A 57,035-nucleotide genomic window follows, 5' to 3' on the forward strand; every position below is an offset into this window, starting at 1 on the left:
CCTGTTTGCTCCCCACGCTTTCGCACCTCAGTGTCAGTATCAGTCCAGGTGGTCGCCTTCGCCACTGGTGTTCCTTCCTATATCTACGCATTTCACCGCTACACAGGAAATTCCACCACCCTCTACCATACTCTAGCTCGACAGTTTTGAATGCAGTTCCCAGGTTGAGCCCGGGGCTTTCACATCCAACTTAACGAACCACCTACGCGCGCTTTACGCCCAGTAATTCCGATTAACGCTTGCACCCTCTGTATTACCGCGGCTGCTGGCACAGAGTTAGCCGGTGCTTATTCTGTCGGTAACGTCAAAACACTAACGTATTAGGTTAATGCCCTTCCTCCCAACTTAAAGTGCTTTACAATCCGAAGACCTTCTTCACACACGCGGCATGGCTGGATCAGGCTTTCGCCCATTGTCCAATATTCCCCACTGCTGCCTCCCGTAGGAGTCTGGACCGTGTCTCAGTTCCAGTGTGACTGATCATCCTCTCAGACCAGTTACGGATCGTCGCCTTGGTGAGCCATTACCTCACCAACTAGCTAATCCGACCTAGGCTCATCTGATAGCGCAAGGCCCGAAGGTCCCCTGCTTTCTCCCGTAGGACGTATGCGGTATTAGCGTCCGTTTCCGAGCGTTATCCCCCACTACCAGGCAGATTCCTAGGCATTACTCACCCGTCCGCCGCTCTCAAGAGGTGCAAGCACCTCTCTACCGCTCGACTTGCATGTGTTAGGCCTGCCGCCAGCGTTCAATCTGAGCCATGATCAAACTCTTCAGTTCAAACATCTTTGGGTTTTGAGAAACCCTAAACTTGGCTCAGCAATCGTTGGTTACATCTTTGATTTCTCGCGGAGTAACTTGTGATGCTGATAATCTGTTGACTAGCAGTCTGACTTCACAAGCACCCACACGAATTGCTTGATTCAGTTGTTAAAGAGCGGTTGGTTAAGAGCTTGTCTCAACCGAGGCGCGCATTCTACAGCGCCCGGTGTATCTGTCAAGCGGTTATTTTCAGAAGTTTTCAAAGTTTCCTTTTCAACTTCAACCACTTGCGCTTCCGATCTCTCGTTAGCGGGAGGCGAATTCTACAGCGTTACTCGCTGCTGTCAACACCTCTTTTTCACCGCTTTCGACCGAGAAGATCGAACCGCTGAAAAGGCCAAACCCACACTGCCTTATCAGCTACTTCCTGGCTTCGATGACCTGAAGCCCACCCCTTCGAAACCTACTTAACTCATTGAATCTCAAGGAGTTTTCCGTTTCGACTGCGCCGGAAGTGGGGCGAATTATAGACGTCCAGAATTTGCCGTCAACACCTATTTTCACAATTCTGTCACATCAGTCAAAAAGCCCCGCAAAAGCAGAGGCCGGCGCCCCAGGGCGCCGGCCTCTTCTATTACCCGTTACAAGCTGGGGAACGCAAACTGCGAAGCCTCATGGCTTGCACGCTGCGGCCAGCGCTGGGTAATGGCCTTGCGACGGGTGTAGAAACGCACCCCATCCGGGCCATAGGCATGCAGGTCGCCGAACAGCGAACGCTTCCAGCCGCCAAAGCTGTGATAGGCAACCGGCACCGGCAATGGAACGTTGACGCCCACCATGCCGACCTCGATCTCGTCGCAGAACAACCGCGCCGCCTCGCCATCACGGGTAAAGATGCAAGTACCGTTGCCATACTCGTGATCGTTGATCAGTTGCATGGCCTCTTCCAGGCTGTTGACCCGGACGATGCACAGCACCGGCCCGAAGATCTCTTCCTTATAGATACGCATCTCAGGTGTCACGCGATCGAACAGGCAACCACCCAGGAAGAAGCCTTCCTCATGCCCGGCCACACTCAAGCCACGACCATCGACAATCAGCGAAGCACCTGCCGCCACACCGTCTTCTATATAGCCACTGACCTTATCCCGATGCTGCCCCGTCACCAACGGCCCCATGTCCAGTCCGCAAGATGTACCAGCGCCGATCTTCAGCGCCTTGATCTGCGGCACCAGCTTGGCCACCAGCGCATCCGCGACCTGGTCACCGACACACACCGCCACCGAAATCGCCATGCAACGCTCACCGCACGAACCGTACGCCGCGCCCATCAGTGCGCTGACGGCGTTGTCCAGGTCGGCATCGGGCATCAGCACCGCATGGTTCTTCGCACCACCCAGTGCCTGGACGCGCTTGCCACGCCGGGTGCCCTCGGCATAGATGTACTCGGCAATCGGCGTCGAACCAACAAAACTCAGCGCCTTCACTTCCGGCGCCTCGATCAATGCGTCCACAGCAGTCTTGTCGCCATGCACCACGCTCAATACGCCCTTGGGCAAGCCGGCTTCCAACAGTAACTGGGCGATCAGCAATGTCGAACTCGGGTCCCGCTCGGATGGTTTGAGGATGAAGCAGTTGCCGCAAACGATCGCCAGTGGATACATCCACAGCGGCACCATCGCCGGGAAGTTGAACGGTGTGATACCTGCGACCACGCCCAAAGGCTGAAAGTCTGACCAAGCATCGATGTTCGGTCCGACGTTACGGCTGTATTCGCCCTTCAGAATCTCCGGTGCCGCGCAGGCGAACTCGACGTTCTCGATCCCGCGCTTGAGTTCACCGGCCGCGTCCTCCAAGGTCTTGCCGTGTTCTTCGCTGATCAACTGGGCGATTCGCGATTCGTTCTGCTCCAGCAATTGCTTGAAACGAAACATCACCTGCGCACGCTTGGCCGCAGGTGTGCTGCGCCAGGCAGGGAAAGCCGCCTTGGCGGCGTCGATAGCCTGCTGGATGGTCGCGCGATCAGCCAATGGCACCTTATGAATCGCCTGGCCAGTGGACGGGTTGAACACATCGGCGGTGCGAGCGCTGTCGCTCAGCAGTTCGCCATTGATCAAATGCGGGATGAGGCTCATGGGGACTCCAGAATTATCCACAGGCGCCCATGACCGAACGCCTGTAATTGAAAGCTATATAGAAGAACGGATCAGTCGAGCTTGTTCAGCACTTCACCGACCGCGTCGAACAGACGATCCAGATCCTGCGGCTTGCTGTTGAACGTTGGCCCGAACTGCAAGGTGTCGCCGCCGAACCGCACATAGAACCCGGCTTTCCACAACGCCATGCCGGCCTCGAACGGACGCACGATGGCATCGCCATCCCGCCCGGCGATCTGGATCGCGCCGGCCAGGCCATAGTTGCGAATGTCGATGACGTTCTTCGATCCCTTCAAACCGTGCAGCGCATTCTCGAAATGCGGGGCGATCTCGGCCACGCTCTGCACCAGGTTTTCCTTCTGCAGCAGGTCCAGCGCTGCCAGGCCAGCCGCGCACGCCACCGGGTGCGCCGAGTAGGTGTAGCCGTGGGGAAATTCCACTGCATACTCGGGGGTCGGCTGGTTCATGAAGGTCTGGTAGATCTCGGAACTGGCAATCACCGCGCCCATGGGAATCGCGCCATTGGTGACTTGCTTGGCGATGCACATCAGGTCCGGCGTCACGCCAAAGCTGTCGGCACCGAACATCGAACCGGTGCGACCGAAACCGGTGATCACTTCGTCGAACACCAACAGGATGCTGTTCTGGTCGCAGATTTCCCGCAGACGCTTGAGGTAACCCTCTGGCGGCACCAGCACACCGGCCGACCCAGCCATTGGTTCGACGAACACCGCCGCGATGTTGGACGCGTCGTGCAATTCGATCAGCTTCAACAACTCATCGGCCAGTGCCACCCCGCCCTCCTTCGGCATGCCACGGGAATAGGCATTGCTGGCCAGCAAGGTGTGGGGCAAGTGGTCGACATCCATCATGGCCTGGCCGAACAGCTTGCGGTTGCCGCTGACGCCGCCGAGGCTGGTGCCGGCGATGTTCACACCGTGATAGCCACGGGCACGACCGATCATCTTGGTCTTGGTCGCCTGGCCCTTGAGACGCCAGTAGGCGCGGACCATCTTCACCGCGGTATCGGCGCACTCGGAGCCCGAGTCGGTGAAGAACACATGATTGAGATTGCCCGGGGTCAGGCTGGTGATTTTTTCCGCCAGTTGGAACGACAACGGATGGCCGTACTGGAAACCTGGCGAGTAATCGAGGGTGCCTAACTGCTTGGCGACCGCTTCCTGGATTTCCTTGCGCGTGTGCCCGGCGCCGCAGGTCCACAAGCCCGACAGCGAGTCATAGACCTTGCGCCCCTTGTCATCCGTCAACCAGCTGCCTTCGGCGGCGACGATCAGGCGCGGATCGCGCTGGAAATTGCGGTTGGCGGTGTAAGGCATCCAGTGGGCATCCAGCTTGAGCTGGCTGGCCAGGGAACCGGCAGCGTGTTCGGGCATGTTCATCGACAAAACCTCGCAGGTCATAGGCGGCAGGGATCGAAAGCGTTCTTGCAGCTAAGTTGCCACGGCGATAAAGTCGGTGAAATCCAACTTTTGTAACCTTCAGTCGGTGGATCACTAAACTTATGAGCGCTCGTCGTCCCGATCCACTGGCCCAGGTCAGCGACTTTGATATTCGCCTGCTGCGCATTTTCCGCAGTGTCGTGGAGTGTGGTGGATTCTCCGCCGCTGAAACCGTGCTTGGCATCGGTCGCTCGGCCATCAGCCAGCAGATGAGCGACCTTGAGCAACGCCTCGGCCTGCGTCTGTGCCAGCGTGGGCGCGCGGGCTTTTCCCTGACCGAGGAAGGTCGCGAGGTGTATCAATCGGCATTGCAACTATTGAGCGCACTGGAAAGCTTCCGCACCGAGGTCAACGGCCTGCACCAGCATTTGCGTGGTGAATTGACCATCGGCCTGACCGACAACCTGGTCACCCTGCCCCACATGCGCATCACCCATGCCTTGGCGCAATTGAAAGAACGCGGGCCCGACGTGCAGATCCAGATTCGCATGATCGCCCCCAACGAAGTCGAGCAAGGTGTGCTCGACGGACGCCTGCATGTCGGCGTAGTCCCCCAGGCCAGTGCCCTGTCCGGGCTGGAGTATCAACCGCTGTACAGTGAGCGATCGCTACTGTACTGCGCGGTCGGACATCCGCTGTTCTATGTGGATGACCAGCAACTCGAAGACGCTCGTCTCAATAGCCAGGACGCCATCGCGCCGACCTTCCGGCTGCCAGCCGAGATCCAGGCCCACTACCAGGCACTCAATTGCACCGCGAGCGCATCGGACCGCGAAGGCATGGCGTTCCTGATTCTCACCGGGCGCTACATCGGTTACCTGCCCGATCATTACGCCAGCCTGTGGGTGCAGCAAGGTCGGTTGCGGGCCCTGAAACCTGCGGCACGGTTCTATGATTTGAGCCTGGCATCGGTCACGCGCAAGGGCCGCCGGCCTCACCTGGTGCTGGAGAGTTTTCTCGAGAGCCTTGCGGCGACTCGCTGACCCCTTGTGGGAGCGAGCCTGGCTCCTCCCACATTGGTTGGGGTTGGCCAGACCACTCGCGAAAAGCTTTTAGTGTGATGGCACTTGTCGGATCGTTGCCGGTGCGCTATCAACGCAGTTGCTCGCCCCACAGACCAGCCCGGAAACGTCCATGACCTTTGAAGTCCCTGCCCACGGTGGCAAGCCCACCAGTCGCATTCGTCAGAAGAACGAAGAGACCATCCTCAAGGCCGCCGAAGATGAATTCGCCCGTCACGGATTCAAAGGCACCAGCATGAACACCATCGCCCTGAAGGCCGGTCTGCCCAAGGCGAACCTGCATTACTACTTCACCAATAAACTCGGGTTGTACGTGGCGGTGCTGAGCAACATCATCGAATTGTGGGACAGCACCTTCAATACCCTCACCGCCGAGGATGATCCGGCCGAAGCCTTGACCCGCTATATCCGCGCCAAAATGGAGTTCTCTCGTCGCCAGCCCCAGGCCTCGCGACTGTTTGCCATGGAAGTGATCAGCGGGGGCGAATGCCTGACCGAGTATTTCAACCAGGACTACCGCACCTGGTTCAACGGTCGGGCGGCCGTATTCCAGGCCTGGATCGATGCCGGCAAGATGGACCCGATCGACCCGGTGCACCTTATTTTCCTGTTGTGGGGCAGTACCCAGCATTACGCCGACTTCGCCACCCAGATCTGTCGCGTGACCGGTCGCACCAAGTTGACCAAGCAGGACATGGTCGAGGCTGGCGACAACCTGATCCGCATCATTCTCAAGGGCTGCGGCCTGACACCAACCCTCTAAGATCGCCATGCCCTTTACCCTTGCCGGCTTTTGCGAATACCGCGAAGAAATTCGCAAAAGCCGCTTCATCACTTTCGCCGCGCCCATCACCAGCCCCGCTGACGCCCAGGCCTTTATCGAACAGCACAGCGACCTGAATGCCTCGCACAATTGCTGGGCCTGGAAACTCGGTGATCAATACCGCAGCAACGACGATGGCGAGCCGGGGGGCACCGCCGGGCGACCGATCCTGGCAGCGATCGAAGCGCAGGCTTGCGATCAGGTCGCAGTGCTGGTGATCCGCTGGTACGGCGGAATCCAACTGGGCACGGGCGGGTTGGCCCGGGCTTATGGTGGCGGCGCAAACAAATGCCTGCAAAACGCCGAGAAAATCGAACTGATCAGCCGCGTGGCGCTGCACTGCAGCTGTGGGTTCGCCGAACTGGCCCTGGTAAAACTGCGGGTCGCCGAATGTGGCGGACTGGTCAATGAAGAACGCTTTACGGCCAATGGTGTCGACCTGCAGTTGGCCGTGGGTGAAGCGCAGATCGAAACGTTGCAAACGCAACTGGCCGACCTGAGCCGTGGACGGATTCTGTTAGGGCGTTGAGCTCCAACGCTTGCAACCTTTCAGGGCGCCTCGCAATCGTTCAACTTGCCCACATCCACTGTGCACCCGACTGTGGATAACCTGAGCACATCCCCCTGTAACCCTTCTGTCATGCGGGTTTGAGAGGGTTGCTCATTTTTCATCCAAAGTCCTGCCAAAGCGACAAATCCATCCACAAAACAAACGCTTGCGACGGTTTATCACCTTTAGAAGAAAGCCCCGCAGTGCTTATGCCCGAGTTTTCGGCTTGCGCACAATAACTGTGGAGCAACCTGTGGATAACCCGTTCATGGCTCCTTCCACCCCAAGAAAGGCATGGCTCGCAGCCGCTTGTTCAATTTTTAACCACCCATTTCAGGGCAAACCGGTGCCTGCGTCCAACTCTCGCGCTCCAAGCCGGTGCGAAATGTTTCTATGGCCGGTGCCCAGACTTCACGTAGAGCGCTCTAGCGAAAGGGCCAAGGTAATTTCCTGACCTTATGGCCAGGAAATTGCTTTATCCACAGGCATTCCTGTCCTTCGGCCCGAGCTTGTCATGTCCAACCCCGACTCCATCGCGCGCCTGCAATTGCGCAGTATCAGCAAACGCTATCCCGGTTGCCTGGCGAACGACGCCATCGACCTGAGTATCCAGCCCGGCGAGATCCACGCCCTGCTTGGGGAAAACGGCGCGGGTAAAAGTACCCTGATGAAGATTATCTACGGCGTCACCGCTGCCGATTCGGGCGAAGTGATCTGGCAAGGCCAGCGCGTCAACCTGCGCAATCCGGCCCAAGCCCGCAGCCTGGGAATCGGCATGGTGTTCCAGCATTTCTCGCTGTTCGAAACTCTCACCGTTGCACAGAACATTGCCCTGGCAATGGGCGCGGCGGCCGGTTCGCCGGCGCAGTTGGGACCGCGGATCCGCGACGTTTCCCAACGCTACGGCATGGCGCTGGAACCGCAGCGGCTGGTTCACAGCCTGTCGATTGGCGAGCGCCAGCGGGTGGAGATCATTCGCTGCCTGATGCAGGACATTCGCTTGCTGATTCTCGATGAACCGACCTCGGTGCTCACCCCTCAGGAAGCCGAAGAACTGTTCGTGACCCTGCGTCGCCTGGCGAGCGAGGGCTGCAGTATTTTGTTCATCAGCCACAAGCTCGGGGAGGTGCGAGCGTTGTGCCACAGCGCCACGGTGCTGCGCGGCGGGCGGGTGTCCGGGCATTGCACTCCGGCGCACTGCTCGGATCGGGAGCTGGCGCAGTTGATGGTTGGCCAAGCGGCCGGATTGATCACGGACTACCCGAAAGTCAGCGCAAACAAGGCCTTCCTGCAAATCGACAAGTTGTCCTGGCATAACCCGGACCCGTTCGGCTGCTCGTTGCGGGACATTGACCTTGAGGTACGCAGCGGCGAAATCGTTGGTATCGCCGGGGTCGCGGGCAATGGGCAGGACGAGTGGCTGGCATTGCTCAGCGGAGAAACGCCACTTCCCCGCCAGCAAGGTGAAACGATCCGATTCGACGGGCAACCCGTGGCGCACCTGCGCCCCGACGCCCGGCGCCGGCTCGGGCTGGCATTTGTCCCCGCCGAACGCCTGGGCCATGGCGCCGTGCCGCAATTGAGCCTGGCGGATAACGCCTTGCTCACTGCTTTCCAACAGGGCCTGGTCAGTCACGGGCTGATTCGACGTGGCAAGGTCGAGCACTTGGCCGAGGAGATCATCCGTCGTTTCGGCGTGAAGACACCTGACACTCGAACCCCGGCACGCAGCCTTTCGGGGGGCAACTTGCAGAAATTCATTCTCGGCCGAGAAATCCTGCAACAGCCGAAGCTGCTGGTGGCCGCTCACCCGACCTGGGGCGTGGACGTCGGCGCGGCCGCGACTATCCATCGCGCACTGATTGCCCTGCGCGATGCCGGCGCGGCCATTCTGGTGATTTCCGAAGACCTCGACGAACTGTTCCAAATCAGCGATCGCCTCGGTGCCTTGTGCGGTGGACGCCTGTCCGCCTTGAGGCCCACGCTCGAGACCCGCCTCAGCGACGTCGGCGGCTGGATGGCCGGCCAGTTCGACGCCCCTCAATCCCCCGGCCCCGCGTCGGCGTAACGGAGTTCTACATGCTGCTTTCTCTCGAACCTCGCGGCCAGCAATCGCGCCTGATGCTCTGGTGCTCGCCGCTGCTGGCCGCCGTGTTGACTCTGGCCTGTGGCTCGCTGCTGTTTATCGCCCTGGGGCACGACCCGTTGCAAACCTTGTACACCTTGTTGATCGCGCCGATCAGCGACCTGTACGGCGTGTCCGAGTGGTTGGTCAAGACCCTGCCGATCCTGCTCTGTGCCCTCGGCCTGGCAGTGGCCTATCAGGCGCGAATCTGGAACATCGGCGCTGAAGGCCAACTGCTGTTGGGCGCCCTGGCCGGCAGCGCCTTGGCGGTGAACATCATCGGCATGCAAAGTCGCTGGGCATTGGTGCTGATCCTGCTGACCGGCACCCTGGCCGGTGCGGCTTGGGCCGGACTGACGGCGTGGCTGCGCACGCGCTTCAATGCCAATGAAATTCTCACAAGCATCATGCTCAATTACATTGCGTTGAACCTGCTGCTGTTTTGCGTTCACGGGCCGTTGAAAGACCCGGCAGGGTTCAACTTTCCGGAGTCGGCGATGTTCGGCGAGGCCAGTCGCCTGCCGTTGTTGCTGGAGGATGGCCGGGTACATGCCGGGTTGTATTTCGCCCTGCTGGCGTTGGTGGCGGTGTGGGTATTGCTGCAGAAAAGCTTTGTCGGCTTTCAGATCAAGGTGCTGGGCCTCGACGCCCGCGCCGCCGGTTTCGCTGGTTTTCGCCAGAAGCCGCTGGTATGGCTGGCGCTGTTGATCAGCGGGGCCCTGGCCGGGCTGGCCGGTGTCTGCGAAGTGACCGGGCCGATCGGCCAACTGGTGCCGCAGGTGTCGCCGGGCTACGGCTATGCGGCAATTACCGTGGCGTTCCTGGGACGCCTCAACCCCATCGGTATTCTGTTTTCCAGCCTATTGATGGCGCTGTTGTACATCGGCGGCGAGAGCGCGCAGATGTCGCTGAACCTTCCCCAAGCGATCACCCAACTGTTCCAGGGGATGATGCTGTTTTTCCTGTTGGCCTGCGACGTACTGATCCTGTACCGGCCACGCCTGAACCTGCGCTGGGCCCGGCGCACCCAGACCACCGCCGTACAGGCAGGAGCGCTGTGATGGATATTGACCTGTTGAGCAATATTTTCTACGCCATGGTCCGCTGCGGCACGCCGTTGCTGCTGGTGGCCCTGGGGGAATTGGTCTGCGAGAAAAGTGGCGTCCTCAATCTGGGCCAGGAAGGCATGATGCTGTTCGGCGCGGTGATCGGTTTCATCGTCGCGTTCAACAGCGGCAACCTGTGGCTCGGCGTACTGCTGGCGATGGCCGCCGGGATGCTGTTGTCGGCGCTGTTCGCCATGGTGGCGCTGGTGTTCAACGCCAATCAGGTGGCCACCGGGTTGGCGCTGACGATTTTCGGCGTGGGCCTGTCGAGTTTTGTCGGGGCGGCCTGGGTCGGCAAACCGCTGGCGGGCTTCGAGCCGCTGGCCATTCCCTACCTGAGTGACATCCCATTGATCGGGCGGATGCTGTTTGCCCAGGACCTGCTGGTTTACCTGTCCTTCGCGCTGTTTGCCCTGGTGGCCTGGGTGATCGTGAAAAGTCGCGCTGGGTTGATCATCCAGGCCGTCGGCGAGAATCCCGATGCCGCCAGCGCCATGGGCCTGCCAGTGTTGCGGGTGCGAACCCTGGCGGTGCTGTTCGGCGGCGCCATGGCCGGGTTGGCCGGCGCCTACCTGTCGCTGGCCTACACGCCGATGTGGGCCGAGAACATGAGCGCCGGACGCGGCTGGATCGCCCTGGCGCTGGTGGTGTTCGCCAGTTGGCGAGTGTGGCGCCTGCTGCTGGGCGCCTACCTGTTCGGCCTCGCCAGCATCCTGCACCTGGTGGCCCAGGGGTTGGGGCTGGCGATTCCATCGAGTCTGCTGGCGATGCTGCCGTACGCCGCGACCATCGTGGTGCTGGTGCTGCTGTCGCGGGATGCCGTGCGCACCCGGCTGTATGCGCCGGTGTCGCTGGGGCAGCCTTGGCAGGCAGGGCATTGAGGTAGACCGCGGCGAGCCTATCGCGAGCAGGCTCGCTCCCACACTTGACCAGAGGCTCAGGTTCGACTCAGGTCCCCCTGTGGAAGCGAGCTTGCTCGTGATGAGTCCCGAACAGGCAATACCTGAACCAAACCCCACGCCAACTCGAGAAACAGGAAAACCCACAACACCGCATTGGCCCCATGAAGCAATGCATACAGCATCCAGGTCGAAAACAAAAACCGCCCCGCCGCGTCATAGCGCCCATACAGCGGCTGCGGATCCCGAATCCGCAGCACCGACCACACGCAGACTATCGAGCCCAGCAAATTCACCATCAGCAGATGCGCCGGCGCAAACGGCGGCAATTCTCCAGGCAGGTCAAGCAGCTGAGTCAGGCTCATCAACACACCATGCAACGCCGCAAAGCTCCACGGCGTCGCCAGCACGGCCGACACGATAAGGTCGTACCAGGCGCTGCCGCGCACCACCCGGCGATATTGCATCGAAGTCCACATACACTTTGCTCCAGATAATTGGGGGGAGCGAAGAGGCTAAAGCCTGGGGTATGCTCCAAGGTCAAGTCCTCTGGAGCTCCACAATGCGCATCGGTGAATTAGCCCAGGCCTGCGCCGTCAGTCGAGACACCCTGCGCTTCTACGAACAGCGCGGCCTGATCGCGGCGCAGCGTAGCGCCAACGGCTATCGCCACTACCCCGCCGATATGGTGCAACTGGTGCTCTACATCAAGACGGCCCAGCGCCTGGGCTTTACCCTGAGCGAAATCGGCGCCAGCGTCGCCGCCCTGTGGCAGGCGCAGGACCCTGACTGCGCCGTGACGCAACTGCTGCAAGACAAGCTGAACCTGATCGAAACCCGCATCACCGAACTCGACGCGTTGCGTCACGAGCTGAAACAACGGCTCGGGCAACGTTGTCCATTAAATCCGTGACCTTTTCACTCAAGGATGCCTTCATGAATTCGGCAAGAAACGCATTGATCATCGGCGCCTCCCGGGGCCTGGGCCTCGGCCTGGTGAAGACACTGCTCAGCGACGGCTGGAACGTGACCGCCACCGTGCGCAACCCGCAGAACGCAGAAACGTTGAAGGCACTGGGCCCGGTGCGGATCGAAAAACTCGACATGGACGACCAGCAAGCCGTCATCGCCCTGAGCCAGCAGCTCAAGGGTGAAACCTTCGACCTGCTGTTCGTCAACGCTGGTGTCAAAGGCCCGGACAACCAAAGCCCGGGCGGCGCGACGCTGGCCGAAGTCGGTCAGTTGTTCTTCACCAACGCCGTGGCTCCGATCAACCTGGCCCAGCGTTTCATCGGCCAGATCCGCGACGGCAGCGGCGTGCTGGCGTTCATGAGTTCGGTGCTGGGCAGCGTGACCATGCCCGACGCGCCGGAACTGGCGCTGTACAAGGCCAGCAAGGCGGCGCTCAATTCCATGACCAACAGCTTTGTCAGCCAACTGGGCGATCAGGCATTGACCGTGCTGTCGCTGCATCCGGGCTGGGTGAAAACCGACATGGGCGGTGAAGGCGCGGATATCGATGTCGAGACCAGCACCCGCGGGTTGATCGATCAAGTCAACGCCTTCGCCGGCAAGGGCGGGCATCACTTCGTCAACTACAGGGGCGAAACGATTCCCTGGTAACCCAGCCTTCCCCTTGTGGGAGCGAGCCTGCTCGCGATTGCGGTCTAACATTCACCATGACGTTGACTGACACACCGCTATCGCGAGCAGGCTCGCTCCCACATTGAGCCTCAGCGAACCCTGGAAATGTGCCAGGCAACCTGAGTAAACTCCGCACCTCGCCCCCCAACGGGCGACCCTGGATCAGCAGACAGGGCATCACTGAGCTGGCTAACCTGAACCCACTTTCAGAGGAGCCGGCCACCATGCCTGCGACCCGTACCTGGTTAAAAAACCCCCTCGCCATTTTCACCGCCAACGACCTCGACGCCCGTGGCGGTCTCGTCCTGCAGGACGGTGTGATCGTCGAGCTGCTGAGCGCCGGCCAGCAACCCGCCCAGCCTTGCGACAACATCTTCGACGCGCGCGAACATGTGATCCTGCCGGGGTTGATCAACACCCATCATCACTTCTACCAGACCCTGACGCGTGCCTGGGCACCGGTGGTGAACCAACCGTTGTTTCCTTGGCTGAAGACCCTCTACCCGGTGTGGGCGCGGCTGACCCCGGAAAAGTTGGCCCTGGCGACCAAAGTCGCCTTGGCCGAATTGCTGCTGTCGGGCTGCACCACCGCAGCCGATCATCACTATCTGTTTCCCGAAGGCCTGGAAAATGCCATCGACGTACAGGTGCAAAGTGTTCGTGAGCTGGGGATGCGCGCGATGCTGACCCGCGGTTCCATGAGCCTCGGCAAGGACGACGGTGGCTTGCCGCCACAGCAGACCGTGCAGCAGGGCCAGGTGATTCTCGACGATAGCCAGCGGTTGATCGGCCAATACCACGAGCGCGGCGACGGCGCCCGGATCCAGATTGCCCTGGCGCCCTGCTCACCGTTTTCGGTCACCCCCGAGATCATGCGCGCCAGCGCCGAGCTGGCGGAAAAACTCGACGTACGCCTGCACACGCACCTGGCCGAAACCCTTGATGAAGAAGACTTCTGCCTGCAACGTTTTGGCCTGCGCACGGTGGAATATCTGGACAGCGTCGGCTGGCTCGGCCCGCGCACTTGGCTGGCTCATGGCATCCATTTCAACCCGGATGAAATCACCCGTCTCGGTGCCGCAGGCACCGGCATCTGTCATTGCCCGAGCTCCAACATGCGCCTGGCCTCGGGCATTTGCCCGACCCTGGAACTGAGCACTGCCGGGGCTCCCGTGGGCCTGGGCGTTGACGGTTCTGCGTCCAACGATGCCTCGAACATGATCCTCGAAACCCGCCAGGCGCTGTACATCCAGCGCCTGCGCTATGGCGCGCAAGCGATCACCCCGGAGCGCGTATTAGGCTGGGCGACCCGGGGCTCGGCGCAACTGCTCGGGCGCAGCGATATTGGTGAACTGGCGGTGGGCAAGCAGGCAGACCTGGCGCTGTTCAAGCTCGATGAGCTGCGTTTCTCCGGCAGTCACGACCCGATTTCAGCCCTGCTGCTGTGCGGGGCGGACCGGGCGGATCGGGTGATGGTCGGCGGACAATGGCGGGTGATCGACGGGCAGGTCGAGGGCTTGGACTTGAAGGGCTTGATTGCCGATCACAGCCAGGCGGCGCGGGAGTTGATTGCCGGCGCCTGACCGGACGCCATCGCGGGCAAGCCTTGCTCCCACAGGCTCGCGGCGAGGCTGCCTGCATAAACACCCACCCTTCACTGTGGGAGCAAGGGTTGCCCGCGATGCTCTTCTAGAGGCCTAACAGCGACAACATGATAAACGTCGCGAACAACACAAAGTGGGTCATGCCTTCGATGGCATTGGTTTCACCATCATTGAGGTTGATGGCGCTGACGATCAGGGTGATGAAGATCATCACCGTCTGTACCGGGGTCATTGCCATCTGGAACGGTTGGCCGGTATAGAGCGCCATGGCCTCCATCACCGGCACCGTGAGGATAACGGTCGATAGCGAAGCACCCAGCGCGATGTTCACCACCGATTGCATGCGATTCGCCAGGGCGGCGCGCAGGGCGGTGAGGATTTCCGGTGCCGCGGAGATGGCCGCCACCAGAATCGCAGTGACCACCGGCGGCGCACCCGAACCCTCCAAGCCCAGGTCGATGGCCTTGGACATGACTTCGGCCAGCGCGCCGATCACCACCACGCCAAACACCAGCGCACTGATGGAGAATGTCAGGCTGATGGGTTTCGGCTCGTTTTCCACCGGTTCTTTCTTGCGGCGTTTTTCCGGGTAGCTGTAGCTGAAAAAGTAACTGTGGGGCCCGACCTGCATGCGCAGGAACAGGGTGTACAACACGATCATCGCGCCGATGGTAAATGCCGAATACATTTTCCAGCTCTCGCGGGGAATGAACTCCGGCACCACCATCGATACGCCCATGGCGGTGAGGATCATCACGCTGTAGGTGCGCGCCGAATCGTCGTTGTAAGCCTGCTCGCCATGCTTGATCCCGCCCATCAGCGCCGCGAGCCCGAGAATCCCGTTGATGTCGAGCATCACCGCCGAGTAGATCGTGTCCCGCACCAGGGTCGGCGACGCTTCGTTGCTCATCATGATCGCCAGGATCACTACTTCGACCAGCACCGCCGACAAGGTCAGGATCATGGTGCCGTAGGGATCACCGACTTTTTCCGCGAGCAGTTCGGCGTGATGGGCCACGCGCATGGAAGCCGCGACGATAAAACCGATCAGGACCAAACCGCCAAGCAACGCCACGATCTGCCCGCTGCCCAACAGCCAGTGCTCCAGCGGATAGGCAACAAGCGCGGCGATCAGCGCCAGCAACAGCAGTTTTTCTTGCTTGATCAAAGTGAGCATCGCGGGCCTATCACCGTGGGCGGGGTCATGAGCTACTGACTATGGGGGGGGACGCGAACGTTTCGTTCGGTGTGATGCACCAGGGGGTGGCAAGCGGAAAGCAGGCGCACCTTAATCGTTCTCAGCGGCCTCGTCGCGGGCAAGCCTTGCTCCCACAAGTGCAAGGCCAAACCCACTCAGTATCTGTGGGAGCAAGGCTTGCCCGCGATGGCGGCATCAGGACATCGAGCATTTGTTGTCCTATTGGTCAGCATTTTGCATTGAAGCCGTACAGCCAACCTCACAACAACACGGAGTTCGAGTTCATGCACAAACGCCCCCTTGAATAAGTTGCTTTGCGCCGTCGTCGCAGCCGTCGGCCTGGGTGCCGGCCTGAATGCCAGTGCCGCCGATCCGCTGAAGGTCGGCTTCGTCTACATCGGCCCGATCGGCGACCACGGCTGGACCTATCAGCATGAACAAGGGCGCAAGGAGCTGGCGGCGAAGTTCGGCGAGCAGATCACCACCAACTACGTGGAAAACGTACCGGAAGGCGCCGACGCCGAACGGGTGATCCGCAACATGGCCAAGGACAACTACGACCTGATCTTCACCACCTCCTTCGGCTACATGAACCCGACGCTGAAAGTCGCCAAGCAATTTCCCAAGGTGATCTTCGAACACGCCACCGGCTACAAGCAGGACAAGAACCTGGGCACCTACCTGGCTCGCACCTACGAGGGCCGCTACGTCGGCGGCTTCCTCGCGGCCAAGATGACCAAGACCAAGAAGATCGGCTACGTTGCCTCCTTTCCGATCCCGGAAGTCATCCGCGACATCAACGCCATCCAACTGGCCCTGAACAAATACAACCCCGGCAGCGAGATCAAAGTGGTGTGGGTCAATTCCTGGTTCGACCCGGGCAAGGAAGCCGATGCCGCCAACGCGCTGATCGACCAGGGCGTGGACGTGGTGTTCCAGCACACCGACAGCCCGGCACCAATCCAGGCCGCCGAGCGTCGCGGCGTCTATGCGGTGGGCTACGCTTCGGACATGGCTCACTTCGGTCCCAAGGCGGTGCTGACCTCCATCGTCAATGACTGGGGCCCGCATTACATCCAGGCGACCCAGAGCGTGATCGACCACAGTTGGAAATCCCAGGACTACTGGGGCGGCCTGAAGGAAGGCACCGTAAAACTGCCGATCAGCGACCTGGTGCCGGCGGCGGTCAAGGGCGAGGCCGAGCAGATCATCGCCGACATCGAGAGCGGCGTGTTCCACCCGTTCACCGGCCCGATCAAGGATCAGGCCGGCGTCGAGAAAATCCCGGCGGGCGTGAGCGCCACCAATGCGGAACTGGCGTCGATGAATTACTACGTCGAAGGTATGAAGGCTGAGATTCCGAAGTAATCCCGGCCTCAACACATGATCCCAATGTGGGAGCGAGCCTGCTCGCGATAGCGGACCGACATTCAACAGGCATGTCGACTGACAGATCGCTATCGCGAGCAGGCTCGCTCCCACAGGGGATCTTCATTCTTAAGTCAGGAAAGCCGCATGAACAGCCTGCCCATCATCGACATCAGCCCTCTCTACGGCGATGAGCCCAGCGCCTGGCAAACCGTCGCCGAGCAGATCGACAGCGCCTGCCGCCAATGGGGCTTTTTCTACATCAAGGGCCACCCCATCAGCCCGGCGCGCATCGCCGAGGTACTGGACAACGCCCAACGCTTCTTCGCCCTGCCCGTGGAAGAAAAACTCAAGATCGACATCACCCAGACCCGCCATCATCGTGGCTACGGCGCCATCGCCACCGAACAACTGGACCCGACCAAGCCCAGCGACCTGAAGGAAACCTTCGACATGGGCCTGCACCTGCCGGCCGACCACCCTGATGTGCTGGCGGAAAAACCTCTGCGTGGTCCCAACCGCCACCCGGACCTGATGGGCTGGGAAAACTTGATGGAGGAGCACTACCGCGACATGCAGGCACTCGCTCAAACCCTGCTAAGGGCCATGACTTTGGCCCTTGGCATCGAGCGGGACTTCTTCGACACACGCTTCAACGCACCAGTGAGCGTACTGCGCCTGATCCACTACCCACCACGCCAGACCGCCAGTAGCGCCGAGCAGCAAGGTGCCGGCGCCCATACCGACTACGGTTGCATCACCCTGCTCTACCAGGACGCCGCCGGCGGCCTGCAAGTGCGCAACGTCAACGGCCAGTGGATCGACGCGCCCCCCATCGACGGCACCTTCGTGGTCAACCTCGGCGACATGATGGCGCGCTGGAGCAACGACCGCTACCTGTCCACGCCGCATCGGGTGATCAGCCCGCTGGGGGTAGACCGGTATTCGATGCCGTTCTTTGCCGAACCACACCCCGACACACTGATCCAGTGCCTGCCCGGTTGCCAGGATGACGCCCATCCGCCGAAGTACCCGACCACCACCTGCGCACAATTCCTGTTGTCACGCTTCGCCGACACCTATGCTTATCGGCGGGAGCAACAGGCGGTGTAGTGGATCAGTCGGTCAGGTTTTACCAGACATTGCGGCCAGCCCCTGTAGAATGCCCGCCATCGATTCGCTGATGAGAAAAGACCATGTACGACTGGCTGAACGCCCTGCCCAAGGCTGAACTGCACCTGCACCTGGAGGGTTCGCTGGAGCCCGAGCTGCTGTTCGCCCTGGCCGAACGCAACAAGATCGCCCTGCCGTGGAGCGACGTCGACACCCTGCGCAAGGCCTATGCCTTCAACAATCTGCAGGAATTTCTCGACCTCTATTATCAAGGCGCCGATGTGCTGCGCACGTCCCAGGACTTCTACGACCTGACCTGGGCCTACCTGCTGCGTTGCAAGGCGCAGAACGTGATCCACACCGAACCGTTCTTCGACCCGCAGACCCACACCGACCGTGGCGTGCCGTTCGAAGTGGTGCTCAACGGCATCGCCGCCGCCCTCAAGGACGGTGAGCAGCAACTGGGTATCACCAGCGGTTTGATCCTGAGCTTCTTGCGTCACTTGAGCGAAGAACAAGCCGAGAAAACCCTCGACCAGGCGCTGCCGTTCCGCGATGCCTTCGTGGCCGTGGGCCTGGACAGTTCGGAAATGGGTCACCCACCGAGCAAGTTCCAGCGCGTATTCGACCGGGCGCGCAACGAAGGCTTCCTGACCGTCGCCCACGCCGGTGAAGAAGGTCCGCCCGAATACATCTGGGAAGCCCTCGACCTGCTGAAAATCCAGCGCATCGACCACGGCGTGCGGGCCATCGAAGATGAGCGACTGATGCAGCGGATCATCGACGAGCAGATTCCGCTGACCGTCTGCCCGTTGTCCAACACCAAGCTGTGCGTGTTCGACGACATGTCGCAGCACAACATCCTCGACATGCTTGAGCGCGGTGTGAAGGTGACAGTGAACTCTGATGACCCTGCGTACTTCGGCGGCTACGTTACCGAGAACTTCCACGCGCTATACACCCACCTGGGCATGACCCAGGACCAGGCCAAGCGCTTGGCGCAGAACAGCCTGGATGCGCGGCTAGTAAAACCCTAAGACTCGTGATGAACCCTTGTGGGAGCGAGCCTGCTCGCGATAGCGGTATGACACTCAACATTGATGTCGACTGACTCATCGCCATCGCGAGCAGGCTCGCTCCCACAAGGGGTTGGTGTTTAACCGGCCACCGTGCCCTCACTCAACTCCTCCAACGTCCTGCCCCGCGTCTCCATCCCGAACAACCAGACCACCCCCGCCGCCACGGCGAAGCACAGCGCGCCGAGGGCGAACACACCGCCCTGCCCAGTGATGGGGAATACCAACCCGGTCACCAGCGGACCGAGCAAAGAGCCGATGCGACCGACCGCCGAAGCAAACCCCGATCCCGTGGCTCGGGCCGAAGTCGGGTACAGCTCCGGCGTGTAGGTGTAGAGCACCGCCCACATGCCGAACAGGAAAAACTGCATCAGCAGCCCGGTGCCGATCAGCAGGCCGACGTTGCCGCCAAACACCGCGCTCTGCCCATACAGAAACGCCATCGCCCCGCCGCCCAGCAACGTGATGATGCACACCGGCTTGCGCCCCCAGCGCTCCACCAGCCAGGCCGCCATCAGGAAACCAGGAATCCCGCCCAGGGAAATCAACACGGTGTAGTACACCGACTGGGTCACGGCGAACCCCGACTGCTGCAGCAGCGCACTGAGCCAGGACGTCAGGCCATAGAAACCGAGCAAGGCAAAGAACCAGACGCTCCAGATCATCATCGTGCGCTGGCGATACAGCGGCGACCAGATCTGCGCCAGGGCCGAAAAGAAATTGCCCGGCGTGCTCTCGGCCCTCGGCAAACGGATTGGCTCCGGCAGGTTCTGCTGCCCCAGCGAGGCTCGGACCTGGTCTTCGATTCGCTTGAGCACCGTGTCCGCTTCGTCACCTCGACCGGCCTGTTCGAGCCAGCGCGGCGACTCGGGAATGAAGAAGCGAATCGCCAGGACAAACACCGCCGGCACCGCCAGCACCAGGAAGATGTCGCGCCAGCCGATCACCGGCAGCAGGAAATACGACAGCACCCCCGCCGCCACGAAACCCAGCGGCCAGAAACCATCCATCAAGGCGATGTAGCGGCCACGACGCTTGGCCGGGATCAGCTCCGAGAGCATCGACTGGGCAATCGGAAACTCCATGCCCATGCCGATCCCCAGCAGGATGCGAAACAGCGTCAAGGTCTCGATGTCCTGGGCCGTGGAGCACAGGTAGCTGGCAATGCCCCACAACACGATGCTCCACTGGAACACCGGTTTACGCCCGAAACGATCGGCGAGCATGCCCGACAGTGACGCCCCCACCACCATGCCGAAGAAGCTGGAACTGGCGAGCAAACCGGCCTGGGCGCTGCTCAGGCCGAACTCGGCTTTGATCGATCCCAACAGGAACGTCATCATCGCCAGGTCCATGGAGTCGAAGAAAAACGCCAAGGCGATGATAATGAAGATGACCCGGTGATAACCGCTGATGGGTAACCGTTCCAGGCGTTCCGCCGCGCTGTAGCCGTGAGTGTCCATGCCGCCTCCCCAATCCGATAATTCCCCGGACTGAGTGTGCGCGAACCTTGCAGGTGGCTATTGCTGAATACGACCTGTCGACAGCCCTGAGCGACGCATCGGGAACGTTCCCTAGATCGCCATCTCCACGGTGTCCTGCCGGGCGAACCGGTGGATTTCCTGCTGGCCGAGCGTCGTCACCTGCAGCGCTCGCGAATCGTTGGGCAAGCTCAGCCATCCCGACTGCATGAACAGTTGCAGCAAGGCCGCGCCCAGCGCGCCCCCCAGGTGCGGACGACGCTCGCTCCAGTCCGGGCAGGCGCAGGCGACACGGGCGTTGCGATGGGCCAGGGCCTGGATGAACAGGCCACGCTCGGCCAGTTGATTGGCGCCCTTGTGGGTGACGATCACCCGTTGTTCGAACTGCTCGATCCACCCGGCGTCCAGCAGACGTTGGTAGAGCTCGGCCGCCAGGGTTCCCCCCAGGTGGTCGTCGCAAAGCCTGGCCCGCATCAACGAAGCGGGGGCCGATGGGGCCTTGGTCGGCATGACCCTGCGCCTGAACACGTCCGGAATCTGCCGTGGCGTACTGACCAGCGTCGCGCTGGCCAGCGCTTCGACGGCAGCGCCGATTTCAGGCGCTGCCAGACGGAAAAACCGCTTGCGGCCCCGGGCTTCGATTTTCAACAGGCCACCGGCGGAAAGGCGTCCCAGATGTGCGTTGGCCGAGGACGGCGACAACCCGGCGAGCAACGCCAACTCGTCGGCCTGTCGGGCCGTGCCGTCCATCAAGGCCCACATCATTGCGCTGCGCTTGGGGTCAGCCAGCAACGTGGCGATCTGGCTGATGCAAGGTGCATGTTCCATGTATTCACTCCCTGTTGAATCATTCGTCTACTGCTCTGGCGCAGCCGGTCGCTAGTATAAGCGCGGCGATCGAGCTTTCCTGTCCTCCGGAAACCTTTGGAGGCGATTGTTCATGAGGGAAAAGTCTCTATTTGCCCGCGACTAATGGCCGGCCCCTGTCGAGAATGGAAATCGGGCCGTCAACTGGCCGCAGCGGGCCTGGAGCATGTCCCGCAAAAGGTTGATGGGCTTGCTCAATTGCGCCCGATGGGCGCACAGCAGATTGAGGGGCGCGCGTTCGCATTGCAGGTGCGGCAAGAGGATTTTCAAGCGCCCGGCCAGCACGTCGGTGGACACATCCAGCCACGATTTGTAGGCAATCCCGGCACCCGCCACCGCCCAGCGTCGCACCACATCGGCGTCGTCACTGAAGCGGTCGCCACTGACGGTGAGGCTCACCTCCCGTTTGCCATCATGAAAGCCCCATCGGTCATGGACCCGGCTGCCCAGCATGTACAACAGGCAGTTGTGCTGGGCCAGTTGCTCCAGTTGATGGGGTTCACCCCGACGAGCCAGATAGTCTGGCGATGCGCACAACACCCGGCGGTTATCAGCGGCAATGGGCAGGGCGACCAGGCTCGAATCTTCCGGTTCGCCATAACGCAAGGCAATGTCCACCGGCTGCTTGAACAGATCGGCAATGCGATCGCCCAGCAACAGCCGCACCGTCAGCCCGGGATGCTCGCGCTGGAACGCATCCAGCCAGGGCAGCAGCAGGTTGCGTCCCAGGTCCGACGGTGCGGACAACTGCAACACCCCGCTGACCTGGTCCTGGCCGCTGGTCAATAACCGCCGGCCTTCGTCGAGACTGCTCAACGCGGCACGGGCATATTCGAGAAAGCCCTCCCCTTCGGCCGTCAGGCGCAGGCTACGGGTGGAACGGGCCAACAGCCGCGCGCCGAGGTGCTGCTCGATGCGTTTCAACGCGGCACTGGCCACCGCCGCCGACAGGTCCATGACCCTGGCCGCAGCCGAGAGGCTGCCCAGGTCTGCCGCCCGGACAAACAATTGCAAGTCATCGAAGCGAAGCATGACGGCCCCATTATCAAAAAATTATTGAAAGAGCCTGTTCTTTTAGCCGGTTTTATCTCGGTGATAAATAGCTAAACATGGCCTCCATCGAACTCACCTAACGGAGCCGCTTCATGAAAGCCATTGCCTACTACCACTCGTTGCCTATTACCGATCCACAATCGCTCCAGGACGTCGAGCTGCCGGAACCGGTCGCCGGCCCCAGGGACCTGCTGGTAGAGGTCAAGGCCATCTCGGTCAACCCGGTGGACACCAAGGTCCGTCAGAACGTCCAGCCCGAAGGCGGCGTAGCCAAGGTGCTGGGCTGGGACGTGGCCGGCGTGGTCAAGGCGGTGGGCAGCGAGGTCACGCTGTTCAAGGCCGGGGACAAGGTGTTCTACGCCGGCTCCATCGCTCGCGCCGGCGGTAACAGCGAGTTGCACGTGGTGGATGAGCGCATCGTCGGCCACATGCCCAAGACCCTTGGTTTCGCCGAAGCAGCGGCGCTGCCGCTGACGGCGATTACTGCCTGGGAGTTGTTGTTCGAGCGCTTGCAAATCCAGGAAGGCCAGGGCGACCAGGGCCAGAGCCTGTTGATCGTCGGCGCGGCGGGAGGCGTGGGTTCGATCCTGACGCAACTGGCCAGCCAACTCACCGGGTTGAAGGTGATTGGTACCGCGTCCCGCGCGCTGACCCAGGATTGGGTGCGCAGCCTGGGTGCGGACTTGGTGATCGACCATAGCCAGCCACTGAGCAAGGTATTGAAAGAATCGGGTCAGCCCCAGGTGACTCACGTCGCCAGCCTGACCCAGACCGACCAGCATCTGGATGAACTCGTCGAAGCCCTTGCGCCCCAAGGCAAACTGGCGCTGATCGACGATCCCAAGGCACTGGACGTGACCAAGCTCAAGCGCAAGAGCCTGTCGTTGCATTGGGAATTCATGTACACCCGCTCACTGTTCGAGACAGCCGACATGCTTGAACAGCACAAGCTGCTCAACCGCGTGGCCGCCCTGATCGATGCCGGCACGCTGAAGACCACCGTCGGCGAGCATTTCGGCACCATCAACGCCGAGAACCTGCGCCGGGCCCATGCCTTGCTCGAAAGCGGGAAGTCCAAGGGCAAGATTGTGCTCGAAGGCTTCTGACCAGGGCTGAGAGCCAGGCTCTTGTGGGGGCAAAGCTTGCTGCGATAGAGGTAGCGCGGTTCTCTATAGGACCGCGTCATCGTTTATCGCGAGCAAGCTTTGCTCCTACAAGAAAAATCCCGTGCCGTCAGTCTGAGAGTTGACTCTTGTCACAATTGCGATCGCATTCGGGTCTACACTCGAGGCCTTTGCAACGTAATCTTTTCGTGAGGAGGTCAGCAATGAAGATCCTGATAAAAGAAGTGGCAAAATCCCAATGGCAAGTGCGTCTTGACCAGCACGTCGTCACCTTCCGTACCGAGGCCGAAGCCCAGGCTTTCGCCACGACCTTGCAAGCGCGGATCCACGCGCCCCATCACTTCCCCGAACAACAACAGCAACGCGCGGCCGGCTGAATCAGCCCTCGCGACTGGCCTGGGCCAGTGCCCGGGCATTTTGCAGGCGACGGGTCAGCATCGCTGCACCCACCACCAACAGCCCGCAAAGGCTGATGACCAGCGCCATCGGCACGGCGGTGCCGTCATGCAACGCCGCCACCAACGCGGCGGCCCCGGCGGCCACGGAAAACTGCAGGCATCCCAGCATCGCCGAAGCGCTACCGGCGCGGGCGCCCTGCCCGCTCATGGCGCAAGCCGACGCGTTGGGAAGGATGCAACCCAGGCTGGCGATGCAGATGAACAGCGGGACCAGCAGCGGCCACAACTGCACAGGCTGCAATGAACTGACCGCCAACAGGCTCAGGCCGGCGCCCAGGTAGACCCATACCGCGCGGGTCAGCAGGAACGCCGGGCCGCGCTTGGACAGCAGCCGGGCGTTGACCTGGGCAACCAGGATGAAGCCCGCCGCGTTGGTGCCGAACAGCCAACCGAAATGCTCGGCCGGGACACCGTAGAGCTTGATGAAGACGAAAGGCGAACCGGCGATGTAGGCAAACATCCCAGCGATGGCGATGCCCCCCGTCAGCGCATGACCAAGGTAGACGGCGTCGGTCAATAACCGGCCATATTGGCGCAACGCCCCCGACAAGGGTTGCCGAGGCACATAGTCCGGCAAGCTTTCCGGCAGCCACAAGGCCACTGCCGTCGACGCCAATGCGCTGAACACGGTCAGCGCAATGAAGATCGACTGCCAGCCATGCAGGTTCACCAGCAGCCCGCCCAGCATCGGCGCGAGAATCGGCGCCAGGCCCATCACCAGCATCAACTGCGAAAACACCTTGGCCGAACCCACCGCGTCGCATTTATCGCTGACCACCGCCCGGGAAATCACCATCCCGGCGCATCCGCCCAGGGCCTGGATGAAGCGGGCGCCGATCAGCCATTCCAGGCTCGGCGCATAAGCGCAGGCCAGCGAGGCCAGGGTGAACAAGCCGACGCCCGTCAGCAGCGGAATGCGCCGCCCGAATCGATCCGCCACCGGCCCGTAGGCCAGTTGCCCGATGGATAAGCCTAGGAAATAAGCCGCCAGGGTCAGTTGGATGTGCTTTTCGTCAGTACCGAAGGCCGAGGCCATCGCCGGAAAGGCCGGCAGGTAGAAGTCGATCGCCAAGGGACCGAAAGCGCTCAAGGCGCCAAGAATCAGAATGGTACGGAGGTTCATCGGGCGTCCAGCTCAGGCGTCGTTCGACAGCCCGACAGTCTAGCCGGGCCGGGCGCTCTTGAACATTCCGATAGGTCGCTAACGATTAAAATATTTCAGGCGACACTGACCTCATAGCCCTCCTCCTTGATGGCCGCGATCACGGCATCGGCCGGCAACGAACTCTGGACCTGGACGGTCCTGGTGCCCAGGTCCACGTGCACGTCGGCCGCCGGATCCTTGGCCTGGACCGCCTGGGTGATGGCCTTGACGCAATGACCGCAAGACATGCCCTGGACATTGAAAGTTTGCATGAGATGACTCCTTTGGTTGAGGTTGCCGATAGCTTCAAGCTTGCCATCATGACAAGGTCAAGTTCTGACAAAAACTGCCGGGCTGGCAATCGGCATCGCGCTCAGCCAAGCTGCACACATCAAGGATTTCACACCGGAGGTTCAGCCATGCGCTGGTCAGCGTTCAGCCTGTTTTGCATGCTCGGTTTTTCAGCGGTGGCGCCCCAGGCATCGGCCGCCGGCGAAGACTATGGCGTGCTGATCATTTCTCGCGAGCGCCTGGAAGTGGCGACCTCATGCGAAATCGGCATCTACATCCAGGATCAGCTCTCGGCCAGGCTGTTCCAGGAGCAAAGCACCTCCTTCAACCTGCCCCCAGGCCAGTTTTCCTTGCGCCTGAAATTGCTGCCGGGACAGGCGCCGGGTTGCAACCCGGGCATGCTCGCGCCTGGGTCGCAGAACATCACCCTCAAGGCCGGTGACATCTTGAAGTTCCGCATCGCCATGACCCAGGAAGGTATGTACCTCAAGCAGGCTGGGCTCGGTTACTGACACGCCACTTCCCCACCGTGTGAGCGAGCTTTGTGGGAGCAAGGCTTGCCCACGATGAAAGCACCACGGATTTGCGGATGACCGCAGCGCCTGGATCGCGAGCAAGCTTTGCTCCCACAAAACCAGCTCCCATATCAGAGATGCGTTCAAGCTTTTCGATTGGCGCTTGACCTTGCCAGCATGGCAAGGTTGATCCTGTAGGCATTCACTACAGGGAGCCTGACCGATGTCCGAATCCACCACGTTCGATCTACCGATTGCCGGCATGACCTGCGCCAGTTGCGCCGGGCGGGTCGAGCGGGCCTTGAGCAAAGTCACCGGGGCCAGCGCCGTCAGCGTCAACCTGGCTACTGAAGTGGCGCGCGTGCAGGCTCCTGGAGACAGCCTGCCAGCCTTGATGCAGGCCGTCGAACAGGCGGGCTATAGCGTTCCCGTGCAAACCCTGGAGTTGAACATCGAAGGGATGACCTGCGCCTCCTGCGTCGGCCGGGTCGAACGGGCCCTGGGCAAGGTCGACGGCGTGAACAGTGTCAGTGTCAACCTTGCCAACGAGCGCGCCCACCTCGAACTGCTTGGCCAGGTGAATCCACAAACCCTGATCGATGCGGTCAAGCGCGCCGGCTATGACGCCACTGTCTGGCAGGCAGAGCAGCCCGTTGATACGCAGGTCAATCGCCTGAACCGTGAACGCCTGGTACTGGTGCTGGCGATCCTGCTGTCCGTGCCGCTGGTGTTGCCCATGCTGCTGCAGCCGTTCGGCGTGCATTGGATGCTCCCGGCCTGGGTGCAATTCGCCCTGGCGACGCCGGTGCAATTCATCTTCGGCGCGCGCTTTTATGTCGCCGCCTTCAAGGCCGTGCGTGCCGGGGCCGGGAACATGGACCTGCTGGTCGCCCTGGGCACCAGCGCCGGCTACGGCTTGAGCCTTTATGAATGGGTGATCGCCCGTCCCGGCAGCATGCCGCACCTGTATTTCGAGGCCTCGGCCGTAGTGATTGCCCTGGTCTTGCTGGGCAAATACTTGGAAAGCCGCGCCAAACGCCAGACCGCCAGCGCCATCCGCGCCCTCGAAGCCTTGCGACCGGAGCGGGCGATCCAGGTGATCGATGGCCAGGAGCGGGACGTTGCCATCAGTGCACTGCGCTTGAATGACCTGGTCCTGGTCAAGCCCGGCGAACGCTTCCCGGTGGACGGCGAAGTGTTGGAAGGCCAGAGCCACGCCGACGAAGCGCTGATCAGCGGCGAGAGCCTGCCGGTCCCCAAACAGCCCGGCGACAAAGTCACCGGCGGCGCCATCAACGGCGAAGGCCGGCTGCTGGTACGCACGCAAGCCCTGGGCACCGAAACCGTCCTGGCGCGCATCATCCGCCTGGTGGAGGACGCCCAGGCGGCCAAGGCCCCGATCCAGAAACTGGTGGATAAAGTCAGCCAGGTTTTCGTTCCGGTCGTGCTGGTGCTGGCCCTGGCGACATTGATCGGCTGGTGGCTGTACGGCGCGCCACTGGAAACCGCACTTATCAACGCCGTCGCCGTGCTGGTGATCGCCTGCCCCTGCGCCCTGGGCCTGGCGACGCCCACGGCGATCATGGCCGGCACCGGCGTGGCCGCGCGCCACGGGATCCTGATCAAGGACGCCGAGGCCCTGGAACGCGCCCATGAGGTCAAGACCGTAGTGTTCGACAAGACCGGCACCCTGACCTCCGGTACGCCACGCATCGCCCACTTGACGGCCCTGAAGGGAGATGAGGACGCGCTGCTGAAAATGGCCGGCGCGCTGCAACGCGGCAGTGAGCACCCCCTCGCCAAAGCAGTATTGGACACCTGCGCCGAGCGCGGCCTGGACGTGCCGGATATCAGCGACAGCCAGGCCCTGGCCGGACGCGGTATCGCCGGCAGCCTCGGCGGGCGGCGCCTGGCCCTGGGCAATCGGCGCCTGCTGGACGAACTGGGCCTGCACCCCGGCTCGCTGGCCGAATCGGCCCAGGCTTGGGAAACCGAAGGCCGCACGTTGTCTTGGCTGATCGAGCAAGGCGCGGCGCCTCGGGTGCTGGGCCTGTTCGCCTTCGGTGACACCCTCAAGCCCGGCGCCCTCGCCGCCGTACAAGCCTTGAATGAACAGCACATCGCCAGCCACCTGCTCACCGGCGACAACCAGGGCAGCGCCCGGGTGGTAGCCCAGGCACTGGGGATATCCAATGTCCATGCCGAGGTATTGCCCGCGGATAAATCCGCCATCGTCCAGCAATTGAAGCGCGATTCGGTGGTAGCGATGGTGGGCGACGGCATCAATGACGCCCCAGCCCTGGCCGCCGCCGACATCGGCATTGCCATGGGCGGCGGCACCGACGTGGCGATGCACGCCGCGGGCATCACCCTCATGCGCGGCGATCCGCGACTGGTGCCGGCGGCACTGGACATCAGCCGCAAGACCTACGCCAAGATCCGCCAAAACCTGTTCTGGGCGTTCGTCTATAACCTGATCGGTATTCCCCTGGCGGCGTTCGGCTTGCTCAACCCGGTGCTGGCCGGCGCGGCCATGGCCCTGTCGAGCGTCAGCGTGGTGAGCAATGCGTTACTGTTGAAGTTCTGGACACCCCAGCACCTGGAGGACAAGCGATGAACATCGGCCAAGCGGCCCGTCAGAGCGGCCTGAGCGCGAAGATGATCCGTTATTACGAATCCATCGGCCTGCTCAAGGCCGCCCATCGCACCGACAGCGGCTACCGCATCTATGGCACCGACGATCTGCACACCCTGGCGTTCATCAAGCGCTCCCGGGACTTGGGGTTTTCCCTGGAAGAGGTCGGCAAACTGCTGACCCTCTGGCAAGACCGCCAACGCGCCAGCGCCGACGTCAAAGCCCTGGCCCGGCAACACATCGACGAACTGAACCAGAAAATCCGCGAACTGGCCGAACTGCGCGACACCTTGCAAGACCTGGTAGAGCACTGCCACGGCGACCACCGCCCGGATTGTCCGATCCTCAAGGAACTGGCGTCGGGGTGTTGCAAGAATTGATGCCCACCGCCCCCCTGTGGGGTTGAGGGTTTGGGTAGCCACAAAAAACCCGGCCATGGCCGGGTTTCTGGTCAACCGATCACTGCATCCAGGGCGGAGGCGGTTCTTCGGTCTTGCTGGGTGGAGCGTCGTCAGCGGCGCGAACGGCCTGGCGGCGTTCCTCGTCCAGGCGGGCGGCTTCGATCTCGCGCATGATCCCGCCAACGTCCGCCAGTTCCTCCGGTTCGTCGAACTCGCCGGTCAGCAGGCTGGCCGGGTGCAAGGTACCGGCTTCATACAGCGCCCACATTTCCTTCGCGTACTTGGTGCGCTTGAGCTCCGGGGCAAACCGGCCGAAGTAGGAGGCCATGTTGCCCACGTCCCGCTCCAGCATGCTGAAAGCATGGTTGTTACCGGCAGCGTCCACCGCTTGCGGCAGGTCGATGATCACAGGTCCCGTCGGCGTGAGCAGGACGTTGAACTCGGACAGGTCGCCGTGCACCAGACCGGTACACAACATCAGCACGATCTGGGAAATCAGATAAGCGTGATATTCACGGGCCTGGTCCGGCTCCAGTACCACATCGTTCAGACGCGGCGCGGCATCGCCATACTCGTCGGCAACCAGTTCCATCAGCAGCACGCCTTCAAGGAAGTCGTACGGCTTGGGCACGCGTACACCGGCGCTAGCCAAGCGGAACAGCGCCGCCACTTCGGCGTTCTGCCAGGCGTCTTCGGTTTCCTTGCGCCCGAACTTCGAGCCCTTGGCCATGGCCCGGGCCTGGCGGCTATTGCGGACCTTGCGGCCTTCCTGGTATTCGGCCGCCTGACGAAAACTTCGCTTGTTCGCCTCCTTGTAGACCTTCGCGCAACGTAGCTCGTTGCCGCAGCGCACCACATAAACAGCTGCTTCTTTACCACTCATGAGTGGGCGCAGCACCTCGTCGACCAGACCGTCCTCGATCAGGGGTTCAATGCGTTTTGGAGTCTTCATCAGCTTTTATTGTGGGTCCTTTATTACCAAACACGCGAATGACAGTCGTTATACGGCAATCCTTCCTCCACGGGGAGGGGTTGCCGACCTATGAACCTGCAATGCACACAATGTGCCGGATTAATCGACCGAGCCGAATCATAGCCGAGACCGGACTTGGCGTTGCCCATTGAATGCACGGGTATTTGCGACAAGAGCTGACAGCCGTGCCTACCGTTGGTTGTAGGCAGTGCGACGACTCAATGCTTGAACAGTTCCCCCGGCGTAAAGCCGAACATTCCCTTGAACGCGGCAATGAACGCCGATGTTGAGTCATACCCACAGGACAACGCGGCGCTGGTGACGCTGTCGCCCTTCTCCAGCGATCCCAGGGACGACAACAAGCGCATGCGTTGGCGCCAGGCGCGAAAGCTCAGGCCGGTCTCGCGCTGGAACAGGCGCATCAGGGTTTTTTCCGACGTACCCAAGCGTTCGGCCCAGGCTTGCAGGGTGACGTTCTGCTCCGGCTGTTCGATCAACTCGTTACACAATCCCAGCAAACGGGCATGCCTAGGCAGCGGCAGGGAGAAGCCCACTTCCGGCAGGGTTGCCAGTTGATCCAGCAACACCTGCACCAGCCGTTCTTCCTGCGTATCGCCCTGTGGGTAATCGACCGGAAGCTGGCAGAACACCTTGATCAACTCACGGGCCAGTGGCGTGACTTCCAGGACCCGACAGCGTTCGTCGGCCCATGGGCAGGCGTGGCGATGCACGTACAGGCTGCGCATTTCCGCCCGGGTGGAGGTGACGACATGGTGCTCCAGGTCGGCCGGGATCCAGATGCCCCGTTGTGGCGGGGCAAAGAAGCTGCCCGCGGCGGTGTGTACACCGAGGACGCCGCTGATGGCGTATGAAAACTGCACCCAGTCATGCCGATGGGCTTGCGTCCAGGAACCGGCGCTCAAGCTTTCGACACGGGCATAAAGCGGCCTGGGCAATTGCACCAGGTCGGGAATGCGGCGTTCTAGCTGTTGGTGTCCGTTAGGCGGCATTGATTGGCCTTATGTCGCAAGACGACTAGTAGGGACGACGTTAGGCTAAGTCGACTTTTCTTACAACTTGCGGTGCCCTATGCACATCTTCAGACACCTCAAACGCATGGCGACCGACTGGTTCCTGTGCGGCATGTTGCTCGCCACGCTGCTGGCGTACTTCTTTCCAACCTTTGGCGCCACGGGCGGGGCCATGCATGCCGAATGGGTGGTCAACATCGGCATCTTCGTGGTGTTCTTCCTGCACGGAGTCAACCTGTCCGGCGAACAGATCCGCCACGGCTTGAAGAACATCCGGCTGCACGTGATGGTGCAGGGCTTCACGTTTGGCGTATTTCCGTTGCTCTGGCTGCTCAGCAACTGGCTCCTGGGCAGCCATGTGCCGGCGCTGCTGATGCTGGGGTTCTTCTACCTGTGCGCCCTGCCCTCGACCATTTCTTCCTCGGTGGCCCTGACCGGCAGTGCCGGCGGTAACGTGCCAGTGGCGATTCTCAATGCGAGCCTGTCCAGTGTAATGGGGGTTGTCCTGACGCCATTGCTGGTCAGTTTCGTGGTCGGCAGCGGTGCCGGTGGCATCGACCTGGGTTCGACCTTGCTCGACCTGTGCATGATGTTGCTGCTGCCGCTGGTGCTGGGGCAGTTCCTGCGGCGTTGGCTGGCCGGTTTTTTCGGTCGGTACAAACGCTACACCAGCGTCATCGACAAGCTGGTGATCCTGTTGCTGGTCTACGCGGCGTTCTGCAATTCGATGGTGTCGGGGATCTGGCAGCAGCAGGGCCACGGCGTGTTGCTCAGCGCCGTGATTGGCAGTGCCGTGCTGCTGGCGATCATCTTGTGGGCGACCACCCGCACCGCCCGAGCCCTGGGATTCAACAGTGCCGATGAAGTTGCCGCCGTGTTCTGTGCCAGCAAGAAATCCCTCGCCGCCGGGGTGCCGATGGCGGCGTTGATTTTCGGCAACCATCCCGGCCTGGGGCTGATCCTGCTGCCAATCATGATCTATCACCCGCTGCAGTTGATCGTCTGCTCGATCCTGGCCGAGCGCTACGCCAGCCGTCACCGGGAACTGGCATCTGGCCAGAACGGCGTCCTCCTCAACGCTCGATAATCGCCGTCACGCCCTGGCCGGCGGCGGCGCAGATGGAAATCAACCCACGACCTCGCCCGGCCGCATCCAGCAATTTGGCGAGGTTGGCGACAATTCGCCCGCCCGTGGCGGCAAACGGGTGCCCGGCGGCCAGGGAACTGCCCTTGACGTTCAACCGGCTGCGGTCGATGGCCCCCAGCGGCGCGTCGAGGCCCAGGCGGGTCTTGCAGTAGTCCGGGTCTTCCCAGGCTTTCAGCGTACATAACACTTGGGCGGCGAACGCTTCGTGGATTTCGTAGTAATCGAAGTCCTGCAAGGTCAAGCCGTTGCGCGCCAGCAAGCGCGGCACGGCATAGACCGGAGCCATCAGCAGCCCTTCGGCGCCATTGACGAAATCCACCGCCGCCGTTTCACCGTCGCGCAGGTACGCCAGGATCGGCAAGCCCCGGGCCTTGGCCCACTCTTCACTGCCCAGCAGCACCAACGAGGCACCATCGGTCAGTGGCGTGGAATTGCCCGCGGTCATCGTGCCCTTGGCGCTTTTTTCGAAGGCGGGCTTGAGGGAGGCGAGTTTTTCCAGGGTCAGGTCCGGGCGCAGGTTGTTGTCCCGGGTCAGGCCGAGAAACGGTGTCATCAGATCGTTCTGCCAGCCTTCGGCGTAGGACGCGGCCAATTTCTGATGGCTTTCCAAGGCCAACTGGTCTTGCGCTTCCCGGGGGATCTGCCAGGTCTGGGCCATCAATTCGCAGTGCTCGCCCATGCTCAGGCCGGTGCGCGGCTCGTTGATGCGCGGTAAGTCCGGCAGCAAGTGCTGGGGGCGCAATTGCAGGAAGACTTTGATTTTCTCGGCGGTGGTCTTGGCGCGATTGGCTTGCAGCAAGATCCTGCGCAACCCTTCATTGACCGCGATCGGCGCATCCGACGTGGTGTCGACGCCGCCGGCAATGCCGCTGTCGATCTGGCCCAGGGCGATTTTGTTGGCCACCAGCAGCACCGTCTCCAGCCCGGTGCCACAGGCCTGTTGCACGTCATAGGCCGGCGTCATCGGTGACAGCCGCGAACCGAGCACGCATTCGCGGGTCATGTTCATATCCCGGGAGTGCTTGAGCACCGCTCCGGCGGCCACTTCGCCGATGTGCAAGCCATGCAGGTCGTAGCGCTCGATCAGCCCCTCGAGGGCAGCCGTCAACATCGCCTTGTTGCTGGCGGTGGCATAGGCGCCGTTGGAACGGGCAAAGGGAATGCGGTTACCACCGATGATCGCGACGCGACGTAGCTGTGCCATGAAGAACTCCCCGTGTAAGTCTGAAGGCGCCAAAGGGCCTGAAAAAGACACTGTTCCTGCCCAAGCTTAGGCTTTATCTGGCCGATCGAACGACTGATTGCCAATCATGGTCCACACTTGGAACCTCATCAGCCGGAGTGTGTTCCATGTCTGACCGTTATATCGACTTCGCCAATTCGCCCATTGGCCGGCGCATGGTCGGGTCCCTCGGCCTGCCATCGCCGGTACGCCTGGAACGCTGGCAGGCCGGGCGACTGCGGCCGATCGAAGGCGCATTGCTGCTGGGCGGCGGGCCGTTGATCGAACAGATCGGCACGTTTGCCAAGCGCCTGACCGACAGCATTTTCATCTACGGCGGCGAGCCGACCCTGGCCACCGAGTGGATCCCCGGCCATGGCCCGAAAATCAAGGCGGTGGTGTACGACGCCAGCCATTTGCTGCAGGCCGACCAGCTCAAGCAGCTGCGGGAATTTTTCCAGCCACTGATGAAAAACCTCGATCACAGCGCCCATGTCGTCATCCTCGGTCGCGCGCCAGAGCGTCTTGCCGACCCGTTCGCCGCCAGTGCCCAGCGGGCGTTGGAGGGTTTCAGCCGTTCCCTGGCCAAAGAGCTGCGCCACGGTGGGACGCTGCAACTGCTGTACGTCGGCGACGGCGCCGAAGCCCAGTTGGAAGGTGCACTGCGGTTTTTCCTGTCGCCCAAGAGCGCCTTCATCTCCGGGCAGGTCATTCGCCTCAACGCCTGTGACACCCAGGTCCAGGACTGGACCCGACCGCTGACCGGGCTCAAGGCACTGGTCACCGGTGCCGCCCGCGGGATCGGCGCTTCCATCGCCGAAACCCTGGCCCGTGATGGCGCCGACGTGATCCTGCTGGACGTGCCGCAGGCCAAGACCGACCTCGACGCCCTGGCCGCACGCTTGAGCGGGCGCAGCGTCACGCTGGATATCTGCGCCCAGGACGCCGCCGCGCAACTGATCGAGCACCTCCCCGACGGCGTCGATATCGTGGTGCATAACGCTGGCATCACCCGGGACAAGACCCTCGCCAACATGACCCCGGAATTCTGGGACGCGGTGCTGGCCGTCAACCTCAATGCCCCGCAAGTGCTGACCAAGGCCCTGCTCGACAGCGGCACCCTGCGCGACAACGGCCGGGTCGTTCTGCTGGCCTCCATCAGCGGCATTGCCGGCAACCGTGGGCAAACCAACTATGCAGCGAGCAAGGCCGGGCTGATCGGCCTGGCCCAGGCCTGGGCGCCGCTGCTGCAACCACGGGGCATCAACATCAATGCCGTGGCACCGGGTTTCATTGAAACACGCATGACCGCCGAGATTCCCTTCGCCTTGCGCGAAGCCGGGCGGCGCATGAGTTCGTTGGGCCAGGGCGGCCTGCCCCAGGATGTCGCCGAAGCCGTGGCCTGGCTCGCGCAACCGGGCACAGGCGCGGTGACAGGACAGGCCCTGCGGGTATGCGGGCAAAGCCTTTTGGGAGCATGAGCATGACGATCCAATGGCATGAGGTCAGCAGCCCGCCATCCATGTCCGGGCTCTATTCAAAAGCGGCGACACGGCGCAAGGTCACTGGAACGACCTTGCCCGAGAAAGGCTTGCGCCAGGTGCTTCAGGTCGACCCGCAACGCCTGGCGGCCTATCGCAAAGTGTGCGGTTTCGTCGATAACGGACTGCTGCCGCCGACCTATCCCCACGTTTTGGCATTTGCCCTGCAGATGCAATTGCTTACGGATCGGGACTTTCCATTTCCGCTGTTGGGGCTGATCCACCTGAGCAACCGCATCCGTGTATTGCGGCCCATGGGCGGGGTCGGCCAGGTGCGGGTCAGCGTCAATGTCGAGAACCTGCAGGCCCACCCCAAGGGCGCGGTATTCGACCTGGTGACCGGCCTCGATGATCAACTGGGGCCGCTGTGGGAGGCCCGCAGCCAGATGCTTTGCAAAGGTGTCCAGCTCGACGGAGCACTCGTGGAGGATTCATCGCAGGCCAGTCGGCCCTTGATCGAAGTCACCCGCTGGACGGCACCGGCCGACATCGGCCGGCAATATGCCAAGGTGTCCGGCGACTACAACCCGATCCACCTGAGCGGCCTCAGTGCCCGCTTGTTCGGCTTCCCCACTGCCATCGCCCATGGCCTGTGGAACAAGGCCAGGACCCTGGCGGCATTGGACGACCATCTGCCCGAGGCCAACATCGAGATCGACGTGACCTTCAAGAAACCGGTGCGCCTGCCCAGCGAGGTGACGCTGCTGGCGAGTGCGGCGGGCTCCAGTGGGCAACTGCAACTGATGGGGGCTGGGGGGTTGGAGCATATGGTAGGAGAGTGGCGGCCGGTGGCCTGAGCAAGTCGATGGTGTTCACCGTAAATCCCTGTGGGAGCGGGCTTGCTCGCGAAAGCGGTGGGTCAGTCTGCATCAATGTTGACTGTTCGGCCGTCTTCGCGAGCAAGCCCGCTCCCACAGTTTGTTCCGGTCCGGGGTGTTCACAGAGCTGGTGTCCGCCACAAAATCCTTGTGGGAGCGAGCCTGCTCGCGATAGCGGCGGGGCTACTGGCGTCCATCTTGAATGCACCCTGGTCAGCGCGGTGGATAGTTGGCCAGGATCCGCCCCACTGTCTCGCGCACGGCCGTGTTGCGGTCCGTCGGGTTGGGGGAGTTGCTGAGCAGTTGTTCGTCACTGCCACGCCACACCAGCTTGCCGTCCTTGCCATCGAGCAGGTCGATCTGCACGGTGGCGACCTTGTAGCTGATGTTGCGGGTTTCGTTGTACATCGGCCCACCCCAATAGCCGTTCCAAGGGCCGCCCCAACCGCCGCCATAGTTGGTCGTGACCTGCTGCTGGCGATCCTCGACGATCAAATAGGTCTGGACCAGCACATCGCCGCGTCCGCCAGCCGCAGCCGGGCGCAGGCCGCGTTGATCGAGTTGATCGGCAACCGCCTGGCGGATTCGCTGCTCGGTCAGGTCGCTCTTGATGCGTGGGTCATCAGGGCGATATTGCAGCGCCGGCTCTTTCCAGCTCCAGCTGCGGTACGCCGCGAAATCGCGGCTGGTGTCGAAGTCATGGTTGACCTGGTTAGAGGCACAAGCGCCCAACAGCAGGGTGAAGGCCAGTAGAGCAAGACGGCGAAACATGGTTTTTCTCCGTTGAGCAATCAACTTGGGGGATACGCCGACAGGGCTTTTTCCACCGCTTCGCGAATGGCGTCGGTGCGCTCGCTCTGGCTGCCACGCTGGCCGGTCTCGGCGCTGGCGCTCCACACCGGCTGCCCGGTGCGGGCATCGAACAAGTCCACCCGAACCACCACGACCTGCTCCTGATACGTGCGCACCATCGGCACCGGATGGTACACGCCATACCCCGGGCCATAGCGGTCATAACGGTTATAGCCGCCGTAGTAACCGGCATCGTAGTCGTCCCGGACCTGGCGTACGCGGGTCTCCAGGCGCAGGTCGGCGCTGACGAACAAGTCGGCGGGCCGGTTGTCGTGCAGCGGGCGCAGGCCACGCTGGTCCAGGGCATTGCTCACCGCTTCGGCCACCTGGGCCGAATCCGCCCAGGCGGTACCCGAGGGCAGGCGCCCGTCGCGCCAGGCCCAACTGCGATAGCGCCCATAATCGCGGGGCGGCGCCGGGTAGGCGCTGCGGTCGAACACCGTGGCGGCCTCGGGCGGCGCCGGTGGCAGCGGGTTGGAAGTGGCGACATAGGGGTTGCTGCCCTGGCAGGCCACCAGCCCCAGGCACAGCACCAACAACCCTGAACGACCTTTCATTTCGCTCTCCGATTGCCCCCTCCGATCAGAGGGGACGGCAGATCCAGTGCAGGTAACGTCCCAACCCGGCAAACGCCGGGTGGCGACGGTGGGCCAGCTCCATTTCCAGCAACTGCGCAAGCTCCACGCGGCCCTGGAATTCCACCGGCATGTAGTCATGAAAAACCCGCACGCCACTCTGGCTTTCGACCTGCCACAGGCCTTCAAGTTGCGCCGCCAATGCTCGCGGATCAAGGGGTTGTTGCGGCGTCAGGCTCTGTTTTTCGCCGGCCATGTCGTTCTTGCGCAACTTGCGGAAATGTCCCTTGAGCAAATTGCGATAGACCAGCGCATCACGGTTGTAGAACGCCAGGGACAGCCAACCGCCAGGCGCCGTGAGTTGATGCAGCACCGGCAGGATCGCGTGGGGCTCGGCCAGCCACTCCAACACCGCGTGACACAGCACCAGGTCGTACGGTTCAGTGAGCTGGCCGAGCAGGTCCTGCCACGGCGCCTGGATGAACGTGGCGCTCTGGCCCGCATCGGCAAAGCGCTGGCGGGCGCCTTCGAGCATGGGCTCGGCCGGCTCGGCCAGGGTCACCTGGTGGCCACGCTCGGCCAGCCACAACGACATGTGGCCCAGGCCAGCGCCGATATCCAGCACCCGCAGCGGACGCTGGGGCAAGGTTTCCAGCAGATCGGCCTGAAGCACCGCCAGACGGATCGCGCCCTTGGCCCCACCATAGATTTTTTCCGCAAAGCGCGTGGCGAGTTGATCGAAATGCCGGTCGCTCATTGGCCGAACCGCCGCTCGCTGTCGGCCAGTTTGCTGCGCACCACGGCGTCCATGTCCAGGCCCAGCTCGCTGCACAGCAGCAACAGGTACAACACGATGTCACCGACCTCCTGCCCGGCGTGGGCCAGTTTGTCCGCCGGCAACTGGCGCGACTGGTCCTCGGTCAGCCACTGGAAAATTTCCACCAGTTCGGCCATTTCCACACTGGCGGCCATGGCGAGGTTTTTCGGGCTGTGGAATTGCCGCCAGTCGTTACGGTCACGAATGGCATGCAGGCGTTCGGTCAGTTCAACAAGGTTCATCGGGCTCTCCTGAATACGCATAGCTTCAGGGGGATGACCGGGGAAGGCAAGAGTCTCGGTAGGAAGCGACGGTTTACCCCATAATCGAACCAACTCGGCCGCCACAGCTCCTACAATCAGGAGCCAACGGCTCGGCTCAAACTCCCTCCCATCAGGATGCACATATGCAGGTAGAAAGCTTTTTCGAATGGCTCGGCCAGGCGCTCGGTTCGGTGATCCGGTTCATCGTCGACCTGCTCAGCGGTCTCTTCAACACCCTGGCCAATGCCGGCGGCAACTTCGTCGATGGGCTGTCACGCACCCTGGGCATGGACACCTCGATCATCAGCATCATCGCGCTGATCCTCGGGCTGATGCTGCTGTACTCGGCCATCCGCGCCTTCATGCGGGCCTCGATCGTCATGGGCATCATCTGGCTGGTGCTGGGGTTGTGGCTGTTGAGTTGGATCATTCACTAAGGCTGGGATCGATACTGCGCCAGCCCCCTTGTGGCGAGGATGCTCTGTGGGAGCAAGGCTTGCCCGCGATGAATATGACGCGGTTTCCCAGGGAACCGAGGCGCCTGGATCGCGAGCAAGCTTTGCTCCCACAGAATGGGGATAAATCCCCTCGCCACAAGGAGTCCAGGATCCCCTGGAGAACGATCAGACCATAACCCGCTACAATCGCGCTCCATCAAGGAGCCCGCATGTCCAACCTGATCACCGACTGGCGCGACCGCCTGACCCATCGTCGGGTCTGGGCGCTGGCTGCGCCGATGATTCTCTCCAACATTTCCGTGCCGCTGGTGGCGCTGGTGGACAGCACCGTCATCGGCCATTTGCCCCATGCTCATCAGTTGGGCGCGGTGGCGGTCGGGGCGAGTCTGTATACGGTGTTGGCCTGGGCCATGGGTTTCTTGCGCATGGGCACCACCGGGTTCGCCGCCCAGGCCGCCGGGCGTGGTGACGGCGCGGCATTGCGGCAAGTGTTACTGCAAGGCCTGCTGTTGGCGATGGGGCTGGCGGTGCTGCTCGGTGCCGTCGGCGTGCCATTGAGCGACGTGGCGTTACACTTCATGCAGCCGTCCGCCGAGCTCAACCAATTGACCCGTGACTTCTTCCACACCCGGCTCTTCGGCTTGCCGGCGGCGCTGGCCAGCTATGCGCTGGTGGGCTGGTTTCTCGGTGCCCAGAATGCCCGGGCGCCGTTGGCGATCCTGCTGGTGACCAACCTGGTCAACATCGCCCTGAACCTGTGGTTCGTGATCGGCCTGGACTGGGGTGTGACCGGCTCGGCCCGGGCCTCGGTAATCGCCGAGTGGACCGGCGCGCTGGTCGGCCTGGCGCTGGCCCGCCACACACTGCGCGCCTGGCCCGGACAGGTGGCCTGGGCCGCCCTGGGACTGTGGCAGAACTGGCGCCCGCTGCTGGCCGTGAACCGGGACATTTTCATTCGCAGCCTGGCGCTGCAAGCGGTGTTTTTCCTCATCACCGTGCAAGGCGCGCGCCTGGGGGATGCGACCGTGGCGGCCAATGCCTTGCTGCTCAACGGCCTGTTGCTGACAGCCCATGCCCTGGACGGCCTGGCCCATGCCGTCGAAGCGCTGTGCGGCCATGCCATTGGCGCCCGCGACCGCCTGGCACTGCGCCGCTCGCTGGTGGTGGCGTGTGGCTGGTCGCTGATTGCAAGCCTGGGCTTCGCATTGCTGTTCCTGCTCGCCGGCCACCTGTTCATCGACATGCAGACCAACATCCCCGACGTGCGCGATACCGCTTACCGCTACTTGCCTTACCTGGCGGCCCTGCCACTGATTGCGGTCTGGAGTTACTTGCTCGACGGGCTGTTCATCGGCGCCACCCGCGCCCGGGAAATGCGCAATGGCATGCTGCTGACATTGCTGCTGGTGCTGCCAATCGCTTGGGCGCTGCAAGGGTTGGGCAACCATGGGTTGTGGATCACCTTCCTGCTGTTCATGGCCTTGCGCAGCCTGACCCTCGGCGCTTTCGCCTGGCGCTTGCAGCGACACGACCGCTGGCTCGGCGCGTCAGCCCAGTAACGTTCAATCCTGGCCGTCCTGCCAACGCCGTCGCAACTGATCGAGCCGTTCACGCTGCGAACCGCCCACCAAGTCCGGCACCGGCCGGGCCTCGGGGTATTGCAGGCGCAGCCACAGCCAGTCATCGAGCACTGTCCGCTCGGTAAACCCCAGCGTCAGTCCCTGCTGCAAATCCTCCCAGAGCCGACGGTAATCACGCCCGGTGGCACGGGACCATTGCCAGGCATGACGCTCCAGCAGGCATCGTTGCAACTGGCTCTGCTGTCGATCGCTGAGGCTGTGCTCCGTCTCCAGCGCCGCCACCGGCAGCCCCGGGTTGGACAGTTGTTGCCACCCCTGGCTGCCGATCGCCCGGTCGGCCCAGGTGCCACCAAACCAGCGCAACAGACTGATCGGACCCAGCCAGCAACTGAGCTCCCGAGGGTCGCAGCCGTCGAAGAAATAGCTGGCGATGTGCGGGTTGTAGTAGCTCAACAAGGCTTTGTGATGCAGGCCTAGCGTCACCGTCAGCATGCGCCGCAGATGCGCCAGCAATTGCTCGGCGGGCGATGAGCTGACCAACAGCAGCCCCGGCCAGGAACGTGGGTCCAGGTGACAGAGGCTGACCAGCGCAGGCGATTGACGCAGATCCACCAGCAGCGGGCCGTGCTCTCGCAGCCCATGCAGCTCGGTACCTTCAAACAGGGCAAAGCACCGTGCCTTGGCGAACTGCCCGTGCACCAGCCGTGCGGCTGCAGGCGCACTCGGTACGTCGAGCAACAGCCATTGCGGCGTTGATCCAGGCAAGACGGCGGCACTCATCGAGCAACGCCCGCGCCACGCCCCATGAGCATACGGCAGGTGCACAGCGGTTGGGCGCAGGGGCTGAAAGGCCCGCCTTCGGGCAACAGGCACAACAAGACCAGCGGCTCGGCGTCGCGGATTGCAGACAACAGGAGCGGATCGGCAACAGACTGCACAAATGTTTCGCCTGAGGATGATTCATCCGCAACCTCCCCTGAGACAGGCGCGTCCAGAAATGCACTGATCAATGGCCGATCCGGATCGCCTTCGATAAAGCTCACCAACACCTCGGTGCCGTCACACAGGGCGCCCGCTCCGCCCGCGACCAGTTCGGGCGCCAAGGGTAGCCAGCAATGACTGGGGCTGGAACCTTCGCCCTGGTAGACCCAGTCAAACTGCACCGCCACACGCCCTGCCCCCAACGCCGGCGGCTCGTCCACTGCCACGACCCAGCCGCGTTGCCGGCTCACCATCCGTGGTTTTGCCGGGATCTTATCCGGCACGAACAGCACGCCCCGGGGAATGGCTTTGAAATGATTGCCGTACACCCCCGCCTGCACCCGGTGCTCGACCTTCGTCAACAGCCAGCGCCGGTTCCAGTCAGCAAAAGGATGAGCCGTCAGCGACAACATTCGACCACCATGCAGGTTCATCAAATCGCTGCGGCCCTGGGCGACCTGCTCCCCCGACACATCGGTCTGCACGCTGAAGGTCCGCACTGCGGCAGTCGCCTCGTCGTCCGCGTAAACCGCTGTACCGACGGGGGGAAAACTGTGGGCATTGTCGGCGAACACCAGGCAGTGTCCATCCTGGGTGTGTTCGAAATGAAAATGAATGCCTGCCTGGGCGCATACGCGTTGAAGAAACTGCAAGTCCGATTCCCGATACTGGGTACAGAAGTCCTGTGGCGGATAATCACCAATCAAGTCCAGGCACAGGCCGCGGCCGCTGATGCCATGGGCCTTGAGCACCTGGCGAATGATCTGCGGCACCGAGCGGGCGCTGAAGACCCGCTGGCTGAAGCGCTGCGCCAGACAGGCCAGCTTCGGTCCGATACGCACCCGGCAGCCGGCGCCATGAGGGTGTTGGACCAACTCATGAAGCTGCCCATGAATGCCCCGGCCTGGGGCCCCAAAGCTCAGCCAGACGCTGCGGTATAGCAGGCCCGCCAAGTCCAGGTTCGCATCGGGCAACAACAGCTGCGCTTCATAAACGAAGGGTTCGCTGATGGTTTCGCTACCCGTGAAAGCCACGACGTCAACGGGCTCGGGCAGACCGGCTATCTCCAGACGAAATGCTGGTTCGCTGGCTGGATCGGACATCGGCGTTTCTCTACAGGAGGGGCGGTCGGGGATTCTCGCCGAGAGCCATGGCCGAGTAGAGGGGCCAAGTACAAGTTAGGAAAGGGACTACACGAAATAAGGACATCGCCGGTTAAACGCACCGGAGGGAGGAAATAGCCGTGGCGTAAACAAAAACGCCCTCCGGAACTATCCGAAAAAACCCGCAACATGCGGTGTCTTTTCTGACAGCTCCGGAGGGCGTTGCCGATCAGTTAAAAGGGTGAGTCCCTCGCCACAAACTTGCCCATCAAGACGACAGGTAGGACGAACGCGTCAGCCCCAGGCGCAAGGCATCGAGGAACTGGGTACGTTCGGCGGCGCTGATGCGGGCGCTGGCGCACTTGTCGCGGTAGTGAGTCATCAACTCCTCCGGCGACAAGTGCACGTAGCGCAGCATGTCTTCGATGGTGTCGTGGGTTTCGATACCGGCGTGATACACGCTGCCATCGGCGTTCTGGTAGATGTTCACCGAGTCGGTGTCACCGAACAGGTTGTGCATGTCACCGAGGATTTCCTGGTAGGCGCCCACCAGGAAAATGCCCAGCAAGTAGTCTTCACCTGGATTGAGACCGTGAACCGGCAGGCTGGTCTCGATGCTCTGTTCGTCGACGTACTGCTTGATCTTGCCGTCGGAATCGCAGGTCAGGTCTTGCAGCACGGCGCGACGCAGCGGCTCTTCGTCCAGGCGATGCAACGGCAGGATCGGCAGCACCTGGCCGATGGCCCAGGTATCCGGCAGGCTCTGGAACACCGAGAAGTTGCAGATGTATTTGTCGGCCAGCTTGTCGTTGAGCTCATCCAGCACTTGCCGATGGGAACGCTGGCGGGCCTTCAACGAGTTGTGCAGGCGACGGCACACCGCGAAGTAGCACTGCTCGGCCAAGGCTTTTTCAGCCAGGGTCAACTTGCCATCGGCATACTGGGTCGCCACATCGCTCATGTAGTGAGTGGCGCGCCAGTAGGTCTCGGTGACCATCTCGATATCGGTCGGGCCCAGCAGGTCAACCAGCCATTGCACGGTTTCCGGCAGGCTTTCCTTGTTTTCGATCACCGGCACGTCATCGTTGTGTTTCTCGACGTCAGTCACCTGCACCACCAGCATGGCGTGGTGGGCGGTCAGCGAGCGGCCGCTTTCGGAGAAGATGTGCGGATGCGGCAAACTCTGGGCATCGCAGAACTCCTTGAGCATGCCGACCACGACACCGGCGTAATCGTCCATGTCGTAGTTGATCGAACTGGCGTTGCGCGAGTGGGTGCCGTCGTAGTCCACGCCGAGGCCACCGCCGACGTCGATGTGATCCACCGGCAGGCCGAGGTTGCGCAGTTCACCGTAGTAACGGATCGCTTCTTTGAAGCCGTGCTGGTAGTCCGCCAGGTTGGCGATCTGTGAGCCCATGTGAAAGTGCAGCAGGCGAATGCCCTGGTCCAGGCCGGCCGCGCGGAAGCGCTCGACCACCGACAACAGTTGCGCGGCAGACAAGCCGAACTTGGATTTCTCGCCACCGGTATCAGCCCACTTGCTCGAAGCCAGGGACGACAGGCGCACCCGCAGGCCAACCTGTGGCTTGACCTTGAGCGCCGCAGCCTCTTCGATCACCAGACCGACTTCGGACTCTTTCTCGATGACGATGAATACATTGTGGCCCAGCTTCTGGCCCATCAGCGCCAGGCGGATGAACTCACGATCCTTGTAGCCGTTGCAGACGATGGTGCCGCCCTTCGGCGCCAGGGCCAGCACCGCCAGCAACTCCGGCTTGGAGCCGGCTTCCAGGCCGATGGAGACGTTCTGGGTGGCGATGATGTTCTCGATCACCGCTTCTTGCTGGTTGACCTTGATCGGATAGAGCGCGGTGTACTTGCTCTGGTATTCCAGGCGCGCGATGTTGCTGTCGAAGGCACCGGTGAGCTGGCGTACACGGTCTTGCAGGATGTCGGGAAAGCGCACCAGCAAGGGCAGCGACAGGCCGCTCTGGCGCAACTGATCGACTTGCTCGAACAGGTCGATGGGCGAGCTGCCGGGACCGTTCGGGCGGACTTCGACGCGACCGGCTTCATTGATCGCGAAATACCCGGCCCCCCAATGGCGAATCCCGTAAACACTGCGGCTGTCCGCAACTGTCCATTGGCTGCCATCGTCTTTGCGTGTGCGTCGTACGGACATCGAAGTCCCCTATAAAGAAGTCAAAATGCACCATCCGGTCGGAGGCTGGGGCAGTCTAGAGAGTGAAAATGACGAATTGCCTGTTAGCAAGGTAGACCCTGCTCCCAGCGATGAGTTTAGAAACCCGTTCAGAACAGGCTCTGTGAAAACCATGCGGGCGACCTCGAACGTGGGGTTCGGGTCAAGCCGAGGGTGGTTTTCACAGAGGCTGCTAGCCGCCGGATTTCTTTGCCTTGAAACCGTGCTTGACCAGTTCCGCCAGCAGCAGTTCGACGTGATCACCCTGGATCTCGATGACGCCGTCTTTCAATGCGCCACCGGTGCCACAGCGTTTCTTCAACGTGGTGGCCAGTTCCTTGAGCGCATCTTCGGCCAACGGCACGCCGGTGATCGTGGTCACTGTCTTGCCGCCGCGGCCTTTGCTTTCACGGCGCACGCGCGCAATGCCGTCACCTTCAGGGATGGCGGTCTGTTTGCAGATGCAGGCATTCACCGGTTGACGGCAATCAGGACAATGACGACCGGCGTCGGTAGAAAATACCAGGCCGCCCAGGGCGGCGAAGGATGCGGCTTTTTTGGCCACCGGCAATCCTCTTGGGAGGACAAAGACTGGCCGAGGGGGAACGTGCCTCGACCGCGAAACCCCACTCAGGCAGGGGCAGCGCTACTGGACCGCAGAGACGGTTCAGCTTGAAAAGTCGCGCAGTGTAACGGCAAAAAGCCGACTTGCTAAGGGCCAATCAGCGCCAATTTATAGCTTCTTTGCGACGCCGTCGCCATGGACCCGCAAATAGCGTTCGAGCGCCGCCAAAGAGTCCGGGCAGTAGGGCTTGCGCTGGATTTCATCGAGCACCTGTTCGAGCGGCAGGAAACGCGCCTCGAGGACTTCTTCCGGTTGCAGGACCAGCGGGCCGTCCCACACCGCCGAGAACGCCGAGCACCACAAGCGACTGCCGGGGTCTTCGAAATAAAAATGGTCGTGGGCGGTCAGTTCCACGCCGCTCACACCCAATTCCTCCGCTAGCTCACGGGCGGCCGATTCGGCATAGGTCTCATCGGCCTGCACCATGCCACCCGCCGCCACGTCCCAGAAACCGGGGTAAATGGCCTTGCTCAGGGTACGCCGGTGCACGCAGAGCTCACCGGCCGAGTTGAACAGCATGATGTAGGTGCCACGTCCGATCAGGCCGCGTTCGCGCAGCTCTGAACGCACCAGGCTGCCAAGCAGGTTGTCCTGCTCATCGACCCACGCGATCAACTCGGCATCCGAGGCCACTCGGTGAGCGACCTCCCGGGGGCTTTCGCTCATGTATCAGCCCTGGTTCAGCAATTGCCGCAAGTCGATGACCGCTGCGTTGGCCCGGGAAATATAGTTGGCCATGACCAGCGAGTGGTTCGCCAGGACACCGAAGCCGCTGCCGTTGAGGATCATCGGGCTCCAGACAGGTTCCTGGGACGCTTCCAGTTCACGAATGATCTGCCGCACGCTGACCGTGGCGTTCTTTTTTGCCAGTACATCGGCGAAGTCCACTTCGATGGCGCGCAGCAGGTGCGACAGCGCCCAAGCCTGACCGCGGGCCTCGTAGAACACGTTATCGATTTGCAGCCACGGGGTCTCGACCACCTCTTCATCCACCTGCGGCACCTGGCCCGGGGCCGGAACTTCGGTTTTCAGCGAGGTGTTGAGCTTGACCCGGCCAACGCTGGCCGACAGGCGCTGGGACAACGAACCCAGGCGAGTGCCAACATCCCCCAGCCAGTTGTTCAGGTTGTCGGCACGGGCGTAGAACAGTGCACTTTTCTGGCTTGGGTCGGACAGGCGCGCCTGATAGCGGCTCAGGGAGTTGATGCCTTCCTGATACTCAGACTCACTGGAGGGCAGCACCCAACTGCGGTTGTCGAAGTTGAAGCGCGGCTCGGCCTTGGCCAGGTCGGCGTCCTCGGCGGACTGGGACTGGGAACGGGCGAAGTCCTTGCGCAGGGCACGGCTCAGGTCGCGGACCTGCACCAGCACGCCATATTCCCAGCTCGGCATGTTGTCCATCCACAGGCCTGGCGGGAAGCGGTCATTGGAGATGTAGCCACCCGGCTTGGTCAGCAGGGTCCCGGCCACCGTCTTGAGCGTCTCGACCGTGGTGTAGCCCACCACCATTTGCCGGCCATCTTTCTCGGCCGCGGCCTGGGCGTTCTGCTGCACCGGGAACAGCGCGGGCTCCTGGCTCCAATACCAGCCGACGGCAATGGTCACCAACAGGTAGAGGCCGATCAGCGTAGCCAGTGCGCGGCTGAAAAAAAGCCCGCCCAGGTAGCTGCGGGCCTCCGATTTCGGCTCGGCGGCACGTTCAGGCGCGCTGCCCGCGCGGTTTTTCCAGTCCAGCATGGCGATATCCCTTCAATCACTTGAGTTCACGGTTCGACCACAACCCTACGCCATCGTGCCTGATTTGAAACGCGATAATGCGCCACCAATATGCCGGCCACGACAGGGCAGTCGAACCGGCACTATAAAGGACGCGCTGCCAGCGGCCTATGAGACTGACCGGTCACAAACTGAATTTCGTGCCAGGACAGATTATTGACGTATGACACTCATGTGGGGGAAAAGAGGTGCTAGCATAGAGCCACCAGTCGACCTCAGCATGCACCCTAACTAGTTGTCAGGATATGACCGAGCCAGAAGACCCCAGCCGTGAGCGCCTCAAGCACCACTTTGCCCAGCGGGTAATTCATCAGGCTCGTCAGATCCTGGAGATTTGGCAGCGCCTGCAACGCACTGAGTGGTCAAGCACCGACCTGGCGGAGCTCAGCGAGGCCAATCTGCGCTTGCTGCGCTTTGCCGAGCGCTTCGAACAGCCCGAGCATTCCCAACTGGCCCAAGGCATCAGCCAGTCGTTGCAAGCGGTGGACGCCAATCGCGGACGCCTGAGCAGCCACTTGATCACCGAAATCAACCGCTTGATGCAGCGCTTGTCTCGTACCGGCCTGCGCCACGGCGACCAGCTCGAACAAACCTTCCTGCCACCGCTGCGCAAACCCATCTACGTGTTGCTGCAGGACCATGACCGCGCCGAGCGCCTGGCCAAACAGCTGGAGTTCTTCGGCCTCAGCGCCCAGGCGCTGGACAATGTCGCGGCGTTCCGGGCAGCGATGGTCGAGCGTCTGCCGGCAGCGATCGTCATGGATGTGGATTTCAGCGGTCCCGGCGCCGGCCTGAAACTGGCCGCCGAAGCCCAGGAAGGCCTGGAACAACCGCTGCCACTGTTGTTCTTCAGCCTGTTGGAAACCGACACGCCGACACGCCTGGCCGCGGTGCGCGCCGGTGGCCAGGAATTTCTCACCGGCACCCTCGAAGCCTCGAGCCTGCTGGAAAAGATCGAAGTGCTGACCTGCGTCGCCCAGTACGATCCATACAAAGTGCTGATCATCGATGACTCCCGCGCCCAGGCCATGCACACCGAACGCTTGCTCAACAGTGCCGGCATCATCACCCGCACGCTGATCGAACCCATCCAGGCCATGGCCGAGCTGGCGGATTTCCAGCCCGACCTGATCATCCTCGACATGTACATGCCGGCCTGCACCGGCACGGAACTGGCCAAGGTAATTCGCCACAACGACCGCTATGTCAGTGTGCCGATCATCTACCTGTCCGCCGAAGACGACCTGGACAAGCAACTCGACGCCATGAGCGAGGGCGGCGACGACTTCCTGACCAAACCGATCAAGCCCCGGCACCTGATCACCACCGTGCGCAACCGTGCCGCCCGGGCGCGCAACCTCAAGGCGCGGATGGTGCGCGACAGCCTCACCGGCCTGTACAACCACACCCATATCCTCCAGTTGCTCGAGGATTGCAGCTTCCGCGCTCGACGCGAAGGCAAGCCCCTGAGCTTCGCCATGCTCGACATCGACCATTTCAAACGAGTCAATGACAGCCACGGCCATCCCATGGGCGACCGGGTGATCAAGAGCCTGGCGCTGTTTCTCAAGCAGCGCCTGCGCAAGACCGATTTCATCGGCCGTTACGGCGGCGAAGAATTCGCCATCGTCATGCCCGACACCGATATCGACGCCGCCTGCAAGGTGCTGGATGAAATTCGCCAGCGCTTTGCCGAAATCCACTATCCGGCCCAGCCCCAGGATTTGTGGTGCACCTTCAGCGCCGGCGTGGTGGAGATGAGCGATGACTCCGACAGCCTGATGATGGCCAGCCAGGCGGACGAAGCGCTGTATCGCGCCAAGCACGCCGGGCGCAATCGGGTACAGAGCGCCCGGCAATCAAAGCAAAGTGCCACCTTTTCATCGGAATCGACCGATTCGGTCATAAACCTGTAACGCAAGCGCAATAAATTCAGGCACTTACGATTCTGCCCTTGGTAGACCCTTGATGCGCCTGAAGCTGCTGACCAATCTCAATACCCTTCTTCTCGTTGCCGTGTGCCTGGGTCTTGGGGCCACGCTATGGTGGTCGCAGATCGCCCTGGAACGACCCTACTTGCTGATGGAGCGCTACCTGGGCCTGTCGCGGCAATTCCAGGGCGACGTGGCGCGCAACATCGAGGACTACCTGGCCAGCGGCGACGCCTTGCGCCTGAGCGCGGCGACCCAGGCCCTGGAGACCCTGCAAAAAGACCTCGATCAGTTCCCCCCGGCACTGGCCAAGACCCTGCGCCCAAGCCTGTCGAACCTCGACGGTTTCAGCAAGACCGACCTGCTGGCCGCCGGCAAACTGGCCGGCGATCCGCAAGCCTTGTTGTTGCAAGCCGAGCGCGAACTGAGTGCCAGCCTCGACCAACTGGCCCAATACGCCAATGGCACCCCTGCCTACTTGCCCGCATTGTTTGCCGCTTCACAGCACCTGGGCCGGTTGTCTCTCACGCGGGACAAACTGGTCAGCAGCGGTCGCAGCGAATTGGCCGCCGACGTCGAGCGGGAACTGGCGAGCATCCGCCTTGAGGCCGAACGCCTCGACAGCCTGCCACTGCTGGGCGTCACTACCAGCAGTGAATCGGGCAGCGATGATTTCGCCGCGCTGATGGGCCTGGAGGCCCAGGAAAAAGCCGCTGCCGAAGATGCCGGCATCGCCCTCAAGCGCGAACTCAACAGCCTGCTGGGTCGCTATCCCGCCGAATTGACCCGCACCCGCGAACTGATCCAGAAACGCACCGAACTGAGCAGCGCCACGCATCTGAAAATCACCGACGTGCAACAGGCGATCGATGCAATGGAACCGGCGGTGCGGGCCCAGCATGGGCAGATCCAGGGCGAGGTTCGCCTGATCCAAGGGGTGATGATTGGCTTGATCCTGCTGATCGCGCTGCTCATCGACACCTTGCAGCGACGCCTGGCCCGCACCTTGACGCACCTCGCTCCGGCCCTGTCGACCTGGGCCGAAGGGGATTTCAGCCGCGATATCCATGTCGGCGCCAGCAATCGCGAGTTGCAAGACATCGAAGCGTCGCTCAATCGTCTGCGCGCTTATCTGGTGGACCTGGTGGGCACCATCCGCGTCAACGCCGAACAGGTCGCCGGCAGCAGCCGGGCCCTGGCCGAGTTGAGCGGCGAGCTACACAGCGGCGCCGAGGATCAGGCCGGCGACACGGCGCTGATCCGTGATTCCCTCAGCGAACTGGAAGCGACGATCCAGCAAGTGGCCGGCGATGCCAGCCAGGCCGCGGATGCCAGCCGCAATGCCGGGCAGGCGGTGGAACAAGGGCAGAAAGTCATCGGCCTGAGCCTCACGGGCCTGCACGCACTGGTGGGGGAAGTGCAGGACAACGCGCAGATGATCGAACAACTGGCCGAGGAATCGGCCACCATCGGCGGCGTGCTGACGGTGATTCGTTCGATTGCCGACCAGACCAACCTGCTGGCCCTCAACGCCGCCATCGAAGCGGCCCGCGCCGGGGAAATGGGCCGAGGCTTCGCGGTAGTGGCCGAGGAGGTCCGCTCCCTGGCCCAACGCACGGCCGGCGCCACCGCCGAAATCCAGACGCTGATCGCCCGCTTGCAACTGGCCGCGCGCCAATCGGTGGACGGCATGCGCGCCCAGGTCGAACACGCCGAAGCCACCGCCAACCAGGCGCAGGCGGCCGACGGCGCGCTGGACGAAATCGTCGGCGCCATCCAGACAATCTCCGCCACGGCGGTACGTATCGCCGACGTCACCGCCCAACAAAGCGGCGCCGTCAGCGAAATCCGCGATCACAGTGAGCGGATTCATCAATTGGGTGGCGATAATCTGCTACGCATCGGCCAAGGGCGGGAACAGGGCGATAACCTGCTGGTGCTGGGCGGGCGGCTGCACACGGCGGTGCAGGCGTTTCGGGTTTAAGCAGCACAGATCCATTGTGGGAGCGAGCCTGCTCGCGATTGCGGTGGGTCAGCGTGCATCGATATTGAATGTGCCGCCGTCTTCGTGAGCAGGCTCGCTCCCACAAGGCTCAGGACAGGCTGGCGAAACCGGGGATGACCGGATTTTGGAGGATGGTCACAAATTTCGCGTAAACATCGGTCATCGTGCTGGCTATTGCCGAGAACTGGACAGTCATTAAGGCTTTGCGGCATAGTCGCCAGGTTCTGATACCTGCTCACAGATAACAAGGAACAGCAGATGGCGACCCTATTGGTCCTGCATGGACCCAACCTGAACCTGCTGGGCACCCGTGAACCGGGCGTCTACGGGGCCGTGACACTGGCCCAGATCAACCAGGACCTTGAGCAGCGGGCCCGCAACGCCGGCCATCATTTGCTCTATCTGCAAAGCAACGCCGAATATGAATTGATCGACCGTATCCATGCCGCCCGTGGCGAAGGCGTGGATTTCATCTTGATCAATCCAGCAGCTTTTACACACACAAGTGTCGCATTACGTGACGCGCTGCTGGCGGTGAGCATCCCATTCATCGAAGTGCATTTGTCCAACGTGCACAAACGCGAACCTTTCCGTCATCACTCCTACTTCTCCGATGTAGCAGTGGGAGTGATTTGCGGCCTCGGCGCCAGTGGTTACCGACTGGCCCTGGAGGCCGCCCTAGAGCAGCTTGAAAGACCGGCAACAGCTTGAACAACAAGCGTTAAACGCCCCTGACCGACCCTTGGGAGTTGATGATTCATGGATATCCGTAAAGTTAAGAAATTGATCGAATTGCTGGAAGAGTCCGGCATCGACGAGCTTGAGATCAAGGAAGGCGAAGAGTCCGTACGCATCAGCCGCCACAGCAAGACCCCGGCCCAGCAGTTCTATGCACCGGCCCCAATGCAGGCTCCGGCCGCCGCACCCGCTCCAGCCGCCGCCCCGGTTGCCGCCGCAGCGCCAGCCGCACCTGCGGCACCAGCGCTCAACGGCACTGTCGCCCGTTCGCCAATGGTGGGCACGTTCTATCGCAAGTCTTCGCCATCCTCGCCGTCCTTCGTTGAAGTCGGCCAGACCGTGAAGAAAGGCGACACCCTGTGCATCGTCGAAGCCATGAAGATGATGAACCACATCGAAGCTGAAACCAGCGGTGTGATCGAATCCATCCTCGTCGAAGACGGCCAGCCGGTTGAGTACGACCAACCGCTGTTCACCATCGTTTGAACCGCGGAGAGCCTTTGATGACTGCGAAGTTGGAAAAAGTTCTGATCGCTAACCGCGGTGAGATCGCCCTGCGGATTCTGCGTGCCTGCAAAGAGATGGGCATCAAGACCGTCGCCGTTTACTCCAAGGCCGACAAAGAACTGATGCACCTGGGCCTGGCGGACGAATCCGTCTGCATCGGTCCGGCGTCGGCTGCGCACTCCTACCTGCACATCCCGGCGATCATCGCCGCTGCCGAAGTGACCGGCGCCACCGCCATTCACCCTGGCTACGGCTTCCTGGCGGAAAACGCCGACTTCGCCGAGCAGGTCGAAAATTCCGGTTTCGCCTTCATTGGCCCGAAAGCCGAAACCATCCGCCTGATGGGCGACAAGGTATCGGCCAAACACGCCATGATCGCCGCCGGCGTTCCAACCGTTCCGGGTTCCGACGGCCCACTGCCTGAAGACGAAGAAACCGCTCTGCGCATCGGTCGCGAAGTCGGTTATCCGGTGATCATCAAGGCCGCTGGCGGCGGCGGTGGTCGCGGCATGCGCGTGGTACACAAGGAAGAAGACCTGATTTCCTCGGCGAAACTGACCCGCTCCGAAGCTGGCGCGGCGTTCGGCAACCCGATGGTCTACCTGGAAAAATTCCTGACCAACCCACGTCACGTCGAAGTCCAGGTACTGTCCGACGGCCAGGGCCATGCGATCCACCTGGGCGACCGCGATTGCTCGCTGCAACGCCGTCACCAGAAAGTGCTCGAAGAAGCGCCGGCACCGGGCATCGACGAGCAGGCTCGCGAAGAAGTCCTGGCACGTTGCGTCAAGGCCTGTATCGATATTGGCTATCGCGGCGCCGGTACCTTCGAGTTCCTGTACGAGAACGGTCGTTTCTACTTCATCGAAATGAACACCCGTGTTCAGGTGGAGCACCCGGTCTCGGAAATGGTCACCGGTATCGACATCGTCAAGGAGATGCTCAGCATCGCCGCCGGCAACAAGCTGTCGTTCACCCAGGATGACGTGGTCATCCGCGGTCACGCGCTGGAATGCCGGATCAACGCCGAAGACCCGAAAACCTTCATGCCAAGCCCAGGTACGGTCAAGCACTTCCATGCCCCGGGCGGCAATGGCGTTCGCGTCGACTCGCACCTGTACAGCGGTTATGCCGTTCCACCGAACTACGACTCGTTGATCGGCAAGCTGATCACCTACGGCGCGACCCGTGACGAAGCCATGGCGCGCATGCGCAATGCCCTGGACGAAATCGTGGTAGACGGGATCAAGACCAACATCCCGCTGCACCGCGACCTCGTACGTGACGAAGGCTTCTGCAAAGGCGGCGTCAACATCCATTACCTGGAACACAAGCTGGGCAACCAGCACTGATGCTTCAAGTGATGTAGAAAAGACCCCGGTCCATTGGCCGGGGTCTTTTTTTGCCGGCCTTGCGGGATGGCGGCGAACCCAATCAGCTCAGCACCACCGTAGGCAACGCCTGCGCTTCGATCTGCGACGCTGTCGCGACCCTGCCCTGCGGAGTACGGATGGCCCCGCTGGCAGTGGCTACCAACGGTTCGCTGCGCAAGCGCGTCATGAACCCACGGGCACGTACTGATACGGGATCGGTGCTCTTTTTCGCCCTCGCCAGCACCGGTATGTAGTAGCGCTCGACTTGACTGCGTGAGGTCTTGAAGACCGTAGTGACACCACTGCGCAGCTCCAGTGACACGCCGTAGGTATTGCCGAAGCAGGAAGAGTACGACCAGTGATCCCAGGTGGGCTGCAAACCCTGGCGCCTCATCGCCGAGCGGACTCGCCCGCCAATGTCGACCCCCGTCAACCAGTCCCCCCCCACCAGCGTGGCGCGGATGTCTTTGCCCGATCCCCCCAGGCGTTGCATCACGTCGCGAACACTGCGTTCGATGAGCGCGCGGATATTATGATCGAAATGAATCACCGCCCCCACCCGGGTGGTCGGGTTGTACAACGAAGCGATCACACAGGTCTGCGCGTTCAGCGAGAACAGATAGTTGTCCGCCGCCGCCTCGCTGAACCTTGCCACCACGGCCTCGCCTTGCAACGCGCCCCTCGATACATCCGGGAAGACATGGTTGGGAAACGCCTCCCGCAGATCGCTCACTCGCCCAAGGACAAGCGTTTGCTCATTGCCCCCCTTCAAGCCGACCGAGTTGTGCGTCCACTGACCATTTCCCATTCTGCGGATGGGCAGGTTGTACAGAGCGCCGGGGCGACTGGCGTCCACCAGGCACAAGCCGCCGAAACGAGAATCTTCCTTCACCTGGTAGTACTTGCCCCTGCTGCGTATGAAATATGTATTGAGCGGCTGCGATGCACTGGATGGGCTGCGATAAGTCCCCTGGTAAATGCCCTCCTCGGTCACCCGCTCCAGATTCTCGGGGGTTTTGCTGACCGCCTGTTTCGGCTTGAAGCGTATGGGTTGGACGATCGGTCCGGCTTCCTTGGCAATCAGCGGCGTCATGCGTTTCAAGCGCTGCCCGGACAAGGACATGGACTTCACGACAAGCTTCAGGCTTCTGGCCGCCGGCCCCAGTAACGAAGCAATGGTTCCTGCTCCCAGCGCGGCGAACAGTACCCCCCAGGAGGCCATCAACCAGTGGCCCAGCGCGCGATCCGTGTTCCCCTGCCCATGCGCCTGCGCAGCCTGCTTGACACTGACGGCGATCACGGCCGCATCCAGCAACAGAGCAAAGGGCGGGTAGACCAGGCACACCGGTGCCGATGCAAACAGCAGCCCCTTGATGACCTGTCGCCTGATCACTTCGGCACGGCTCTGGGTGATGTCTTCCACATCGGTGACAGCCCGCTCGATGTAAGCATCGAACTCTGCCTGGATATCGCTCACTCGATTGAACTCGCGCAACGTATCGACGCCGATGCTCGCCGCCGCCAGAGCCACCAGTGAACGCCTGACCGCCGTACGGGCGCCGAGTCCGACCCGCTCCAGCACGTAGTCATGCAGGCGCGCGACGACTTTCCCGGTAAAGTCCCGGTACGGGCGAAACGTGACACCGTCCGGAGCGTCAGGCGTATACAGCCAAGACGAGCCCTTCGGATCGAAGTAGGTGAAGACGTAGACGCCCATCACGACATGACCGCCGACGGAAAACCTGATCACCCCCTCACGCTGGACGACAGCCCCCGAATACACCGGGCCGACCACCGGCACCGCTTCACTCAGGAGGGTGACTTGTCGAGTGAGCCACCAGAATTCGTTCGCGCTCAACTGGAACTGACCCGTTGCGACACGCAGGTCACGGTCCATCCGGGTCAGCACCAGGTTACGGTAGGCGGTGCGACGCAAGATGTACTCAGCGGCACGGGCGTCGAGGAACCGGGCACGGATCTGCCGCGCATACTGCTCACCCACGTACGCCCGTCGAAGATAGGACGCCAGCTCCGCACTGCGGACCTGCCTCAGATCCTGTCCCACCGATGAACGTACGCCTTTTCGCGGATTGTCGATGCCCGAGTTGTCGTCATAGCCGTAGATGGCCAGCTCCAGCAGGCTGGAGACGTTCGTCTTGCCATCGGCCAACCCCGGGTTGTAGTCGATGAGCACCGTTTCGGGATCGACGGCCCCCTGCACACCTTTGCTGCGCATATAAGGAGCAATGGCTTGCGTGACGATACGCTTGGCGAAATCCACAAAGGCTTCGTAGCCTGCCATCTGCTGGCTGAGCACCTCCTGATGAACCAGGAGCTCCTGGCTCAGGCTGCTGATGTTTCGCCGGGAATCAAGCGGCAAGGCGGCGTACCAGCGAGGCGATTCGTCCGCCGCCACCTGTGCCAGATTGTTGTTCAGGCCCATCGCAACGAGGTCTTCCAGGCAAGCCCTGAAACCGCTCACCGTCCCTCGGGGATCCTTGCTCGAATCCCAAGTCGTCGGCTTGTCCACCACGCTGGCAAAGTACTCCCGCGCCCCGCTCCGTTCGACTGGAAAGAGGCGCTGCAGCAAGTACTCGCGACCGACTTCGCTACGGGTCCATGCGCCCATCTCCACGCTGACGGCCCATAACGAGGGCAACTCGATCCACTCCTGCCCATCCGGCTTGTCGGGGGCATACAGCAGCAGGTCACCTTGCAGGTCCTGGCGATAGAACAAGAGAAAATCGGCACAGCACATAGCGTTCGCAAGCACCACGCAGCTGACCCGCCAAACGCTGGCGGCCTGCGCCGAGGCCTCGCTCTCCCACAAGGCTTTGACCGCCTCATGGTTCGCCTGCTTCAGGTGACCTGCACAGCGGGCAATGAATGCGCTTTGCTGCAAGCGTGCCGTGAACCAATCGAGCATGGCGTCTTTCAGATCGCTCCGGCCATACCGGTCCACCAGTGCCCGCAAGTACCCGGCCGGGGCATCGACCTGCGCCAGCATTTGGCTCATGAATGCTGGTGTAAGCGGCTGGTTGCGCAGCATTGCGCCGTTTTCCACCAGGAACACCGAAACAGCGTCCGGCCTGATCGGACCGGCCGCCAGCAACTCACTCAGGCTATGGGTGCGCACTGGCTGGCCCATCACACTTCGCCACTGCAATTGCACCCGAATGCTGTCAGGTTCGACCTCCATGTCCAACTCATGCCTGACATAGTCCTTGGCCAACTGCCGAGCGAACGCCCGCAACGACCCCAAGCCCTCAAGCAACCCGTCCACCAGCACCTGCGCCTGGAAGGTCTGGTCCTGGCAAAGCTCAAGTTGCCTACGGTCAGCTTCGCCCAGCCCCCGCAACCAGTCAGGCAGCTGCGAACGCGCGAGCGCTTGCAGACTCTGACGCTGCGACGCGCTCGCCAACGCGACCGGCTCGCTCATCCGACGCCAGCCCTCCTGGAGCTCTTCAAGCTGGCCCCGTAGCTCATCAACGTCCAGGCCTGCCAGTCGGTCCGGTTGGAAAATCATGACGACGTCGGCCATGTGACCTTCGAGCCGTTGCTCGATCAACTCCATCAAAGCGGCTTCGCCCTCGGCCATTGCCCAATGCCGTTGCAGATAGGCCCGGTAGTGGCTGATAAAACCC

The 57,035-nt window shown here is 62.0% G+C and carries 50 protein-coding genes and 1 rRNA gene (2 of these 51 running past the window's edge); 27 read left to right on the top strand and 24 right to left on the bottom strand.

Annotated elements, in window-relative coordinates:
- The 3 genes from GN234_RS14665 to aptA all read right to left on the bottom strand — a co-directional run.
- Nucleotides 1-780, bottom strand: a 16S ribosomal RNA gene (locus GN234_RS14665); it reaches 753 nt to the left of the window's first position.
- Nucleotides 781-1,403: 623 nt separating this feature from the next.
- The gene (locus GN234_RS14670; RefSeq protein ID WP_109752336.1) at nucleotides 1,404-2,897 is read right to left on the bottom strand and encodes a CoA-acylating methylmalonate-semialdehyde dehydrogenase; all 1,494 of its coding nucleotides are present in this window, start codon (nucleotides 2,895-2,897) and stop codon (nucleotides 1,404-1,406) included.
- Between the two features lie 71 nt (nucleotides 2,898-2,968).
- Complete coding sequence (aptA, locus tag GN234_RS14675) at nucleotides 2,969-4,318, bottom strand: omega-aminotransferase AptA (protein WP_176688689.1); 1,350 nt, start codon at nucleotides 4,316-4,318, stop codon at nucleotides 2,969-2,971.
- Nucleotides 4,319-4,440: 122 nt separating this feature from the next.
- On the opposite strand from aptA, the gene GN234_RS14680 reads away from it, so the two are divergent.
- From GN234_RS14680 to GN234_RS14705, 6 genes are all read left to right on the top strand, one after another.
- On the top strand, nucleotides 4,441-5,361 hold the full coding sequence (locus GN234_RS14680) for a LysR family transcriptional regulator (RefSeq protein WP_109752334.1): 921 nt from the start codon (nucleotides 4,441-4,443) through the stop codon (nucleotides 5,359-5,361).
- A gap of 151 nt (nucleotides 5,362-5,512) precedes the next feature.
- Nucleotides 5,513-6,163 carry a TetR/AcrR family transcriptional regulator gene (locus GN234_RS14685; RefSeq protein ID WP_176688690.1) on the top strand — a complete coding sequence of 217 codons (651 nt, stop codon included), beginning with the start codon at nucleotides 5,513-5,515 and terminating at the stop codon, nucleotides 6,161-6,163.
- A gap of 7 nt (nucleotides 6,164-6,170) precedes the next feature.
- The gene (locus GN234_RS14690) at nucleotides 6,171-6,752 is read left to right on the top strand and encodes an IMPACT family protein (protein ID WP_109752330.1); all 582 of its coding nucleotides are present in this window, start codon (nucleotides 6,171-6,173) and stop codon (nucleotides 6,750-6,752) included.
- Between the two features lie 535 nt (nucleotides 6,753-7,287).
- Nucleotides 7,288-8,841, top strand: a complete 1,554-nt coding sequence (locus GN234_RS14695) for an ABC transporter ATP-binding protein (protein ID WP_176688691.1) — start codon at nucleotides 7,288-7,290, stop codon at nucleotides 8,839-8,841.
- A gap of 11 nt (nucleotides 8,842-8,852) precedes the next feature.
- Nucleotides 8,853-9,959, top strand: coding sequence for an ABC transporter permease (locus GN234_RS14700; RefSeq protein ID WP_109752327.1), 1,107 nt, complete (start codon nucleotides 8,853-8,855; stop codon nucleotides 9,957-9,959).
- The gene (locus tag GN234_RS14705; protein ID WP_109752325.1) at nucleotides 9,959-10,885 is read left to right on the top strand and encodes an ABC transporter permease; all 927 of its coding nucleotides are present in this window, start codon (nucleotides 9,959-9,961) and stop codon (nucleotides 10,883-10,885) included. The genes GN234_RS14700 and GN234_RS14705 overlap by 1 nt, the downstream gene beginning before the upstream one ends.
- 56 nt (nucleotides 10,886-10,941) lie before the next feature.
- On the opposite strand, the gene GN234_RS14710 is transcribed toward GN234_RS14705, so the two are convergent.
- The gene (locus GN234_RS14710) at nucleotides 10,942-11,382 is read right to left on the bottom strand and encodes a hypothetical protein (RefSeq protein WP_109752324.1); all 441 of its coding nucleotides are present in this window, start codon (nucleotides 11,380-11,382) and stop codon (nucleotides 10,942-10,944) included.
- Between the two features lie 83 nt (nucleotides 11,383-11,465).
- Between GN234_RS14710 and GN234_RS14715 the strand changes: the two genes are divergently transcribed.
- From GN234_RS14715 to GN234_RS14725, 3 genes are all read left to right on the top strand, one after another.
- Entirely contained in the window at nucleotides 11,466-11,816 is a 351-nt protein-coding gene (locus GN234_RS14715) for a MerR family transcriptional regulator (RefSeq protein ID WP_109752322.1), read from the top strand.
- Nucleotides 11,817-11,839: 23 nt separating this feature from the next.
- Nucleotides 11,840-12,526, top strand: a complete 687-nt coding sequence (locus GN234_RS14720; protein WP_176688692.1) for an SDR family oxidoreductase — start codon at nucleotides 11,840-11,842, stop codon at nucleotides 12,524-12,526.
- A 245-nt stretch (nucleotides 12,527-12,771) separates the two neighbouring features.
- Nucleotides 12,772-14,130, top strand: a complete 1,359-nt coding sequence (locus GN234_RS14725) for an 8-oxoguanine deaminase (protein WP_176688693.1) — start codon at nucleotides 12,772-12,774, stop codon at nucleotides 14,128-14,130.
- Nucleotides 14,131-14,236: 106 nt separating this feature from the next.
- On the opposite strand, the gene GN234_RS14730 is transcribed toward GN234_RS14725, so the two are convergent.
- Entirely contained in the window at nucleotides 14,237-15,328 is a 1,092-nt protein-coding gene (locus tag GN234_RS14730) for a calcium:cation antiporter (protein ID WP_109752316.1), read from the bottom strand.
- A 321-nt stretch (nucleotides 15,329-15,649) separates the two neighbouring features.
- Between GN234_RS14730 and GN234_RS14735 the strand changes: the two genes are divergently transcribed.
- From GN234_RS14735 to GN234_RS14745, 3 genes are all read left to right on the top strand, one after another.
- A complete protein-coding gene (locus tag GN234_RS14735) occupies nucleotides 15,650-16,717 on the top strand; it encodes a BMP family ABC transporter substrate-binding protein (protein ID WP_176688694.1) in 1,068 nt (355 codons plus the stop codon).
- 147 nt (nucleotides 16,718-16,864) lie between these two features.
- A complete protein-coding gene (locus GN234_RS14740; RefSeq protein ID WP_176688695.1) occupies nucleotides 16,865-17,830 on the top strand; it encodes a 2-oxoglutarate and iron-dependent oxygenase domain-containing protein in 966 nt (321 codons plus the stop codon).
- Between the two features lie 83 nt (nucleotides 17,831-17,913).
- Nucleotides 17,914-18,867 (top strand): adenosine deaminase, encoded by a 954-nt coding sequence (locus GN234_RS14745; RefSeq protein ID WP_109752310.1) that lies wholly within the window; start codon nucleotides 17,914-17,916, stop codon nucleotides 18,865-18,867.
- A gap of 119 nt (nucleotides 18,868-18,986) precedes the next feature.
- Here GN234_RS14745 and GN234_RS14750 read toward each other — a convergent pair whose 3' ends face one another.
- From GN234_RS14750 to GN234_RS14760, 3 genes are all read right to left on the bottom strand, one after another.
- Nucleotides 18,987-20,369 carry an MFS transporter gene (locus GN234_RS14750; RefSeq protein WP_176688696.1) on the bottom strand — a complete coding sequence of 461 codons (1,383 nt, stop codon included), beginning with the start codon at nucleotides 20,367-20,369 and terminating at the stop codon, nucleotides 18,987-18,989.
- Nucleotides 20,370-20,480: 111 nt separating this feature from the next.
- On the bottom strand, nucleotides 20,481-21,215 hold the full coding sequence (locus tag GN234_RS14755) for an ArsR/SmtB family transcription factor (RefSeq protein WP_109752305.1): 735 nt from the start codon (nucleotides 21,213-21,215) through the stop codon (nucleotides 20,481-20,483).
- Between the two features lie 141 nt (nucleotides 21,216-21,356).
- Nucleotides 21,357-22,286 carry a LysR family transcriptional regulator gene (locus GN234_RS14760; RefSeq protein WP_109752303.1) on the bottom strand — a complete coding sequence of 310 codons (930 nt, stop codon included), beginning with the start codon at nucleotides 22,284-22,286 and terminating at the stop codon, nucleotides 21,357-21,359.
- A 113-nt stretch (nucleotides 22,287-22,399) separates the two neighbouring features.
- Between GN234_RS14760 and GN234_RS14765 the strand changes: the two genes are divergently transcribed.
- Nucleotides 22,400-23,413: a zinc-binding alcohol dehydrogenase family protein gene (locus tag GN234_RS14765; RefSeq protein ID WP_176688697.1), complete on the top strand. Its 1,014-nt coding sequence runs from the start codon at nucleotides 22,400-22,402 to the stop codon at nucleotides 23,411-23,413.
- A gap of 221 nt (nucleotides 23,414-23,634) precedes the next feature.
- A complete protein-coding gene (locus tag GN234_RS14770; protein ID WP_162893890.1) occupies nucleotides 23,635-23,808 on the top strand; it encodes a hypothetical protein in 174 nt (57 codons plus the stop codon).
- A 1-nt stretch (nucleotide 23,809) separates the two neighbouring features.
- Here GN234_RS14770 and GN234_RS14775 read toward each other — a convergent pair whose 3' ends face one another.
- Together GN234_RS14775 and GN234_RS14780 are read right to left on the bottom strand one after the other, a co-directional pair.
- Nucleotides 23,810-25,012, bottom strand: coding sequence for a multidrug effflux MFS transporter (locus tag GN234_RS14775; RefSeq protein WP_109752300.1), 1,203 nt, complete (start codon nucleotides 25,010-25,012; stop codon nucleotides 23,810-23,812).
- A 95-nt stretch (nucleotides 25,013-25,107) separates the two neighbouring features.
- Entirely contained in the window at nucleotides 25,108-25,305 is a 198-nt protein-coding gene (locus GN234_RS14780; RefSeq protein ID WP_116834093.1) for a heavy-metal-associated domain-containing protein, read from the bottom strand.
- Nucleotides 25,306-25,452: 147 nt separating this feature from the next.
- On the opposite strand from GN234_RS14780, the gene GN234_RS14785 reads away from it, so the two are divergent.
- From GN234_RS14785 to cueR, 3 genes are all read left to right on the top strand, one after another.
- Nucleotides 25,453-25,836 (top strand): hypothetical protein, encoded by a 384-nt coding sequence (locus tag GN234_RS14785; RefSeq protein WP_109752296.1) that lies wholly within the window; start codon nucleotides 25,453-25,455, stop codon nucleotides 25,834-25,836.
- Nucleotides 25,837-26,062: 226 nt separating this feature from the next.
- Nucleotides 26,063-28,456 carry a heavy metal translocating P-type ATPase gene (locus GN234_RS14790; RefSeq protein ID WP_176688698.1) on the top strand — a complete coding sequence of 798 codons (2,394 nt, stop codon included), beginning with the start codon at nucleotides 26,063-26,065 and terminating at the stop codon, nucleotides 28,454-28,456.
- Nucleotides 28,453-28,854, top strand: a complete 402-nt coding sequence (gene cueR / locus GN234_RS14795) for a Cu(I)-responsive transcriptional regulator (protein WP_109752292.1) — start codon at nucleotides 28,453-28,455, stop codon at nucleotides 28,852-28,854. The genes GN234_RS14790 and cueR overlap by 4 nt, the downstream gene beginning before the upstream one ends.
- 79 nt (nucleotides 28,855-28,933) lie before the next feature.
- Here the strand turns inward: cueR and GN234_RS14800 are convergent, their stop codons facing one another.
- Nucleotides 28,934-29,827, bottom strand: coding sequence for a PA4780 family RIO1-like protein kinase (locus GN234_RS14800; protein WP_176688699.1), 894 nt, complete (start codon nucleotides 29,825-29,827; stop codon nucleotides 28,934-28,936).
- A gap of 239 nt (nucleotides 29,828-30,066) precedes the next feature.
- Nucleotides 30,067-30,858, bottom strand: a complete 792-nt coding sequence (locus GN234_RS14805) for an AraC family transcriptional regulator (protein WP_109752288.1) — start codon at nucleotides 30,856-30,858, stop codon at nucleotides 30,067-30,069.
- Between the two features lie 79 nt (nucleotides 30,859-30,937).
- Here GN234_RS14805 and GN234_RS14810 point away from each other — a divergent pair, with 79 nt between their 5' ends.
- Nucleotides 30,938-31,966 (top strand): bile acid:sodium symporter family protein, encoded by a 1,029-nt coding sequence (locus GN234_RS14810; RefSeq protein ID WP_176688700.1) that lies wholly within the window; start codon nucleotides 30,938-30,940, stop codon nucleotides 31,964-31,966.
- Here the strand turns inward: GN234_RS14810 and GN234_RS14815 are convergent.
- Nucleotides 31,953-33,230: an acetyl-CoA C-acetyltransferase gene (locus GN234_RS14815; RefSeq protein WP_109752284.1), complete on the bottom strand. Its 1,278-nt coding sequence runs from the start codon at nucleotides 33,228-33,230 to the stop codon at nucleotides 31,953-31,955. The two genes, GN234_RS14810 and GN234_RS14815, sit on opposite strands and share 14 nt — an antisense overlap.
- Nucleotides 33,231-33,376: 146 nt before the next feature.
- Between GN234_RS14815 and GN234_RS14820 the strand changes: the two genes are divergently transcribed.
- Both GN234_RS14820 and GN234_RS14825 read left to right on the top strand, forming a co-directional pair.
- Nucleotides 33,377-34,729, top strand: a complete 1,353-nt coding sequence (locus GN234_RS14820; RefSeq protein ID WP_176688701.1) for a 3-oxoacyl-ACP reductase — start codon at nucleotides 33,377-33,379, stop codon at nucleotides 34,727-34,729.
- Nucleotides 34,730-34,731: 2 nt separating this feature from the next.
- Entirely contained in the window at nucleotides 34,732-35,586 is an 855-nt protein-coding gene (locus GN234_RS14825) for a MaoC family dehydratase (protein WP_176688702.1), read from the top strand.
- A gap of 234 nt (nucleotides 35,587-35,820) precedes the next feature.
- Here GN234_RS14825 and GN234_RS14830 read toward each other — a convergent pair whose 3' ends face one another.
- Genes GN234_RS14830 through GN234_RS14845 form a run of 4 tightly spaced genes read right to left on the bottom strand, consistent with a single transcriptional unit; the run spans nucleotide 35,821 to nucleotide 38,093 of the window.
- Nucleotides 35,821-36,378 (bottom strand): DUF4136 domain-containing protein, encoded by a 558-nt coding sequence (locus tag GN234_RS14830; protein ID WP_116834089.1) that lies wholly within the window; start codon nucleotides 36,376-36,378, stop codon nucleotides 35,821-35,823.
- Nucleotides 36,379-36,398: 20 nt separating this feature from the next.
- Nucleotides 36,399-37,016 carry a DUF4136 domain-containing protein gene (locus tag GN234_RS14835; RefSeq protein WP_176688703.1) on the bottom strand — a complete coding sequence of 206 codons (618 nt, stop codon included), beginning with the start codon at nucleotides 37,014-37,016 and terminating at the stop codon, nucleotides 36,399-36,401.
- Nucleotides 37,017-37,041: 25 nt separating this feature from the next.
- Entirely contained in the window at nucleotides 37,042-37,791 is a 750-nt protein-coding gene (locus GN234_RS14840) for a methyltransferase (RefSeq protein WP_109752274.1), read from the bottom strand.
- Nucleotides 37,788-38,093, bottom strand: coding sequence for a MazG-like family protein (locus GN234_RS14845; RefSeq protein ID WP_003186192.1), 306 nt, complete (start codon nucleotides 38,091-38,093; stop codon nucleotides 37,788-37,790). Before GN234_RS14845 ends, GN234_RS14840 begins: the two co-directional genes overlap by 4 nt.
- A gap of 164 nt (nucleotides 38,094-38,257) precedes the next feature.
- Between GN234_RS14845 and GN234_RS14850 the strand changes: the two genes are divergently transcribed.
- Together GN234_RS14850 and GN234_RS14855 are read left to right on the top strand one after the other, a co-directional pair.
- On the top strand, nucleotides 38,258-38,551 hold the full coding sequence (locus GN234_RS14850; RefSeq protein ID WP_003197447.1) for a hypothetical protein: 294 nt from the start codon (nucleotides 38,258-38,260) through the stop codon (nucleotides 38,549-38,551).
- A 230-nt stretch (nucleotides 38,552-38,781) separates the two neighbouring features.
- A complete protein-coding gene (locus GN234_RS14855; protein WP_163855478.1) occupies nucleotides 38,782-40,131 on the top strand; it encodes an MATE family efflux transporter in 1,350 nt (449 codons plus the stop codon).
- A 3-nt stretch (nucleotides 40,132-40,134) separates the two neighbouring features.
- Here the strand turns inward: GN234_RS14855 and GN234_RS14860 are convergent, their stop codons facing one another.
- The 6 genes from GN234_RS14860 to GN234_RS14885 form a co-directional block, all read right to left on the bottom strand.
- On the bottom strand, nucleotides 40,135-40,932 hold the full coding sequence (locus GN234_RS14860; protein WP_109752271.1) for a DUF4123 domain-containing protein: 798 nt from the start codon (nucleotides 40,930-40,932) through the stop codon (nucleotides 40,135-40,137).
- Nucleotides 40,929-42,236 (bottom strand): type VI secretion system Vgr family protein, encoded by a 1,308-nt coding sequence (locus tag GN234_RS14865; protein ID WP_176688704.1) that lies wholly within the window; start codon nucleotides 42,234-42,236, stop codon nucleotides 40,929-40,931. Before GN234_RS14865 ends, GN234_RS14860 begins: the two co-directional genes overlap by 4 nt.
- Before the next feature lie 268 nt (nucleotides 42,237-42,504).
- Complete coding sequence (gene speA, locus GN234_RS14870) at nucleotides 42,505-44,418, bottom strand: arginine decarboxylase (RefSeq protein ID WP_109752267.1); 1,914 nt, start codon at nucleotides 44,416-44,418, stop codon at nucleotides 42,505-42,507.
- 211 nt (nucleotides 44,419-44,629) lie between these two features.
- Nucleotides 44,630-45,001, bottom strand: coding sequence for a translation initiation factor Sui1 (locus tag GN234_RS14875; RefSeq protein WP_109752265.1), 372 nt, complete (start codon nucleotides 44,999-45,001; stop codon nucleotides 44,630-44,632).
- A 168-nt stretch (nucleotides 45,002-45,169) separates the two neighbouring features.
- A complete protein-coding gene (locus tag GN234_RS14880) occupies nucleotides 45,170-45,727 on the bottom strand; it encodes an NUDIX hydrolase (protein WP_109752263.1) in 558 nt (185 codons plus the stop codon).
- A 3-nt stretch (nucleotides 45,728-45,730) separates the two neighbouring features.
- Complete coding sequence (locus GN234_RS14885) at nucleotides 45,731-46,798, bottom strand: DUF2333 family protein (RefSeq protein ID WP_109752262.1); 1,068 nt, start codon at nucleotides 46,796-46,798, stop codon at nucleotides 45,731-45,733.
- A 284-nt stretch (nucleotides 46,799-47,082) separates the two neighbouring features.
- Between GN234_RS14885 and GN234_RS14890 the strand changes: the two genes are divergently transcribed.
- The 5 genes from GN234_RS14890 (at nucleotide 47,083) to accC (ending at nucleotide 53,370) form a co-directional block, all read left to right on the top strand.
- A complete protein-coding gene (locus tag GN234_RS14890; protein WP_116834085.1) occupies nucleotides 47,083-48,753 on the top strand; it encodes a GGDEF domain-containing response regulator in 1,671 nt (556 codons plus the stop codon).
- 1,450 nt (nucleotides 48,754-50,203) lie between these two features.
- Nucleotides 50,204-50,752 (top strand): methyl-accepting chemotaxis protein, encoded by a 549-nt coding sequence (locus GN234_RS30350; RefSeq protein WP_370873795.1) that lies wholly within the window; start codon nucleotides 50,204-50,206, stop codon nucleotides 50,750-50,752.
- Between the two features lie 279 nt (nucleotides 50,753-51,031).
- Nucleotides 51,032-51,484, top strand: coding sequence for a type II 3-dehydroquinate dehydratase (gene aroQ / locus GN234_RS14900; protein WP_109752257.1), 453 nt, complete (start codon nucleotides 51,032-51,034; stop codon nucleotides 51,482-51,484).
- A gap of 48 nt (nucleotides 51,485-51,532) precedes the next feature.
- Entirely contained in the window at nucleotides 51,533-51,997 is a 465-nt protein-coding gene (gene accB / locus GN234_RS14905; RefSeq protein WP_030138029.1) for an acetyl-CoA carboxylase biotin carboxyl carrier protein, read from the top strand.
- A 17-nt stretch (nucleotides 51,998-52,014) separates the two neighbouring features.
- Nucleotides 52,015-53,370 (top strand): acetyl-CoA carboxylase biotin carboxylase subunit, encoded by a 1,356-nt coding sequence (gene accC, locus GN234_RS14910; protein WP_109752255.1) that lies wholly within the window; start codon nucleotides 52,015-52,017, stop codon nucleotides 53,368-53,370.
- 82 nt (nucleotides 53,371-53,452) lie between these two features.
- Here accC and GN234_RS14915 read toward each other — a convergent pair whose 3' ends face one another.
- Nucleotides 53,453-57,035: the 3' portion of a dermonecrotic toxin domain-containing protein gene (locus tag GN234_RS14915; protein WP_176688705.1), read on the bottom strand. Its footprint extends 386 nt past the window's final position; the window shows 3,583 of its 3,969 coding nt (coding positions 387-3,969); the start codon falls outside the window, past its right edge — the gene reads right to left on this strand; the stop codon is at nucleotides 53,453-53,455.

Origin of the sequence: Pseudomonas bijieensis (assembly GCF_013347965.1) — a bacterium.
GTDB lineage: Bacteria > Pseudomonadota > Gammaproteobacteria > Pseudomonadales > Pseudomonadaceae > Aquipseudomonas > Aquipseudomonas bijieensis.

Excerpts from the sequence above, each read along its gene's own strand:
- GN234_RS14670 (WP_109752336.1), bottom strand. The coding sequence starts at position 2,897 with ATGAGCCTCATCCCGCATTTGATCAATGGCGAACTGCTGAGCGACAGC.
- aptA (WP_176688689.1), bottom strand. The coding sequence starts at position 4,318 with ATGAACATGCCCGAACACGCTGCCGGTTCCCTGGCCAGCCAGCTCAAG.
- GN234_RS14680 (WP_109752334.1), top strand. The coding sequence starts at position 4,441 with ATGAGCGCTCGTCGTCCCGATCCACTGGCCCAGGTCAGCGACTTTGAT.
- GN234_RS14685 (WP_176688690.1), top strand. The coding sequence starts at position 5,513 with ATGACCTTTGAAGTCCCTGCCCACGGTGGCAAGCCCACCAGTCGCATT.
- GN234_RS14690 (WP_109752330.1), top strand. The coding sequence starts at position 6,171 with ATGCCCTTTACCCTTGCCGGCTTTTGCGAATACCGCGAAGAAATTCGC.
- GN234_RS14695 (WP_176688691.1), top strand. The coding sequence starts at position 7,288 with ATGTCCAACCCCGACTCCATCGCGCGCCTGCAATTGCGCAGTATCAGC.
- GN234_RS14700 (WP_109752327.1), top strand. The coding sequence starts at position 8,853 with ATGCTGCTTTCTCTCGAACCTCGCGGCCAGCAATCGCGCCTGATGCTC.
- GN234_RS14705 (WP_109752325.1), top strand. The coding sequence starts at position 9,959 with ATGGATATTGACCTGTTGAGCAATATTTTCTACGCCATGGTCCGCTGC.
- GN234_RS14710 (WP_109752324.1), bottom strand. The coding sequence starts at position 11,382 with ATGTGGACTTCGATGCAATATCGCCGGGTGGTGCGCGGCAGCGCCTGG.
- GN234_RS14715 (WP_109752322.1), top strand. The coding sequence starts at position 11,466 with ATGCGCATCGGTGAATTAGCCCAGGCCTGCGCCGTCAGTCGAGACACC.
- GN234_RS14720 (WP_176688692.1), top strand. The coding sequence starts at position 11,840 with ATGAATTCGGCAAGAAACGCATTGATCATCGGCGCCTCCCGGGGCCTG.
- GN234_RS14725 (WP_176688693.1), top strand. The coding sequence starts at position 12,772 with ATGCCTGCGACCCGTACCTGGTTAAAAAACCCCCTCGCCATTTTCACC.
- GN234_RS14730 (WP_109752316.1), bottom strand. The coding sequence starts at position 15,328 with ATGCTCACTTTGATCAAGCAAGAAAAACTGCTGTTGCTGGCGCTGATC.
- GN234_RS14740 (WP_176688695.1), top strand. The coding sequence starts at position 16,865 with ATGAACAGCCTGCCCATCATCGACATCAGCCCTCTCTACGGCGATGAG.
- GN234_RS14745 (WP_109752310.1), top strand. The coding sequence starts at position 17,914 with ATGTACGACTGGCTGAACGCCCTGCCCAAGGCTGAACTGCACCTGCAC.
- GN234_RS14750 (WP_176688696.1), bottom strand. The coding sequence starts at position 20,369 with ATGGACACTCACGGCTACAGCGCGGCGGAACGCCTGGAACGGTTACCC.
- GN234_RS14755 (WP_109752305.1), bottom strand. The coding sequence starts at position 21,215 with ATGGAACATGCACCTTGCATCAGCCAGATCGCCACGTTGCTGGCTGAC.
- GN234_RS14760 (WP_109752303.1), bottom strand. The coding sequence starts at position 22,286 with ATGCTTCGCTTCGATGACTTGCAATTGTTTGTCCGGGCGGCAGACCTG.
- GN234_RS14765 (WP_176688697.1), top strand. The coding sequence starts at position 22,400 with ATGAAAGCCATTGCCTACTACCACTCGTTGCCTATTACCGATCCACAA.
- GN234_RS14770 (WP_162893890.1), top strand. The coding sequence starts at position 23,635 with ATGAAGATCCTGATAAAAGAAGTGGCAAAATCCCAATGGCAAGTGCGT.
- GN234_RS14775 (WP_109752300.1), bottom strand. The coding sequence starts at position 25,012 with ATGAACCTCCGTACCATTCTGATTCTTGGCGCCTTGAGCGCTTTCGGT.
- GN234_RS14780 (WP_116834093.1), bottom strand. The coding sequence starts at position 25,305 with ATGCAAACTTTCAATGTCCAGGGCATGTCTTGCGGTCATTGCGTCAAG.
- GN234_RS14785 (WP_109752296.1), top strand. The coding sequence starts at position 25,453 with ATGCGCTGGTCAGCGTTCAGCCTGTTTTGCATGCTCGGTTTTTCAGCG.
- GN234_RS14790 (WP_176688698.1), top strand. The coding sequence starts at position 26,063 with ATGTCCGAATCCACCACGTTCGATCTACCGATTGCCGGCATGACCTGC.
- cueR (WP_109752292.1), top strand. The coding sequence starts at position 28,453 with ATGAACATCGGCCAAGCGGCCCGTCAGAGCGGCCTGAGCGCGAAGATG.
- GN234_RS14800 (WP_176688699.1), bottom strand. The coding sequence starts at position 29,827 with ATGAAGACTCCAAAACGCATTGAACCCCTGATCGAGGACGGTCTGGTC.
- GN234_RS14805 (WP_109752288.1), bottom strand. The coding sequence starts at position 30,858 with ATGCCGCCTAACGGACACCAACAGCTAGAACGCCGCATTCCCGACCTG.
- GN234_RS14810 (WP_176688700.1), top strand. The coding sequence starts at position 30,938 with ATGCACATCTTCAGACACCTCAAACGCATGGCGACCGACTGGTTCCTG.
- GN234_RS14815 (WP_109752284.1), bottom strand. The coding sequence starts at position 33,230 with ATGGCACAGCTACGTCGCGTCGCGATCATCGGTGGTAACCGCATTCCC.
- GN234_RS14820 (WP_176688701.1), top strand. The coding sequence starts at position 33,377 with ATGTCTGACCGTTATATCGACTTCGCCAATTCGCCCATTGGCCGGCGC.
- GN234_RS14825 (WP_176688702.1), top strand. The coding sequence starts at position 34,732 with ATGACGATCCAATGGCATGAGGTCAGCAGCCCGCCATCCATGTCCGGG.
- GN234_RS14830 (WP_116834089.1), bottom strand. The coding sequence starts at position 36,378 with ATGTTTCGCCGTCTTGCTCTACTGGCCTTCACCCTGCTGTTGGGCGCT.
- GN234_RS14835 (WP_176688703.1), bottom strand. The coding sequence starts at position 37,016 with ATGAAAGGTCGTTCAGGGTTGTTGGTGCTGTGCCTGGGGCTGGTGGCC.
- GN234_RS14840 (WP_109752274.1), bottom strand. The coding sequence starts at position 37,791 with ATGAGCGACCGGCATTTCGATCAACTCGCCACGCGCTTTGCGGAAAAA.
- GN234_RS14845 (WP_003186192.1), bottom strand. The coding sequence starts at position 38,093 with ATGAACCTTGTTGAACTGACCGAACGCCTGCATGCCATTCGTGACCGT.
- GN234_RS14850 (WP_003197447.1), top strand. The coding sequence starts at position 38,258 with ATGCAGGTAGAAAGCTTTTTCGAATGGCTCGGCCAGGCGCTCGGTTCG.
- GN234_RS14855 (WP_163855478.1), top strand. The coding sequence starts at position 38,782 with ATGTCCAACCTGATCACCGACTGGCGCGACCGCCTGACCCATCGTCGG.
- GN234_RS14860 (WP_109752271.1), bottom strand. The coding sequence starts at position 40,932 with ATGAGTGCCGCCGTCTTGCCTGGATCAACGCCGCAATGGCTGTTGCTC.
- GN234_RS14865 (WP_176688704.1), bottom strand. The coding sequence starts at position 42,236 with ATGTCCGATCCAGCCAGCGAACCAGCATTTCGTCTGGAGATAGCCGGT.
- speA (WP_109752267.1), bottom strand. The coding sequence starts at position 44,418 with ATGTCCGTACGACGCACACGCAAAGACGATGGCAGCCAATGGACAGTT.
- GN234_RS14880 (WP_109752263.1), bottom strand. The coding sequence starts at position 45,727 with ATGAGCGAAAGCCCCCGGGAGGTCGCTCACCGAGTGGCCTCGGATGCC.
- GN234_RS14885 (WP_109752262.1), bottom strand. The coding sequence starts at position 46,798 with ATGCTGGACTGGAAAAACCGCGCGGGCAGCGCGCCTGAACGTGCCGCC.
- GN234_RS14890 (WP_116834085.1), top strand. The coding sequence starts at position 47,083 with ATGACCGAGCCAGAAGACCCCAGCCGTGAGCGCCTCAAGCACCACTTT.
- GN234_RS30350 (WP_370873795.1), top strand. The coding sequence starts at position 50,204 with ATGATCGAACAACTGGCCGAGGAATCGGCCACCATCGGCGGCGTGCTG.
- aroQ (WP_109752257.1), top strand. The coding sequence starts at position 51,032 with ATGGCGACCCTATTGGTCCTGCATGGACCCAACCTGAACCTGCTGGGC.
- accB (WP_030138029.1), top strand. The coding sequence starts at position 51,533 with ATGGATATCCGTAAAGTTAAGAAATTGATCGAATTGCTGGAAGAGTCC.
- accC (WP_109752255.1), top strand. The coding sequence starts at position 52,015 with ATGACTGCGAAGTTGGAAAAAGTTCTGATCGCTAACCGCGGTGAGATC.